Here is a 57,671-nt window from a genome sequence, read left to right as displayed (position 1 = left end):
GCATCGTGACACCTGGTACGCGGCTCCCCTCTGCCAGATGAACTGGTGGCTTCCCCTCTACGACTATGAATCCGAGAGTTCGATGGCATTTCAGCCCCGCTACTGGAGCCAGCCGATAAATAATGGCTCTAGCGAGTACAACCACTATGAGTGGAACCGGGAGGGTCGGAAAAACGCCGCCCAGCATATCAAGAAAGATACCCGCAAGCAGCCCCGCCCATTAGAACACGTCGATCTCGATCCGCAGCTCCGAGTCGTTACCAAACCAGGCGGAATCATCCTCTTCTCTGGCGCACAGCTGCATTGGACAGTGCCCAACACCTCCGGACGCACGCGCTTTAGCATCGACTTCAGAACCGTACACCTCGACGATGTCATCTCCAAGGGCGGCGCACCGAATCTCGACTCCGCTCCTCAAGGAACTACACTCAGAGAACTCATGCGGGGCAGCGATCTCGCCCGCATTCCTGATGACATCATTGCCCTCTATGAGAATGAGCCACCACCCAGTGAGGAGGGGCTTTTGTTCCAACCTCCGGCGGAAGTCTTAAACTCTGTTCGTTAGGAATTAACGAGCATTTAACTAACACTTCCATTTGATGCTAGCCGTCAGCAACCCCGTAAAACTTGCCAAAATTTGGTACTAATTTTACGGGTGCTGAAGCTAGTAAGTAGATGGATATAGTTATTTGTAGGATGGGTAGAGCGACTAAGTGTTACCTCATCAAACCCATATCAATGTTGGGTTTCGTTCCTCAACCCAACCTACCTCAGATGCGCGAGTTTAATTATGTCTACCTACTTATTAAGGACGTTCAAGTTGCCCTTGACTTTTTGTAAAAGAGGCTTAAAGCTGTGAACCTCACCGATCTGAAGAGAGTTCTTAACCCTAATGATATTGGCAACGAGATGTACCAGATTATCTCAAAGCTATATCCGATTTGCCGCAGTATTACGGGCAATGGCTTTCGAGAAACTCTCAAGATTATTCAAGAACTCATTCCCTTAGAAATTCACGAGGTACCGACGGGAACGGAAGTGTTCGACTGGACGGTTCCGAAGGAGTGGAATATTAAGGATGCCTACATCAAAAATTCTCAGGGTGAGCGAGTCGTAGACTTCCAAAAATCTAACTTGCACGTTGTCAATTACAGCGTGCCGGTTCGGAAAAAAATGCCTTTTCAGGAACTGAAAGAACACCTATTTACCCTACCAGATACTCCTGAGTGGATTCCTTATCGGACTTCTTATTACAAAGAAACTTGGGGCTTTTGTTTGAGTCACAAGCAATTTTTAGAACTGAAAGATGGCGAATATGAAGTCTGCATTGATTCCTCTTTAGAATCAGGAAGCCTGACTTACGGCGAGTATTACATCAAAGGAGAAAGCCCAGACGAAGTTTTAATCTCTTGCCATGCTTGTCACCCATCTCTGTGTGACGATAATCTATCGGGCATCGCTCTCAGTACCTATTTGGCAAAACATCTCAGCTCGATTTCTCGGAGATACTCTTACCGATTTCTATTTATTCCGGGAACGATTGGTTCCATTACTTGGCTGTGTTTAAATGAAGCCCAAGCCCAGAAAATTAAACACGGATTGGTAGTAACGTGTGTGGGAGATCCAGGCAAAGTTACTTATAAGAGAAGCCGCCAAGGTGATGCAGAAATCGATAGAGCCAGCCTTCACGTTTTAAAGCATTCGGGGCAAGAGCATGAAATTATTGATTTCTTCCCCTATGGCTACGATGAGCGGCAGTATTGCTCTCCGGGGTTCAATCTGGCTGTGGGTTGTTTTATGCGATCGCAGCACGGTGAGTTTCCCGAATACCACACATCGGCAGATAATCTAGATTTTGTGCAACCTGAATATCTGGCTGACTCCTTCTCTAAATGTTTGTCAATTTTCCACGTTTTGGAAGGCGATCGGACTTACTTAAATCAAAATCCTAAATGCGAGCCGAGACTGGGGAAAAGGGGTCTTTATAAAGGAATTGGCGGGCAGAAAGAGGGGGCACTTAATGAAATGGCAATCCTGTGGGTGTTAAATTTGTCGGATGGCAATCATACCCTTCTAGACATTGCCGATAGGTCGGGTTTAGCATTTGATGAGATTAAAAGAGCAGCAGATGCTTTAGTAGAACATGATTTATTGAAAGAGTGTTTGAAATCAGCAACCGTCAGCTAAGATTAATCCAAATCCTTGCAACCAAAATTGAATGTCAGCCTTAAAAGACCAAATTGCAGTTGTAACGGGAGCTAGTAGCGGGATTGGCAAAGCGATCGCGCTCGGTTTGGCAGAGCAAGGAGTCACGCTTTGTCTGGTGGGACGTAATTTAGAAGCGCTAGAGACAGTCGCCGAAACTGCCACCACTGCATCCAAAGTTCTGCTTTATCAAGTTGATCTCACGCTAGACGAAGACATTGAGCAGCTAAAAACTCGTCTTGAGCAAGATGTAGGAAATGTTGATCTGCTCGTTCATAGTGCTGGTGTCATCACCTTAGGGGACATGAAAACCGCCTCCCTGGAAGACTTTGACTGGCAGTACCGCGTCAATGTTCGCGCTCCTTATGCGCTGACACAAGCCTTGTTACCGGCGATCGCACTCCGTCAGGGTCAGATCGCGTTCATCAACTCGACGGTGGGTTTGAATGCTAGAGGCGGTGTGGGACAATATGCTGCAACCAAGCACGCACTGAAGGCGATCGCTGACAGTCTGCGAGAGGAAGTCAACGCAGATGGCGTGCGCGTTCTCAGCATCTATCCCGGACGCACTGCTAGTCCCATGCAAGCATCGGTTCAAGAGATAGAAGGTAAGACATATCATCCAGAACGACTTCTGCAACCAGAAGACGTAGCCGCAGTGGTACTCAATGCCCTCAGTTTGCCCCGAACCGCCGAAGTGACTGACATTAATATTAGACCTTTAAAGAAAACTTAAATTCAGTTGAAGCTTAGATTCTCCAAGCTACATTCAGAAAATGACTAGATGCTCAATAAGCGCACTATCATAAAACTTGATATTTTCACGCTTTGAGCTGTAATCCGTAAGTCTTTAGGTTCATAATTTTTAATAGCATTTTTAGGAGTTGAAGCATATTTTTATGGAAGTTTACTTTTTTTTCATTTGTTTTATTTTAGTGACAGTTGGGCTAAATATCTTAGCTAAAAAATTTCTAAAGCAGCGATGGAATTTATGGTTAGGCTATGGATTGCCTGCCTTGCTGTTCATCTTATTTATGTGGAATGTTTCCGCTCCACACAATCTATTTAGTGACTTTAATAAAGCCTATTATCCGGCTGGTCGTCAAGTGATAGAAAATCCATCCAGCTTGTATGACAAAAATTGTGCTGATAATACTATTTGCTTTGTCAACATTCCAATTATTGCCTATTTGTTTACTCCTTTTTCTCCATTTCCTCTACATAGAGCGCAATATTTACTTGCTGTTTTGAGTGTTTTAGCTGTTGTTGCATCTTGCTATTTTACAGTTAAGCTAACGAAAGTTAGTGGGGACAAACGAATAGCTATAATTGGACTATTTGCAATAAATGGACCTTTGTATTACAGCTTTCGATATGGAAACGCTACTCATTTTGTATTTCTATTGCTGATAGGGGCATTTTTTTGTATTCAGAATAAGCGTGAGGTTTTTCTAGGAATTTTAGTAGCGATCGCGGCTCTAATGAAAATCCCTCTAGTTCTTTTTGGCGTTTATTTCGTATTAAGAAGACGATGGCAAGTGGTAGCGGGTTTTAGTGCAGCACTGTTGGTAATTGGGGGTGCATCTCTACTTTTATTTGGGGTGGATTTACATTTAACTTGGTTTCGGGAATGTATCCAATCTTTTGCTGGTAAACCACTTGCTGCCTACAACGTTCAGTCAGTAGATGGTTTTTTAGCTCGCCTGCTGACCGATGGCAATCTCAAAAACTGGCTACCCCTTGAAGTAGGTTGGGATTTTAAAGTGATGCGGTACGCATTATTATCACTTCTGTTTGGTACAACTTTCTGGGTTTTTTGGCGCTCAAAATCACCCACCACACTAGAAGAAGAAAACTTGGAATTTTCTATTGTTCTTTGTTTAGCACTGGTAACAAGTCCTATTTCTTGGACACATTACTATTTATTTCTACTGCTACCTTTATCCCTCTATGTTGGCAACAAATTAGTAGTTCCTAATCAGCGGCTATGGTTTAGCCTTATGATACCGAGCATCCTGTTAATATCCTTTCCTGTAACATCGATTCTGGTTGACTTTAAACCTCTCACATTTTTTACATCCAAGTTGCTCATCTCCCATTACTTCTTTGGTGGTGTGTTACTACTGGGAGTCTTGTTGGCAGCTCAATGGCATAATTCAAAACGCTTTCAGCAATCTCAAAGTGGTGTTGGTTCTTTGTGACAGTGCTTTGTGATTATGCTTTGTGGCATTAATCCTTAAGGTGTCAGTATGATTGTTTTTGTTGTACCACTCAGAAGTCAGCAATCCTCAAATTCTTGGGATCGCGTTCTTAAGTTATTTGAAAGATGTATCAAGGCAATCTGCAATCAAACTTCACCAGATTTTAGGGTGATTGTTATTTGTCACAAAAACCCACATATTGAGTTTAATCATTCTCACATCACCTACATTGAAGTAGATTTACCACCGCCAGCTCCAGCTTTAAAAACTGCGGCTTTGAAGAAATGGGAAGATCCAGATTTTGCATTTAAGTATCTAGACAAGTTGCAAAAGGTGCTGACGTGATTCATGTATGCTCAACAGCTAAAGCCGTCTTAATATAATGATTGTTGATGTCGATGACTGTGTAAGTAAGCATTTGGCAGAATTTGTCAGTCAGCATTCACAATCTAATGGATGGTATGTGGATAAGGGGTATGTATATCAGGATGGCAATCGATTCATATATTACAAAAAATACGCTTTTAATAGATCGTGCGGAACCTGCCGAATTGTTCGGTACAATTTGTATGACTTGCCTGAAAAGATGGAAGATGCCAATCTAACTTCTCTTATTCATCTTGATTATCATAAATTAACTGAGATAAAGCAAGGAGTAAGACTCAAGCAATTGCCTTTTGAAGGTGCTGTTTATATTATTGGAAATGGAGAAAATATTTATCAGGCAGGTTTCGACACGTTTTTTGGTGCTAAGGTGGGAATCACGTTAAGCATTCGTTCTCGGATAAGAGAAGCCTTTAATTATCGACTTCTAACGAAATCAATTCGTCGTGAATTTGGCTTGTATAACATCAACTAACCATTTGAATTTTGCGACCAAGGCTGGTAAAGCTAGTTTTTGATTGAAGTCAATAGCTGCGCGATCGCGTTATCTCTCCTTGGCATACAGACCAAAAATAGAGAATAATATTTATTAAACCTAAGAACTTGGTTCCATCTTCTAAAATTAATGGAGTTCCTATTCCTTTTAGATCCAATAAGTCCGTCATCCCTGAAACTACAAACAGAGCAATAGCTATTAGTAGCAGAATATAGGGTGTTGACCGGATTCTGCGCCAAAATAAAAAACTATAGCTAACAGCAGCAATCCCGTATATTGAATACATCAGTACTTTGGGAACACCAGCCGATAAGGTTAGCTCCAGGGTAAAGCGAAATATATCATCAACTAGCAAAACTGCCAGTCCAATTGCAGAAAATAGGATAAATAAATCACCTTTGCGCCTAGGGTGAAGACTTTTTAACAAGCCAAAGCTAAACAAACAGATTGCGAATGATATGCACCACAATATTTCAGAAAGCTGAGTAAAAAAGCCTACGTGGAGTTGTCCTTTAAGGAAAGGTGGTTCGGAAAATAAAACTGTTAGTAACCCTACTCTTGCAAAATAGTCTGAGCCGTAGTAACTACCTGCAAGTTTGACATAGACTGCCATTGTAATAAACAGTAGGAGAATCAGACCATTGAGAATAAGAACAAAACGGTCTTTTATTATTTGATTTTTGATATCTTGTAAGATTTTTTTAATCAGATAAGCTGGCATTTTAATTCAAATTTATTTGATCCTAGGAAAAAGCTAGAAAAACAGTCTCATGCGCTACAAAATTTGGACGTTTCTTTCGATTCCGATCCGTTATTTGTCGAGTATAAGTCAGTCTAGCTAAATAAGTCCAGACAACAGGTGAAAATATATATAGCATTCCTAACTGAAGGCGAGATCCCCAACTTCTCTAAGAAGTCGGAGATATAAACTGCTGGCATCTCACAGCAGGCGTCTCGCCTGCGCTAAAACCAAAAAAATATTTCATAACTTCCTATATGACTGCTGTTACCTGCCTGGGCTTTTAGGGAACGCTAAAATATAACCTCATTGAGGTGAGTCTTTTATTTAGATTCTGTTACAGTTCTTATCTTGTATTAAGGCAATGGAGAGAAGGAGTAACTACCTATGGGAACTAGCATCATACAACGTAATAATGTCCAGATGCTGGGTAATGGCAGCCAGACAATTATCTTTGCCCACGGTTTCGGCTCGGATCAGACGGCTTGGCGACATCAGGTAGCAGCCTTCGCACCTGATTTTCGCATTATACTGTTCGACCATGTAGGGGGGGGAAAGTCAGATTTTTCTGCTTATAGTCCGCGCCGCTACAGCAGCTTATACAGCTACGCAGAAGATTTGCTGGATTTATGTGCCGAGTTAAAGTTAACCAAGAGCATCTTGGTGGGTCACTCGGTCAGCGGGATGGTTAGTTTATTGGCAGCATTAGTCGAGCCTGATTGCTTCAGCCAACTAATCTTTCTGGATGCGTCCCCCCGTTATCTCAACGATGTGGGATATGTGGGTGGCTTCGAGCAGTCTGACCTAGATGCGCTCTATGCAGCCATGTCAACCAACTATTATGCTTGGGCCAGCGGTTTTGCTCCCATCGCAATGGCTACTCAGGATAAACCGGAATTGGCAGCCGAGTTTGCCAATACGCTAGCAGCTATCCGTCCGGATATCGCGCAAGCGATCGCTAAAGTGATTTTCCAGTCAGACCATCGAGATGAGTTACCGCGATTGAATGTACCGACTGTGATTTTACAGGCAAGCGATGATATTGCCGTACCGCCTCAGGTCGGTCAGTACATGGCAGAAAAAATTCCTCAAGGTAAGCTGATGAATATCGCCGCTAGAGGGCACTTACCGCATATCAGCGCCCCCGACGTGGTAACGAATGCGATCGCCCAATGTCTCGTCGCCTAAACTTAAACTTAAATCTTCGACCGTCACGGTTGCTCCTTTGTCCTCCTGACCGACTACCGACATTTAGACCCTTCCTACTAGGGCTAACCCTCTTTTTCGGAGGACTGGGCGTGCTGGATGGATGGACGCCTATGCAGATCGTCGCCCCAGTCATCTTGACAATATGTACGCTTTTGCCCCTACCAGCGGTGCAAGTCGCACCCGCCGTAGGGCTTTGCATTCTGTTCTTGGGACTGCTGCATGGCGATTGGCGGCTAACACGCCAGTCACTTGAGCTGGGTAGTGTGGCTGTGTTCGGCACGCTTGTAGGCTCTTTTCTGCGGGGAATCGAGTGGCGGTTGGCGTCTCAATCGGTGCTGAGTACTCTTACCAATGCCGACACCAGAAATTCTCCCAATACACCGATCCGGCAAGCCCTGATCTTACTACGGGACTCGGTTTGTGCCGACGCGGCGATCGCGCTGCGCCAACTTGATGATGTCACCGCTGAAGCCTTGGTGTGCATTCCCCAGCAGGCGCTGCCAGATCAACTGACGACACCCGCCTTGTTTGAGGAAGCGATCGCTCAAAATCGCTGTCTCTACTATCCAAACTACCCCGCTACCCCCGGTGCTTCTCATGTCTTGCTCGCCAAAGGTACTCAATCCCTCGCCATCCTTCCATTTCAGTATCCCGGTAAAGGCACGATGCCAGCACCCCATAGCGGTGCAATTTTGCTGATCTGGCATCGCCAGACAAACATCTCCTCACGTCTGCGCCAATTTATCGAGTCGCTACTTGCCGAATTACGCACCCTTTTACAGTTCTGCGATACCACCCTACGGATGGAGAATCTGCAAGCACGCTTTGGTGCCATGTTAGAGACAATCCATCAGGGAGTGGTATTTGTAGATGAAAGTGGCGAACAAGGCTGGATCAATCAAGCCGCTGCCGAGCAACTGGGACTCACCCCTGGGGCTGTAGAAACCCCCCATGCTGGCTCAGGCGATGGCATTGCTACGCACTAGCGCTGATAATCAACAGGAAATCGTGGCGCAGGCAGCAACGTTTTTTTCCCAACCTCAAGCAGTCATTCGCAACTGGATCTGGGTGTTCAAAGGCGACACGCCAAAAACGCTGAGTATCTCTAGCACGGCGACGCGGGTACACGACGTGCCCGGTCGCCTCTGGATATTCGATGATATTACCGAGCGATATTTCGCGCAATTGGCGCTTGTCGAGCGTACTCAAGAATTATCTCAGACGAATCTGGAACTGGAAAAGGCAAAAGCAACTGCTGAAGCAGCAACTCGCATCAAGAGTCAATTCCTCGCCAATATGAGCCACGAAATCCGCACCCCGATGAATGCGATTATCGGCATGACGGGACTGCTACTCAACACTGAGCTAACCCCCCAGCAGCGGGATTTTGTTGAAACAACCCAAAGTAGTGGCGATGCATTGCTAACGCTGATCAACGACATTCTTGACCTTTCTAAAATTGAGTCAGGCAAGCTGGAGTTAGAAAAGTATTCTTTTAATCTGCGAGTTTGTGTTGAAGAAGCCCTCGATTTATTAGCTTTCAAAGCAGCCGAAAAAAATCTGGAATTAGCATATTTAATTCATCCAGAAACCCCAATAGCGATTGTGGGAGATGCCAATAGGTTGCGCCAAATTTTAGTCAATTTGCTCAGTAATGCGGTCAAGTTCACCCAAGCTGGAGAAGTGATTGTATCGGTAAGTGCAAAAGAGGCGATCGCTCATGAAGAATCGGGAATCGGTGATCAGCAAACCAACCGATTACCGATTACCCATTACCAAATCCAATTTGCTGTTAAAGACACAGGCATTGGGATTGCCCCAAACCGTATAGATCGCCTGTTCAAATCTTTCAGTCAGGTCGATGCTTCTACGACTCGGCAGCATGGGGGAACCGGGTTAGGACTAGCGATTAGCAATCATCTCAGCGAAATGATGGGCGGTCAGATGTGGGTCGAGAGCATGGGAGCGATCGCCCGAAATCCTCCTTCTGACTGGGAACCTACCCTAAAAAAAGATCCGGGCGCAAGCAGCAACCATGAATTTCATTCTCCACTTCCTCCCCCCCTTCAAGAAGGCGAAAGCATTGCGGCGGCAAAGCAGCTAGCGCCTACATCCCGTGCTACGCTCTCGGTAGCTAACAGCCCTCATCCAGACGTAGGCTCTACTTTTTATTTCACCATTGTTGCGGCATCAGCTCCCAATGTATCTGCGATCGCTTCTCAAAATCCTCAACCTCAGTTAGATGAAAAGCGACTCCTGATAGTAGATGATAACGCTACAAATCGCCAAATATTGACGCTGCAAGCCCAATCTTGGGGAATGCTGACTTGGGCAGCTGAATCTGGTTCTGAAGCCCTCGACTGGCTGAACTTAGGGGAACCGTTTGATATCGCCATTCTGGATATGCAGATGCCACACATGGATGGTCTGACTTTAGCGGCTAAAATCCGCCAGCTGCCTAACTACGAAAAATTACCCTTAATCGTGTTGACCTCCATCGACAGACCAGAAAGGAGTCATCATGTCCTAGCAGTATTCGCGGCATTCCTCACCAAACCAGTTAAACAATCCCATCTCTATAATGTCTTGAGCCATGTCCTGGGTGGACCGATCCAGGTGAAGCCTTCGCGCACCGATACACCTCCAATAAATCCGCAACAAGCAGCACAATTCCCCCTGCGGATTCTGTTAGCAGAAGACAATGTGGTGAATCAAAAGGTAGCCTTGTACTTACTATCACAGATGGGCTATCGAGCAGATATCGCCAGTAATGGATTAGAAGTGCTAGAAGCTCTACATCGCCAATCCTATGACGTGGTGCTAATGGATGTGCAAATGCCAGAAATGGATGGATTGACAGCGACTCGCCACATAGTTAGGGAATGGTCGCCAGCTTCTCGTCCCCGCATCATTGCCATGACAGCGAATGCGATGCAAGGAGATCGGGAAGAATGTCTGAATGCAGGCATGGATGACTACCTGAGCAAACCGATCCGCATAGAGGAACTTATCCAAGCTTTGAGCAAGTGTCAGCCCTCCCTCCTCAGTCCTCAGCCCTCCGTCCTCAGTCCTCCTATTGATGCATCCACTCACCCCTCCCTTCCTACTCCCCAACTCAGTCCACCCTTCGGGAAGGCGAAGCGCCTACAGCCCTCAGTCCTCAGTCCTCCTATTGATGCCAAAGTGTTGCAATCATTTCGCAAAATGGTCGGTGAAGATGCCGAGGTGATTTTAGGGGAGATGATCGATTGCTACCTCGAAGATGCGCCAAAACTCATGATCGCGATCGCGATCGCAGTTGCACAAGAAAATCCACCCCAGTTGCAACGCCCCGCTCACACGCTCAAGTCAAGCAGTGCCACCCTGGGTGCCACAACCCTCGCCCAACTCTGTAAAGAGTTAGAAATCATGGCTCGTACTGGAAATATTCAAAATGCATTAGACAAATTGCCGCAGCTTGAAGCTGAGTATGAACGTGTTAAGGCGGATTTGCACTCTCAACGCCAGCCAAATTAGCTATGAACACCACCGACGCTCATCAACATACTCCCCTCATCCTCGTCGTAGATGACGACAAATTCATGCGGCTTCAACTTCGCCGAGCGATGGAACAAGCCGGATACCAGGTAGCAGAAGCAAGCGACGGAGAAGAGGGTTTAGCCGCCTACACGCGGCTAAACCCAGATATTGTGCTGCTGGATGCCATGATGCCAGTGATGGATGGCTTTACCTGCTGTCATCTATTGCGTACACTTCCAGAGGGCGATTCTCATGGAGAGACGTTTGGCGATTCGGCTACAGCGACGCGAACTGCTGAAAAAAATCGCCCCCTAGGAGGATCGCGAAACACACCCGTATTGATGATTACGGCTCTTGAAGATCAAGAATCGGTCGATCAAGCATTTGAGGCGGGTGCCATCGATTACATTACCAAACCGATTCACTGGGCTGTCCTGCGTCAGCGCGTGCGTCGTGTCCTCCAAGCTAGTCAGGCAACAGAGGAATTGCGACAGCAAACTGAGCGGGCGCAACTGAGCGAGGAGCGACTGAGGTTAGCCCTAGAAGCTGCCCACATGGGCACCTGGGACTGGAATATCCAAAGCGGCAGAGTTGTTTTCTGTGGGACTACGGAAGCGAATTTTGGTCTTACTCCAGGCTCCTTTGACGGCACCTATCAAAGCTTTCTCACCAGAATCCATCCTCAAGACCTCGAATTAGTCACTCAAGCTTTGGTACGCACCGTGGAAGAAGGGGCGGACTATGACATCGAATACCGCATTATTTGGCCTGATGGTAGCGTTCATTGGATAGCAAGCAAAGGTCAAGTTTATTACGACCAAACCGGCAAAGCCATCCGTGTGAATGGCATCAACATGGACATCACCGAACGCAAGCACTCGGAACAAAAAATTGGCGAACAAGCTGCCCTACTGGATATCGCCACAGACGCAATTCTGGTTCAAAATCTAGACAATCAAATCTTATTTTGGAACCAAGGTGCGGAACGTCTCTATGGCTGGAAGCAAGAAGAAGCCCTCGGCAAGAACACCGCTCAGCTTTTGCATAAGCAAATTTCACTAAAATTTCAAGCAGCCCAAAAAACTCTCATCGAGGAAGGAGAGTGGTATGGGGAGTTGTATCAAATCACCAAATCCGGTCGGGAAATCATTGTTGAAAGTCGCTGGACGCTAGTGCGCGATGAGGCGGAAAACCCAAAAGCAATTCTGATTGTCAACACAAATATTACCGAAAAAAAACAACTAGAAAGGCAGTTTCTCCGCGCTCAGCGCATGGAGAGCTTAGGAACGCTGGCTAGCGGCATTGCCCACGATTTAAACAATGTGCTAGCGCCTATTTTGATGTCAGTTCAACTTCTGCAAATCAAGATCCAGGATCGTCAGAGTCAACAGCTGCTTTCTATCCTCGAAACCAATGCCAAACGCGGAGCTGATTTGGTTAAACAAGTGCTTTCATTTGCGCGGGGCATGGAAGGCGAACGGACAAATCTCCAAGTCGGGCACCTGATTTTTGAAATTGCGAAGATCGCAAATGAAACTTTTCCTAAATCAATCGAGATTCATACTGATATCCAGACGAGAGAACTTTGGGCTGTTTCTGGCGATGCCACACAACTACATCAGGTACTCATAAATCTTTGCGTCAATGCTCGTGATGCCATGCCAGATGGCGGGACGTTGAAGATTTCTGCCGACAATATAGTAATTGATGAAAACTATGCCAGGATGAACACAGGTGCAAAAGTGGGTTCCCATGTTCTTATTAGTGTCTCTGATACTGGAATGGGGATGTCTCCTGAGATGCTTGATAGAATCTTTGAGCCATTTTTTACCACTAAAGAAATTGGCAAAGGTACGGGTCTGGGTCTTTCAACTGTGCTTGGCATCATCAAAAGCCACGGCGGTTTTTTGAATGTATATAGCGAAGTGGGAAAAGGCACCGAATTTAAGGTTTACTTGCCAGCAGTCCAGGGGAAATCAACACCGCAAGTTATAGAAAATCAATCTAATCTGCTAACTGGGAACGGCGAGTGGATTCTGGTTGTTGATGACGAAGCTTCAATTTCTCAAGTGACTCAAGCATCTCTAGAAACCTATGGTTATAGAGTTTTAACTGCTAGCGATGGGATTGAGGCAGTCGTACTGTATGCCCAGCAGAAAAAAGAAATTAGTGTTGTACTCCTCGATATGATGATGCCGTCTATGGACGGACCAACAACGATTCGCACGCTACAAAAAATTAACCCGCAAGTTAAAATTATTGCGGTTAGCGGACTCTTATCTAACGATAGGGTGAATGAACTGGCTCGCGCTGGGGTCAAAACCTTTTTGTCAAAACCCTACACTACAGAAGAGTTGTTGAAAACTCTACATGAGGTAATTATCTAATGCAAGAGTTACAGCAGCCGCTCAACTCAGGACTCGCCGCACATCACCACATCTGCCACCGCAACTACAGGGGGATTGCCCCTACAAAACGCTATATGTATAAGCTTTGCATAAGTCCTGAACTGATGTCATACTTCATCTGCATGATTTCCTGACGACAAACGTGCCAAAAGTAAAATGCGATATTGAGGATTCCCAATAACTTCGTTCCATCTTTTAGCATTGCCGGAGTACCATGACCCCGGCTACAGTTTAGGTAGAAGCCGTCCTGTAGGTGGCATTTTCTTGGGGAACGGAGGGAGCCTGAGAATTAATTTTTCTGGAATAAGTAACTCTGGCTAAAGAACTCCAGGCGGCAGGTGAAAACATGGCTGGATATGCCATCTTCAGTGCCATTAGGATTTTTCCTTGCTTCAGTCCTACTAAACTCCAATGCAGCTTGAGAAACGCCTTGATTTCCTCAAGTTTCGGAATAGATGAGCGATATTTTTCATGCACTAACGGGTAGATTCTTTCCTTGATTAAGATATTTGTTTCTAACCGTTTTTGCAGTGAAAACTTCTGATTGCATCCACCAGGCCATAATGTCCGGAAGGTAAGATACTGATTAACAAATGCAGCATCCCCATATTGGGCAATTTTCACCCAAGAGTCGATGTCGTCGCAGTTGCCATCTAAAGCCGAATCCCAACCGCCTGACTTGATAAAGGCATCTTTTTTGAAGGCAACTTGAACGGGTGTACCAAAAGGAACCACTTCCATCAACATCCCGTAGTGGATATCCTCTTGTTTCACGTAAAATATTTTGCCAGGACCGCTTGGCTTGGTGCGGGTAACTTCTTCACCGTTGACATCAACTTGAACGGCTTGACACGAACAAATCGCTGCTTGGGGACGTTGAGCGATCGCTTTTACCATTTCCCAGATGCAGTTGGGTGCCAGATAGTCATCATCATCCAGCGGTTTGATCCAGTCTCCCGTTGCCACGGCAACCCCAGCATTTACGGTCGCAGAGTGACCGCTATTGACTGGGTTGCGGTAATAAACCACGCGCTCGTCGCCCAAGCTGCGGACGTATTCTTCTGTACCGTCCGAGGAACAGTCATCTGCTACTACCACTTCGCAGGGCAAAGTTTGCGCTAGCGCCGATTCAATAGCCCGCCGCAGTAGCGGTAAACGATTATAAGTTGTAATTACGATGCTAAATTTCATTATTCAGCGCCTCTCCTGAGTTGTTATAAAGCGATTTGATATTCAGCGATTATTCTACGATGCAGTTTTCTGTCTAAACCATGAGCCTATTCTATAGTTTGTCAATCCGTTGTTCTACTTTTTTCAGTCCTTAGGAAGATGAACCAACTGCTTCTTGCTTACGTATATATACAAGGATCAGTTCGTAGATAGAGGAATTGACGGTAAAATTTTTCCGTGTAAACACTTATCTTAAACATTTTTGTTAAAGAAATCATCAAGCTAAGTTAAAGATAATGTAGAATCCGGAGACTTTTCTTAAAGTTTTCGTGAAGATTCAGAGCAACCATTATAAACTCGGATTTTTGTATCACTTGATACAGTGAAGTTTCCAAAAGAGGCGAGCGATCGGGAACCCGATTCTACAGCATCAACCATGTTTTTACGGACGATAGTCTCGGCAGGTGTCCGGGAACTCAGCCAAGGAAAGAAGTTTCTATTGCTTTAGAGACGCTGCCGCCAGTTAGTCGGAGCGATGTCCCATCATCTGCTTTTCTAGGCAGCTATAGTGGGATGCAAATGCCTACAGCACGCTGCGCTTACCGCGTAGCGATACTTGTAGCGGTTATCGCCGCCTAACCATCATGAGCGAATTCCCAGATTTTTCCGATTTAGGCTATCAAGTCGAAAGGGAGCTAGGGCACAACCCTTGCGGGGGTCGAGTCACTTACCTAGCAAGCCGTACCAATACACAGCAGCGCGTCGTTATCAAGCAATTTCAGTTTGCCCATTCCGGTGCCCGCTGGTCAGACTACCAAGCTTACGAGCAAGAAATTAAGGTGCTACAGCAGCTGAACTCACCCAGCATTCCCCACTACCTCGATTCCTTTGAAACCCCAAGCGGCTTTTGCCTGGTTCAAGAATATAAACCTGCTTCCTCTGTCTCTACATCGCGTCACTTTACCCCAGAGCAAGTTAAGCAAATTGCCGTTGCCTTGTTAGAAGTTTTAGTCTACTTACAACAGCAAAATCCTCCGATTATCCATCGAGATATTAAGCCGGAAAATATCTTAGTGGATGAACAACTGAAAGTTTACCTGGTAGATTTTGGCTTGGCTCGCATCGGAAGTGGGGAAGTCGCCGCCAGCAGCACCATTAAAGGCACGTTGGGATTTATGCCGCCAGAACAGGTATTCAATCGCCAACTGACCCAAGCATCCGACTTATATAGTCTCGGTGCAACGCTGATTTGCTTGCTCACCCAAACCAAATCCACTGAAATTGGCAATTTAGTTGATGAAGCTTATCGGATCAATTTTAAGCAAATGGTGCCGCATCTGAGTCGGCAATTTGTGGACTGGCTCTCAAAAATGACGGCACCCAACTGCAAAAATCGCTATCCCAATGCTGTCACTGCCATAGAAGCACTCAAGCCGATTGATGTTCGCCGCCGCGTCCTGGTGCCAATTGATATTGTCCGCTATGCTACGTCATTCGGAACTCTAGACCGTCCCACAAAAACCAAGATTCTCGCCGCCGGATTAGTGCTAACATCCCTGGGGTTTGCCACGATCAAGGACAGACCCAGTTTAGTCAAAGCGGATCTCGTCAGGCAGTTGTTGGAAACTAACCACTGTGACAGATGCGACTTAAGCAGTGCCAACTTGGGTCGAGCCGATTTGAGTAACGCCTATCTAACGGGTGCCAACCTTCGGGATGCCTATCTCAGGGGTGCCAACCTCATCGGTGCCGACTTGACGGGTGCCGACCTCAGGAATGCTTACCTGGCAGTTGCCGATTTAACCATTGTTGACTTCAGGGGTGCCAATCTCAGAGGTGCTGACCTCCAAGATGCGTACTTGGGGAGTGCCGACCTCAGAGGTGTCAAACTCAGGGATGCCAATTTAGAAGGCGCTGACCTGGAGGGTGCCGACCTAACGGGTGCCGACCTCAGGGGTGCGAACCTCAAAGATGCCAACTTAGAGGGTGTCAATATAACTGGAGCCAAGCTGACAGATACCATCATGCCCGATGGCTCGATTCATCGATAGCTCAATGCAAGTGGGTTTTCCAACTAGCGGTATGGATGCGCTGATAGTAAGAATAGAGCGATCGCATCCGCTACTTTTACAGCCATCTGTTATAAAAAGCTCACCCCCTACATCTATCTATAGGTAGGATTATGGGGAATTTAGCAGACTTTTCCAGCCAAGGCTATCAAGTAGAGCCAGAGCTAGGACAAAACCGCGCCGGGGGTCGAGTCACCTATCTGGCAACGAGTACAAAAACCCAGCAGCACGTTGTGATTAAGCAGTTTCAGTTTGCCCAATCCGGTGCCAGCTGGTCTGATGATGATGCTTCAGGACTTACGCAACTTGCGCGACATCTGGGGGCACCCACAAGGGGATTGCCCCTACAAAACGCTATGTGTATAAGCTTTGCGTAAGTCCTGTGCTTGCGAGCAAGAAATTCAACTACTGCGCTGTCTGAATCATTCCAGCATTCCCCAGTACCTCGATTCCTTTAACTCCATTCTTTTGTAGTTGTAGTTTGAAAACACGCCCTAGCCCTCTTCCTTACGAGGGAAGGGGAATCTTCAAACCCCTCCCGTGGTTGGGGAGGGGTCAGATCGGGACTTGACCAACAGCATCAATAACTAATGACTAATGACCACTAAAAGAATGACTATTCTTCAATTTGCCATAAATCCTTGGTCATGTCTTCATCGACAATTTTCTTCGGACGCAACACTAGGAGGATTTGTCCCAGGATGGGGACGGTAGGAGCATCGGGGAACCAGTGAAGTTGCAGGTGTCCTGACTGGTCAACTACAAAATAGCTGCTGGCATTCCATTCCTGTCGAGACCTATCAATAAGAACCAGAATTTCTTCCGGGTTGTTGGTATGTTGACTGGGCAACTGGCTGCTGTTGCAGAGAATGACGACGGGATCTTGTGCTTTCAAGACGACTTGCCAACCGGGTAGAGACACCCAAGATCCACTCCAAGAAGTCTGTACTAGCCGGAATGGCTCAATTTGTTCCACTGGGGGAACTAATTGTAAGTCTGCGGGTGTCAAGGGCAGGGCACCGGCGACTGGTATCGTGCGAGGTAGTTGTTCTTCCTCGTCCAGTCGGTACAGGGGTAAAGCAGGGGCGCGACGAGGGGTAGCGCCTGCGACTCCTTCGGTTAGCATCTGTTCGATCTGATTTCGGGCAGTTTGGCTGTGAGCAAACATTAAGCCGCGAGCAACAAAACGCGATCGCTCTTGCACATTACTTAATTGTTTTGCCCGTCTCCAATACTGATAAGCAACCGCGTCTCCAGGATGGTCGGTAAATCCCTGCGGCAGAGTCCGCATCCGGGACAATTCTTTCACATCTTTGGCGACTTCACGGGCAACATCGGCGTCGAGGTTTCTGGATCGGATAAAGTCTGCTGTTGCTACCCGTTCTGGCTCAGTGAGAATCCGCAATTCGTATAAAATATCACTACCAGTGCGAGAATAGTGCGATCGCACTTCTTCCGATGCCCCACCATTGACTAGAGATGTGTATACCTGTGCGCCCACAATTACTTGATTCTGATGCACTGGCTCAAAGCCGGTTGCCTCAAAAATCGCTTGGGTATTGTAACCGGCTTTTTGCAATTTGGCACAGGCTTGTCCCCAGTCAACCCAGGTTCCTTGTTTGCGGCGGAGCAAGAACAGTAAATCTTCAACATTCACGTTCGCTGACTCTGGTTGAAGGCTACGATCGGGAGTGTCTGAGGAAGGTGTTTCAGTCATAATGACCCCAAAAAGCTTTTCATCGCTATCAAGCGACCAGGAACGTTTTTAAATGTATCGCGTTCGGGTCACGAATATATTTACATGGCAAGTTTAGTTTGGATGTCTGGTCTGTTTGACGCAAACCGGGAATTCCTGGTTACGTCATTTGTTCCGAAAGTGCTACTGAACAATCGGTCTTAAGATAGATGTTTTTCGCATCTAAATTTGCATTAACAAGTTGACCAAGAGTTTGTTGTATCGTTATGGACAATGCTATTCCAGAGCTTGATAGTATCAGCCGTCAGTTAATGAGTCTAGAACGCCCCAAGAAGCCCAAAATGTTGGTGGTAGACGATGAGCCAGATAATTTAGACTTGCTCTACCGCACTTTTCGACGAGATTTCAATGTGCTGAGAGCCGAAAGCGGTATTCACGCCCTGGAAGTGCTGGCGACAGAAGGGGAAGTAGCCGTGATTATCTCCGATCAGCGGATGCCAGAAATGAAGGGAACGGAATTTTTGAGCAGAACCGTGCCCAAGTTCCCGGATACGGTACGAATCATCCTCACGGGTTTTACCGATGTGGAAGATTTGGTAGAGGCGATTAATTCAGGACAAGTCTACAAGTACATCACCAAGCCTTGGGACCCCAACGAATTGAAGGCGGTAGTCCAGCGGGCAGCAGACACCTATGAATTGCTGAAGCAACGCACGGAGGAACTGCATCGCGCTCAAGCACAAACGGCACTGCTGGCAACGATTGTGCAAGTGGCTCAGGAGTCTCCCAATGTGGAAGCAACCCTGGAACCAATCGCCAGTGCCTTTGGCAATAATTTCTCAGCAGATGGCTGTATTTTGCAGCAGGTAGAGGGCAATCAGCTGGTGGCGGCAAAAGGAACCTATAATGCCGTAGGCGACACGGAAAACTGGCTGGAAAAAGACCCTCTAGTAGAGGATGCGATCGCATCTGGGAAACTTCAGGTTTGGGTGAATACTCCGGGAAATCCTCCTCCCACAGATATCGGACAATACCAAAGTTCCGGTCTCCAGGCGCATCTGATTATCCCCGTCATCTACCGAGGTAACGTGCTGGCGGTGCTGTCGCTCCAGTGGAAACGACCCTGTAAACTGCGCGAAGATGAGTTGAAATTCATTCACTTATCCGCCCAGCAGGTGGCTCTGGTTCTGACCATGACCCGCACTCATCAGTAATCGTTAATGGAAGAATGGTAATTCCCCAATTAGCGATTCTTCCATTAGCCGTTAGCAACTGTAACATCATGACCTCTGAGCATATCCAAGCCATCTTTGACCGCATTGCACCCGTTTACGACCAGCTTAACGATCGCTTAAGTCTCGGACAGCACCGCGTATGGAAGCTGATGACGGTGAAGTGGAGTCATGCGAGTCGGGGAGATATTTGCTTAGATGTCTGCTGTGGTAGTGGTGACATTGCGACTCTACTGGCGCGACAGGTGGGAGAAAAGGGTCAGGTATTTGGGTTAGATTTTTCACCCGCGCAATTAGCGATCGCTCGTCAGCGATGCGAAAATAGGGACAGCCAAAAGGAATGCCCCATCACCTGGATAGAAGGAGATGCCCTGAATCTCCCCTTCCCCGACAACTATTTCGACTGCGCCACAATGGGTTACGGACTTCGCAACGTCACCAATATTCCCCGCTGTCTTGAGGAATTGCACCGCGTCCTCAAGCCGGGTGCCAAAGCCGCTATCCTAGACTTCCATCGTCCCAGCAATCCTCAAATGCGAAGCTTTCAGCAGTGGTATCTCGATACCATCGTCGTCCCAACCGCCAACCAAATGGGATTGACTGAAGAATATGCCTACATTAGCCCCAGCTTAGATAAATTTCCCACGGGCAGCGAACAAATGGATTTAGCCAGGAAAGCGGGATTTACCGCCGCTATCCACTATCAGATTGCGGGTGGGGTCATGGGCGTATTGGTAGTAACCAAAGCCTAAGATGGTAGTAGAGGGTAGCAGATGAGTTTTGAGTTTTGAGTTATGAATTGACCCTAACTCAACACTCAACATTCAACATTCATAACTTCCCTTAAAACGTAACCTCTGCCTAATTGGATCGCCGCCTTGAATTGGTCTAACCTCTGGCTTTACGTCAGTCCCCCGATTGTTGGTGCAATTATTGGCTATTTCACCAACGATATCGCCATTAAAATGTTATTCCGCCCCTATCGGACTCTTTACATCGGTAGGCGGCGCGTCCCTTTCACGCCTGGATTGATTCCCCGAAATCAGGAACGCCTAGCCAACCGGGTTTCCGACACGATCATGGGGTCGCTGCTGACGCCAGAGGAATTGCAAAAGCTGGCGCGACGGCTGCTGCATACAGAACGGGTGCAAGGGGCGATTCTTTGGTTACTGCGACTGGCGCTAGAGCAGGTCAAACCCGATGCCGAGCAGAAAACCGCTAAAATTATGGCGGGAATTCTGCGGGATTTGCTGGGTGAATCGTTTCCCCGCCTGCTGAAAGTTTTAGCCCGCCGCGAGGATTTTCTGGAAGTCCAACTCAACCAAATTTTTGATAAGGTTTTGCTGGAATTTCAGCTGAGTGACGATCAGGCAAAGAAGCTTTCTGACTGGATATTGCAAGTGGTGCTACCACCAGATATGGTGCGGCAAGCTTTGGTGGATTTCCTGACTGACCGCAATATTCAAGTCATTGATGAAGGCTTTCGGGCAAAGACGAGTGGCACTTACTGGGTGGTGGCGAATTTGTTTGGTCTTCGCAACACTCTGACGCGCCTGCGGACGTTTTGCTTGGACGAAAAAGAGGAAACAAATCAACGTTTGACAGAGTTGATTGTCTCGTTAGGAATTCGAGAACGTTTGCAGGAATGGCTGCAAAATCTCTCTTTACAAAATTTGCCGGTTTCGACGGTGCGCCAGTTGCGTAAAACGATGCGCGACAGCGTCCGCAGTTATATTCAAGAGCATGGCGCTGACTTGTTGCAGGGATTGAGTGACTCTGTGGACTGGGAAAATATTGCCAAGTTAATCCTGGCTCGGCTGCGAACATCGCCTGCTGTGAATGCTTCTTTAGAAGTGGTTAGCAAAGAATTGGCTTTAATTTTAGAGCGCTATTTGGAGCGGGATCTGGAAAAAATTGTGGCTCAAGTGATTCCGATTTTGTCGATCGATCAGGTGATTATTGACCGAGTGAAGGGAACATCGGCGGCGGAATTGGAAATGGCAATTCAAGGCATCGTCAAAAATGAGCTGCAAGCAATTGTCAATTTGGGGGGCATCTTAGGGTTTGTCGTGGGTTTGTTGCAGGGGGTTTTGCTGTTGCTGCGTTAAGGTGTGCAAAAATTAACACGGTTCGTCTCGGAGTCGTTGGTAAGCTATGGCTTGGGCAGCTGGGCAGAGGTTATACGGCGATCGCTATATCATCGAAAGACCGCTCGGTCAGGGTGGTGTTGGGATTACCTATCTTGCTAAAGACAGAAAAGGCAATCAAGTTGTCATCAAGACGCTGAAAGAGGATGTCCTCAACAACCCAGAACTCGCTTCGTTCCGGGACAAATTTCAGCGGGATTTTCGAGATGAGGCGCTACGTCTCGCTTTGTGTCGTCACCCTCATATCGTGCAGATTGAAAACGCTTTTCAGGAAGGCTCGCTTCCCTGTATGGCGATGGAATATGTGGAAGGGGAAGATTTATGGAAGCGGGTGAACAAGTGGGGACTCCTGTCGGAAACAGAAGCACTGCGCTACATTCAGCAGATTGGCGAAGCGCTTACCGTCGTTCACGATAAAGGTTTGCTGCATCGGGATGTCAAGCCGCACAACATCATGCTGCGTTCTGGGAAATTAGAGGCGGTTTTGATTGATTTTGGGATTGCACGGGAGTTTATCCGGGATACTACCCAAGCTCATACTCAAGCCTTAACTCACGGTTTTGCACCCATTGAGCAATATGCTGAGGAAGCGAGACGAGGCGAGTATACGGATGTCTACGCCCTAGCCGCAACCCTGTATTATTTACTCACGGGAAAGCGTCCGACTCCGGCTTTTGCCAGGGCTGCGAAAGTTCCCTTAGAGGCACCGAGGCAAATTAATTCTAGTATTAGCGATCGCGTTGAGCTGGCAATTCTCCTGGGGATGGAGTTTGAACCCGAAAATCGCCCTGCTTCAGTGCAAGCTTGGTTGGATTTATGCAATTTCAGCAGCCTGAATCAAGATGCGGCGACGTTACCGATACGAAACGTTGAATCAGTCATCACTATGCCTGATACCACGCTTTCCACGACAATGTTTGTCCCTTTGGACGCTTTCCACAACAATCTGAGTCCGGAGGCGGGGGAAAATTACCGTCAATTGCGAGATTTATTGGCAGCAGGGAAGTGGAGAGAAGCCGATTTGGAAACGGCGGCGATTATGCTGAAGGTAGCCCATCGGGACGAAGAAGAGTGGCTGGATTACGAACACATCGAATCGTTTCCAGGGCAAGATTTACGTACTATCGATACTCTTTGGGTAAATTACAGCAACGGACGCTTTGGCTTGAGTGTCCAGAAGCGCATTTACCAAGAGTGTGGAAATAATTTTGTCACGTTTGGCGATCGCGTGGGTTGGCACATTAACGAAACTTGGTTGTGGTGGAATGACCTCAATTTCACTTCGGATGCTCTCCCCGGACATCTTCCGGGGTGGCGAGTCGGGGGTTCGGGGGGTGTCTGGGGTTGTTTTGTAACGGTTGGCGAGTCGCTGCTGGCGCGTCCCGATTTGTAAGCCGATAAACAAAGAGCGATCGCTTTGTTTTGAAGAAGCTGGCTAGCAATATATCTAGAAATGAATTCTTAAACAAGTTGAGTTTGAAACTTTTCCATTGCTTGTTTTTTCTGAGAATAGACACTCCGCAACCTCCGCAATTGAGCCTCTGACAGCACAGATTTAATGACGCCCAGCAATTCACCCCATCTGTACATTTCTGCCAAGGAAGGGACTGTCTGTAGTTTCTGCTCGTAAAATTTTACCCAAAAGCCGGGGGCTTTATATTGATTCTTTCGCCAACGCTTGCGCCATCTGAGGAAATCTTTGGCAGTGGGTGTCTCGACGTTTAAAATCGGTGGCAGATCCGCATAGCTGACAAACGTACTCACGCCTTTGCCAACAACGTGGATAACATATTGCCAGCAGTCGATCCGATATATCTGTTCGGGGTTGAGATTGAGGAGGAGGGCGATCGCTTCTTTCGTAACAAACCGAGCCAATTGATGAACAACCCTTGATCCTGGCTGTGAGCTTGATATCATAAGAATTAACTCCAATATCATGGAGTTTTTGTGGAATTAGCGATCGCTCTTCAGTTTCCGACGCCAAAGGGCGATCGCTTTTTACTGGATAAAATATTTTAGTCGAAATTTAAACTCTATGTCAAGAACAGAATTAATAAAGTTGCGGATTAGGGAGTTTGCCGCCAAAGAGGGCTGGACGCTGAAGGAAGTTTCCGAACGTTCCGGAGTGTCGTACAGCACAATCAAAACTTATGCAGTGTCGCCGGGAATGGTGATGGCTGACTTAGCTGCTTTACGAAAGTTAGCGCGAACCTTTGATGTGTTGATTGAAGATTTGTTGGAAGTGGTGCAGGAATAAGCGATCGCATCGGCAAGTTAAAAGGATTAAATGCGATCGCTTCTAACTACCAATTGTGGACAATAATGCAATGAATTAACATCAACGACATCATTGCAGCAATCCTAGCGAATCGGGTTCGGATTACAGATCATGCTGATGAAGAAGCAGAGGATGACCAACTCTTATTTGATGAAATCTACTTTTCCGTCCTTTATGGCGAAATCATAGAACACTACCCAAATGATGCTATTAGAAAATTGCCCGGTTTGTAGTGGTATGGTCAAAAAAGAAGTAGAGAAAATACTGCGTGGGGGCAACCACACGGCTGTTTTAAAAGTATCGGCAGAAGTTTGTCTAAGCTGCGGGGAAAGATTGTATTCTGTGGAAACGGTTAGGCGATTTGAAAACATTAGAGCCAAACTGAAGCGTCAAGAGACAGAAGATTTTCAACCGATAGGGCAATCTTTTCGAGTCAGGTAAGGAGGCGAGAAGCCGAATCATCGCGGCATAAGCTTTGCGATCGCTCTCTCCAAATCTAAGTGTTCACAAGCGATCGCTTCTGGCAAGATAAGGAGAAACGTCACATTCACAAAGGTGATCAGATGCTATGCGCTTGAAGCGAATCCTTGGCTTTTTAGTGTTGTGTGTGGGGGTTAGCAGCCTCTTCATCTGGCGAGAAGGGCGATCGCTACCTGTCTCCCAAGCTCAACCTCCACCTCTGCCGGAGGGGGTGCGATCGCAGACTGATGTGCCCTATGTGCCAACGCCTAACCAGGTGGTGACAGCGATGCTGAAGATGGCAGGCGTCACAAAAGATGATGTCGTCTACGATCTGGGTTCTGGCGATGGAAGGCTGGTTATCGCAGCAGCGAAGCAATTCGGCGCGAAGGGTGTCGGTTTCGAGATTAACCCCCGACTGATTCAGGAAAGTAACGAAAAAGCTAGATTAGCAGGTGTGAGCGATCGCGTGAAGTTTGTCGAGCAAGATTTGTTCCAAACTGACCTTAGTGACGCTACCGTAGTGACGCTTTACCTGCTGCCTAAAGTTAACATCCAATTGCGACCGAAACTGCTGCGCGAACTCAAACCGGGAACGCCCGTTGTCTCTCACCAATTCGACATGAAGGAATGGAAACCTGACCGCACTGAAGTGTTGCGGGTCGGTTCTCGCATTCACAGAGTTTTCTACTGGGTGATTCCAGCACAGGTAACAGGAACCTGGCAATGGAATATGCAATCCGTCGGGAGCAAAAATCCCTACACGCTGCAACTACGTCAACAGTTTCAAGAAGTTACGGGAACGGTGAGAATGAGCAATGGGGAAATACCGATTACTGAGGCAAAATTAACAGGCGACCAACTTAGCTTTAAAGTTACACAGCCGAAGCAAGGGAAGCTAGTAACAATGCAGTTTAATGGGCGCATTTCTGACAACACCATTATTGGAAGCGTGGATATTTTAGGCGGTGCGAAAGTAGACAGACGCAACTGGGCAGCCCGACGCTAATGCTAAATTGGTCAAATTCCTTTGGTGCAAGGGTTTTACATTCTACTGTAACCAGAGTAACAAACATCCCGATAATTACCCGAATTAGGGGAGTTAGAAAGATTGTGTCAGTCTAAGTCTAAATAATAGTTAACCTGCTTCGTCTCTCGGTGGGCGCGTACCCTAAGATTGCCTGTAGGGTGTCATCATTATTATTCGTGAGGGCATAACTTTTATTTACCGAGAAACTAATATACTTGATCCTTCACGTCCTGTTCTTCTTTCAGATATCTGTAGTGTTCCACAAGAGGACTCGTAATTAACTGGTTTAATTCTCCCCTATTCCTCACAGATTCAATCATTCTGTAAGCATTTCTAATGTTTTTTCTAAAAATCTCAATTTCACTTTGGTGAACTTCGGAATCATCTATTTTAAAAATATCTTCTAGACCAACGAATGAGCCTACAACGTGAACTGTAATTGCCTCATCCAAATAAAAACTATGTTCATCTGTTAACATAGCGACTTCTAGACCTACAAAATATGCAATTCTTTGCTTCTCCTTAATTGAGAAATTTTCTAATTCAAGTAGTTCTTCGATGACGCCAACAGCTAGTTTGATTTTATAAAAAAGAGTTTCATAACTTTCCAAACGATGGTTAGATAATTTATGATTATTTTTGAATTTATCTTCGTTTGAAATTGGCAATAAAGCTGGTGGGAAAATTTGAGGATATTCAAATTTAATTGCAGGATGCTTTACATCTAGAAGAAGCCTAAGCCATTCAATTCCATATATTTTAAGTTTCCAACTGTATTGATTACAAATATCAGCAATAGCTTTATCTCTTTCACCTGCTGTTGGTTGAGAAGTCGTAATAAAAACAAGCTCATGACAGGTGTGACTATGACCAGCAATTTTTGCAGCATCGGTTGCGAGCTTATACTTCCAATCGTCACGTACACTGTAAGCAAATATTGTGACTTCTTGAGATTTGTTAACGTGTATGGCGTCTCTTCCTTTGTCCTTGAAACCACCAAGCGGCTCAACAGATGAATATCCTTCTAAAAACATCAGGTCGTGACAAAGACGCTCAAACTCAGAATAGTCTGTCAGCTTTTCGAGACAGTAAATAGTTAGGTTAGCAGCCATCCAAGTACTCGTGGTTAAGATACGTTAGTACTAAAATATTTTAGCAACGTTATTGGTAAAGTTGAGAGTATAGCAGTCCTAAATGATTCGTGAAGGCGAGATCCCCGACTTCTCCAAGAAGTCGGGGATCTGAGGCGCTGGCATCTCACGACTCAAATAGGATTGCTATAGTTGCATTGCAGCATGCTAACACGGCAGTGCAGCGGACGGTCGAAAGCCACTGGTGCCTAGTTCGGTATTATCTGCCGCAGCTGGCTTTAGCCGTTAGTGTAAAACTTTGTTTTTGCTCAGATGAAGAACGTTATTTTCTAGCACTCAGAAACTTCATACATAAACTCAGTAGTTACCAGCACTTCTGATTTACAAGTTTATTTTTTGAGGACATCTGTACTGAGCAAAATTTCGTTATTTTCATCGTCAATTAGCGATCGCACTCTGGTGCTAAGTTTAGGGCTGTCTATGACGTACCAAATAAATGTATGAGTGTCCAGCAGTTGCCTCATTACATATAATCCTTGAAGTCTTCTAGCGTCTCGTCAAAGTCATCAGATATTGTAACTAACCCTTTAGCACTCCCAGCTTGGCGGCGACGCTTAACTGGCGACACTGGCACTAATTTGACAACAGGTTGGTTGTCTTTCGAGATCGTGACTTCTTCACCACGAAGTGCCGCCTCGATTAAGTTGGGCAGATATTTAGATGCCTCAGCGAGATCGATTTGTTGCATAACTGTTACCCTCTTTTTTATTCATCTTCCATCTTTTCTGAAAAATCCGTGTCTTGATACACTTGGTCAAGCGCCTGCTGTTGAGTACGACGAGAAGGACGACGGTATTTTTTGGCTTCTAACCTGGGTTCGTATTGACTGTGCCCTTTACCCTTGGTTTTCATTTTCAGGGTGGCGTCGGGATCGGCTTGTTGGTTTAGGTGAGTAGAAAGAGCGATCGCATCTTTCAGAAAATCTAGATAATGCTCGTAACGTTCCCAATCCCCCCGCACCGCACAATTCGGCTCATCCCGATGCAGGCAATCACTAAATTGACATCGGGCAACGGCTAAGCGCTGCCGTGCTTCTGGGAAATAATGCACCAACTCTTCCGGAGTCGCATCCAAGTCTGGTTGGTTGAAGCCTGGGGTATCTGCAATGAATCCGCCTGTCGGTAATTCAAACAGTTCAACGTGTCGCGTAGTATGACGCCCTCGGCTGAGTTTGCCGGAAACTTCCCCGACGCGCAGATTGATACTGGGAATGAGATAGTTGACGATGCTCGATTTCCCAACGCCAGAAAGACCAGCAAAGATAGTAATTTTATGATTCAGCTGATGCTGGAATTCTTCAAGACCTGTGCCTGTGTGGACGCTGATAAATATCGGTTGGTAGCCCCACCCTTGCAAGCGATCGCGCCATTGGTTGAGTTGGTCAGTTGTCACCAAATCGCTTTTATTTAAGCAAAGGCAGACATCTAAGCCAGTAGTCTCTCCCTTTACCAGGAAACGACTCAATTGATAGGCATCCAACGTGGGTTCTTCCAGGGCAAAAACCAGAATAATTTGCTGGGCATTTGCCACTGGAGGACGATCCAGTTCAGTTTTGCGGGGTAAAACTTCGGCGATCGCACCCCGTCCACCTGCCCAGTCGGCTTCCTCAATCAGAACGCGATCGCCTACCATCACCTTCTGACCTATTTTTTTCAGTCTTGCCCGACGAGTACACAACAGAAAGGGAGTTATGGGTGGGGTGTGAACTCCCAACTCCGGACTGCTGAAATCTAGCCGCACTTGGTAGAAATTCGCCTGCACAGCCAGCACCGTCCCAATTAACTCTGAAAATTGCTCCTCCGTCTTCTCTCTCGGCGGCAGCGAAGGGGGTACAGAACTCATAGGGAAGCTGGACGCCGCACCCTCAGGGCAAAAAAGCCTGTGCGGTCTTCAGACGCAATGAATCGCGTCTCTACAATTGTGTAGCCTGCCATCGCTAAACTATCAGGAACCTGCTCAATTGGCTCACCCGGATCTAGCCACACTTCTAATAAGGTGCCGGGTGCCATTTGTTCCAGGCGGAGTTTAGTCCGAACGAAGTTAATCGGGCAAGGCGTCCCCCGCAAGTCCAGCTGAGCGTCCGGCACATCCGTTGCAGTCGCTGGATTGTTTATCACTTGAACAATCCTCCCAAAAATCCTTCTAAACCGCCTTTCCCAGTGCGATCGCCTTTGATTTTAGCCAACTTCTCTAGCAGTTCCCGTTCTTCAGCCGTAATCCGATTGGGAATATCAATTCCTACATTAATCAGGTGATCGCCCCGGCTGACTGGGTTCCCTAGTTTGGGTACGCCATGATTTTCTAGCGTCAGCACCGTATTCGGTTGCGTTCCCGCCGGAATTGTTAACTCTACCGGCCCATCAACTGTATTCACTTCCAGACGGCATCCTAAGATCGCCTGCAAGTAGCTAATCTTAATCTCTGACAGGACGTTAATCCCATCCCGCTGAAACTCTGCGTCTTCCTCGACAAACAAATAGACGTACAAATCTCCCGGAGGGCCACCGCGCAGACCGGCGTCTCCTTCTTTAGAAACGCGCAGGCGGGTTCCATTGTCTACCCCTGGAGGGATAGTAATTTTAAGCTTTTTCGTCTCCTGTTTGCGACCGACGCCTCCGCAAGTTTCACACTTGTCCTCAATTACCTGCCCTTCACCGTTACAGGTGGGACAGACTGAGACTTGGGTAAAGCTACCAAACGGAGTCCGTGTCGCGCGACGCACTTGACCGGAACCACTGCAAGTCGGACAGGCTCGCGGTCGCGTTCCCGGCTTGGCACCCGCACCGTTGCAGGTAGCACAGGTTTCTAGATGGGGAATCCTGATTTCTTTTTCGCCCCCAAACACGGCTTCCCGAAATTCCAACTTTAAATCTAACCGCAGGTCGTCACCGCGAACCGGGCCGCTACGTCGGCGAGCAGCAGTTTGACCCACGCCACCCCCAAACCCACTGAAGAAGCTTTCAAAAATATCGGCAAAGTTCCCGATATCGCCTAAGTCTGGGCCAGCTCCGACACCAGAAGCCACCCCGGCTTCCCCATAGCGATCGTAGCGAGTCCGGGTTTCTGGTTCCGAAAGGACTTCGTAGGCGCGATTAATTTCTTTGAAGCGTTCTTCCGCCCCTGGCTCTTTATTGACATCCGGGTGATATTTCCGGGCCAGACGGCGATAGGCACGCTTCATTTCCTCTTTGTCTGAGTCACGGGAGACCCCGAGAATTTCATAGTAGTCGCGGGCCATAGAACACTGCTTCTTTAGGGGTTAAGGGTTAGGAGAAATGAAAAATTAAAAATTTAGAGATTCTTCAATTTTTCATTTTTAATTATTCATTTTTAATTGATTTAGTCAACTGGCTCGTAGTCAGCCTGAACGGTATTATCGTCATCAAACTTAAAGTCGTCGTCATCGGGTGTGGAGTCAGGCTCACTAAACTCTTGGGATATGCCACTTTCCAGGCTTTCGTAATCATCCTGTGACTCCCGTCCGCTGGCTTGCTGGTACACGGCGGCACCAATCGCAAACAGTGTCTGTTGAAAATCGTCAATCTGTTGTTTGATCTCCTCAACACTGATTGAGGGGTTAGCCAGCGCCGCTCGCACCGCTATAGCCTTCTTATTTGCCTGCGTCTTGAGATCCTCGCCAACCTGAGCCCCGTTGTCATTCAACGTTGATTCATAGCTGTAGAACAAGCTATCAGCTTGATTTTTCAGCTCCACTACTTGTATCCGACGCCGGTCTTCTTCGGCATAGGTTTCAGCTTCGTGCCGCATCCGTTCGACTTCGCTGGCATTCAAGCCGCCGGTATTGCTAATCCGGATACTCTGCTCTCTCCCAGTGCCTTTGTCTTGAGCCAATACTTTGAGAATTCCATCAACGCCGATTTCAAAGGACACTTCAATTTGAGGGACGCCTCTGGGAGCGGGGGGAATTCCTGCTAGTAGGAATTTGCCAAGACTTTTGTTGTCTTTCGCCATCGCCCGCTCACCCTGCAAGACGTGAATTTCCACGCTTGTTTGTCCGTCAGTGGCGGTGGAAAAAACTTGAGATTTCGTGGTGGGAATTGTGGTGTTGCGCTCAATAATTTTTGTGAACACTTCTCCCAAGGTTTCAATGCCCAAGCTCAGGGGAGCAACATCCAATAGCAGCAGATCCTCGACTTCGCCGCTTAAGACGCCACCTTGGATCGCCGCTCCCAGCGCCACTGCTTCATCCGGGTTGATCGACCGATCGGGTGCTTTACCGCCAAAAAACTTCTTAATCGCATCTTGAACGGCAGGAATTCGGGTTGAACCTCCTACCAGGATAATCCGGTCAATCTCATTGGTCGTCAAACCGCTGTCTTTGATCGCCTGAGCCACTGGCTCAATGGTACCTTCCACCAACTGGTTGACGAGTTCTTCAAACTGGGCACGGGAAAGTTCCATCTCCAAATGTTTAGGTCCGGTTTCATCGGCGGTGATGAATGGCAAATTGATGGAGGTGCTGCCCATGTTGGAAAGTTCTATTTTGGCTTTCTCCGCTGCCTCCCGCAGCCGCTGGAGAGCCATTTTGTCGGTTCCCAGGTCGATGGAATCTTGCTGTTTGAAGTTTTCGATCATCCAGCGGACAATGCTGTTGTCAAAGTCATCTCCGCCTAGGTGGTTGTTTCCAGAGGTAGCTTTGACTTCAAAAACGCCGTCACCCAATTGGAGTACGGAAACGTCGAAGGTGCCGCCGCCTAAGTCAAACACCAGAATGCACTGCTCTTCATCTTGTTTATCCAAGCCGTAGGCAAGAGCGGCTGCCGTGGGTTCGTTGATGATCCGTAAAACTTCCAGTCCGGCAATGGTACCGGCGTCTTTTGTCGCCTGCCGTTGGGCGTCTGTGAAGTAGGCAGGTACGGTGATTACTGCCTGGTCTACCTGTTCGCCGAGAAAGTTTTCTGCATCCTGCTTTAGCTTTTGCAGGATCATCGCTGAGATTTCTTGGGGGGTGTAGTTGCGTCCCCGAATTTGGACATCGACGGTATCATCGCGACCTTTGATACAGGTGTAGGGCACGCGCGATCGCTCTATTTCGGTGTCATCCCAGCGGCGACCGATAAAGCGTTTAATGCTGTAAACCGTATTTTCGGCATTGGTGACAGCTTGCCGTTTCGCCAGTTGACCGACCAAGCGATCGCCTCCCTTGCCAAATCCCACGATACTTGGGGTCGTTCTCCCGCCTTCTGTGTTAGAGATGACAATGGGTTGACCCCCCTCTAAAACAGCCACGCAACTATTGGTCGTGCCCAAGTCGATGCCAATGACTTTTCCCATAGCTAGCTGTAGTAAAGGTGTGCAGGATTTGTTGAGTAGCCGTTGAATTGTTTGCCTGGTATGGTTCGGACCAGGCACCAAATTTCCATCAACTTGATTGTAATTTCTGACGCCTCCAACCGTCGATGCAGTGCGTCAAACTCCATTAACTTTCGCCAGAAAGCGGATGACCTTCCTCTGAGGGTACCACGGGCTCCATAGCCGCAGCAACTTTGACTAGGGCGTGGCGCAAGACGCGATCGCCCAAGAAATAGCCCCGCACTAGCTGTTCGCTCACGGTGCCTTCTGGATACTCATTCGTTGGCTCCCGCATTACGGCTTCGTGGAGATTGGGATCGAATTCTTGACCCTCCGGACGCATGGGAGATACTCCAATGCGCTTGAGAGCGTCCGCCAGCTGTTTGTAGACACTCTGGTAGCTTTTGTGGATGCTCCATTCGCTATCAGTTTGCGGCTTGATCTGCGATCGCGCCCGCTCAAAATTATCCACTACGGGCAGTAACTCAGTAATGGTGGCGCACTTGATCTGCACCTCCGAGTCTTCCTTCTCTTTGAGAGTCCGCTTGCGGAAATTTTCAAAATCTGCGGCTATCCTCATGTACTGAGTTTTGAAAGAATCACACTGTTGCGTGCGTTCTTCCACTTGCGCTTTTAAAGCCTCCACTTCCCGCGTCAATGCTTCTATAGCCGCTGAGTTGCTGGCTGCTTCTGCGTTACTTTCTTCTCCTCCGATTGCTCTGGATGTTGCAGCGGCTTCTGATACCGCATCAGTTTGGCTTGTTCCATACACTGACGCATCAGATGAAGGTTCTCCATTCACGGTTCCCGTTTCCGATAATGGTTCATCCCCCATTCCCTGTGCCACCGCCTGGTCATCAACCATTGGAGGTAAAGTATTGTCTTGCTGATTTTCTTCCTCGTTCATTGGGCTCTCATCCCAGTTAAGAGACTGCTCGCGCTCATTTTATTGGTAGTCCTGTCTATGTCGCCAGTACCACCTCCCCTTCTGTATCAGGTTGGTGTCTCACCGCTCCCTAACTTAGGGATGGAGAGAACAGGCGCATCGCCACAAAACTTTCCCCTTTTTAGAATCATAGTGTGCCCAGGCATCCTGCCAATACTATTTACGGCTTTTAGCTTAATTTTATAACCAGGCTTGGGTGGGAAAACCGTATAAACACGCCAACCCTACATTGTGCCAAGCTATGCCATCTGCTAGCATTTGCACAAAATTTTCTTTATAGAAGCGATTGCCTACTTTCAGATTGTAACGTCATCTTCACGAATTTCCGGACACCCCTTGAGCGAGTGGGCGTGCCAGACACCAGAATCCAGACACTAGACTATATATGAATCGCAAAATAAATTAAGACAATCCTGCGCCTAAGACTTGCTTAAGGCTATTATCGTGAATGTTCCATACCATGTTCAGCCTTACACGCTCTTTGTCATTAACCAAGTCATGCCAGAGTCTTCCAATGCTCCGGCAGGTCTTACATCTTATAAACTTACAGCATCGTTGTACGGATATTACTGCTTGCGGCTAGTGAGGAGCAACATTGGCCAGTAGCGTCAGCTTTGCCCCCAAATGCGCCGCAACGACTCAGAATAAATGATGAAACGGTTTGGGGATACGGCGGGGGTGCCAGCCCAAGTCGGTTGTCTAAACCGTAAAAATTTGGTTTTTGGCTGAAGATAGCAATTTTGACTCATGGTTTTGGGAACAATTTGTAAAGAGGTATTCTCACGGATCTATGACTCAATCCTCACCACGAAATCGCGCCCTTGCTGTCCGCAATGAGTTTTCGCCCTTCGGCAACCAGCTGATTCAGGCAGGCTATGTTGACACCGACCAAATGCGGCAGGCTATGGTCGAAAGCCGCAAGTCTGGTAGACCCTTAACCGAGGTTCTAGAAACGATTACTGGGCGATCGCTTCCTCCAGATTTGCTACGTCAGTATAAAAAACAACAGCTTTTTGAACTCAAAATTCTTTACGGAGTTGAATCTCTAGATCCGGAAATCAGCCAAATTCCCACTCCTCAAATTGGGTCTTTGATTGAAACCCTGATTCCGATTGATATCTGTAGTCGCTATAAACTGGTACCCTTAACGAAAAATGACACCCAGCCCCCTTCGGTGCTGGTGGCAATGGTCGATCCGGATAATTTAGCGGCTCAAGACGATCTCAACCGCATCTTGCGACCCCAGGGCATCGCCTTGCAGCGAATGGTGATCACTCTGGAAGACTGTTTGAATCTGATTAACCAATACAAAGATGAGCAAACAAGGAAAGAGGAAGTAGCGCGAATCCAAAAGTCTGTAGATGTCTCAGACGTTCTGGATAATTTGAACGACTTAGGAGATGCGCCTCCGGAAGTTGAAGATGACCTGAATGTAGCGGATGCACAGGGCGCTCCCGTCATCAACCTGGTCAATAGAATCCTCCTCAAGGGGCTGCAAGAGAATGTTTCAGACATTCATATTGAACCCCAAGAAGAATTCTTGCGCGTTCGCTTTCGCAAGGATGGGGTGCTACAACAAGCCTTCGAGCCGTTCCCGAAAAAAATCATCCCAGCCGTCACAGCTCGCTTCAAAATCATGGCTGAGCTAGACATTGCCGAGCGGCGGATGCCTCAAGATGGGAAGATACGGCGGGTGTTTGAAGGGCGCAAGGTTGACTTTCGGGTGAATACCTTACCCAGCCGCTACGGCGAAAAGGTGGTGTTGCGAATTCTCGATAACTCTGCCACCCAGCTAGGTTTGGACAAGTTAATTTCCGATGCAGAATCGCTAGCAATTGTCAGAGAAATGGCAAGCCGTCCCTTTGGCTTGATTTTGGTAACTGGCCCAACCGGGTCTGGTAAATCTACCACCTTATACTCGGTGCTGTCAGAACGGAACGATCCGGGGATTAATATCAGTACGGCAGAAGATCCGATTGAGTATGCCTTACCTGGGATTACTCAGGTGCAGGTGATTCGAGAGAAGGGGATGGATTTTTCCTCGATCTTAAGAGCCTTCATGCGCCAAGACCCGGATGTGATTCTGGTGGGTGAAACGCGGGACAAAGAAACGGCAAAAACCGCAATTGAAGCAGCACTAACCGGACACTTGGTGCTGACAACCCTGCACACCAACGATGCCGCTGGTGCGATCGCCCGTTTAGACGAAATGGGCATTGAGCCATTTATGGTATCGGGTTCGCTGATTGGCGTCCTGGCGCAACGCTTGATGCGGCGTGTTTGTACCGATTGTCGCCTTTCCTATCCACCCACTTCACAAGAACTCGCTCGATTTGGTTTATCGGTTTCTGGAGACGGGGATATTACCTTCTACAAAGCCAATACTTTACAACCCGATGAAGCGAAAGAAGCCAAAAGCAGAAATGCTCTGTGCCAAAAATGTAATGGCATTGGCTATAAGGGACGTGTGGGTGTTTATGAGGTCATGCGCGTGACCGAACGGTTGCAAGGTTTAATCAGCCAAGGTGCCCCCACCGAGCGCATTAAAGAAGCAGCCGTGGAAGAAGGGATGAAGACATTGCTGGCCTACAGCTTAGACCTGGTACGCCAAGGTTATACCACTCTCGAAGAAGTAGAACGGGTGACATTTACAGATTCTGGTCTAGAGGCAGAACTCAAAGCCAAGCGCAAGAGCGGTCTAGAATGTCTAACTTGCACTGCTGAGTTAAAACCAGAGTGGCTAGATTGTCCTTACTGCATGACGCCTCGCTTTTCCGAATAAATGTCAATCGTCATATCGCTAATGGCGAATGGCACGTCCCCTAAGCTACGCCCTTAGTCAAGGAAAAATTAGCAACTGAGAAATCAAGAATCACCCCAGGAGACAGCCTCATGGAATTAATGATTGAAGACTTGATGGAGCAACTCATTGAAATGGGCGGCTCAGATATGCACATTCAAGCAGGAGCGCCGGTTTACTTCCGCATCAGCGGGAAACTCAACCCCATCGGTGACGAACCGCTTCCTCCCCAGGAGTGTCAGAAACTCATCTTCAGTATGCTGAACAATACGCAGCGTAAGGAATTAGAGCAAAACTGGGAACTAGACTGCTCTTATGGAGTTAAGGGATTGGCTCGCTTCCGCGTCAATGTGTACAAAGAGCGGGGTTACTATGCGGCGTGCTTAAGAGCGTTGTCTTCTAAAATTCCGAACTTTGACCAGTTGGGTCTGCCAGATGTCGTGCGGGAATTGACTCACAGACCGAGAGGAATGGTGTTGGTGACTGGACAAACGGGTTCTGGTAAAACTACCACCCTTGCTGCCATGCTCGACTTGATCAACCGGACGCGGGCAGAACACATTCTAACGGTGGAAGACCCGATTGAATATGTTTACCCGAACATCAAGAGCTTGTTTCACCAGCGTCAAAAAGGCGAAGATACCAAGAGCTTTGCAAATGCCTTGAGAGCCGCGCTCCGGGAAGACCCGGATATTATCCTGGTGGGGGAAATGCGCGACCTGGAAACGATTGGTCTGGCGGTGTCAGCGGCTGAAACTGGTCACTTGGTGTTCGGCACCCTGCACACCAGCTCCGCAGCAGGCACTATCGACCGGATCTTGGACGTGTTCCCCCCAGAGCAACAGCCCCAAATCCGCGCTCAGTTGTCTGGTTCGTTATTGGCAGTTTTCAGCCAATGCTTGGTGCCCAAACACAACCCGAAACCCGGTGAATATGGTCGGGTGATGGCTCAGGAAATCATGCTGGTAACGCCAGCGATCGCTAACTTGGTTCGAGAAGGAAAATCTGCTCAAATTTACTCTGCTATCCAGACTGGAGCAAAATTGGGAATGCAGACGATGGAACAGTCTCTAGCTGGCTATGTCAAAGCTGGCTCCATCTCCTTTGAGGCGGCGATGAGCAAATCATCTAGACCTGAAGAATTACAGCGTATCCTGGGAACATCGCCAGCGACGGGGGCAAAAGCTGGCGCTCGGTAGGTTCGAGGCGGTGTAAAACCTATTGCACTAAGCTTGTGTGATGCCGGTTGACAGACCGAAACATATTCGGTCTGTCTGGACTACCTGGCAGCGCTCAGCAGAAATTGTCAAAAACCTCCCCGGAAGACACCCTCCAATTACAAAAAATTTCCTTTGAAAAGCCATTCTTCTTCTTTCATTTAGAGGTGATTGATGCCTACCTATATTGCTGATGTTCGGGACTCTAAAGGAGCCGCTAAGAAAGACAAAATTGTTGCCGACTCCCTTGGCAATGCCCGCGACGCCCTGCGCGAAAAATGGGTTTCTGTTGCAAATATCAAAGAAACTCAAAGCTTTGACCTGAGCAAATTAAACCTAAAAGACTTCCAAACGTCTTTATCGAAGGTTACAGTCAAGGATAAAGCCGTCTTTTCTCGTCAATTTGCCGCGATGGTCAACGCGGGTGTGCCGATTGTTAGATGCTTGGGTGTGCTTTCCGAACAATGTACCAATCCCAAGCTCAAAAAAGCGCTTGTGGAAATTAGCTCTGAGGTTCAACAAGGTGTGAATCTCTCGGATGCTATGCGTAAACATCCGGATTGTTTCGATAATCTCTACGTCAGTATGGTGCAAGCCGGTGAGGTCGGCGGTGTCCTTGATGAGGTACTCAACCGATTAGCCAAAGTCCTAGAGGATATGGCACGCCTGCAAAACCAAGTCAAAGGGGCAATGGCATACCCCGTGGCGGTGGGAATCTTGGCCATCATTGTGTTTATTTGTATGACGGTGTTTTTGATCCCGATCTTTGCTGGCATCTTCAAAGATTTGGGGACAGAATTGCCTGCGCTGACCCTGTTCATGCTGTGGATCAGCGAAATCCTCAGAAGTTGGAAGATCATCATTCCTATCATCACTGTCATCGTTGCCTCTTTTCTTTACAGGCAGTATTACAAGACGCCGGTTGGTCGTGTGACGATGGATCGCTTTTTCTTGAAAATGCCGCTATTGGGTGACTTGAATGAGAAATCATGCATTGCTCGCTTTTGCCGCATTTTTGGAACCTTGACTCGTTCTGGAGTGCCCATTCTCACTTGCATGGATATTGTGAGAGATACGGCGGGGAACCAGGTAATTGCCAACGCGGTGGATGCAGCCAAGCTAGACATTCAACAGGGTGGGATGATGAGCTTAGCTTTGCAAAAAGAGCAAGTTTTCCCAATACTGGCAATTCAGATGATTAGTATTGGGGAAGAGACAGGTCAGTTAGATGGCATGATGATGAAAGTGGCAGATTTCTATGAAGATGAGGTTGAGCAAGCGGTGAAAGCACTCACCAGTGTTCTGGAACCCATCATGATGGTGGTATTAGCGGGGATGGTAGCGGTGATTTTGCTTTCGATGTATCTCCCCATGTTTGCAGTGTTTGACAAACTAGGCTAATCAATTTCAGGTTTTGGATTTTTCTCATTCCTAGTTTTGTCTGGGAATGAGATTTGGGATGGAGGGCTGATGGTACTTAACGATGACCTAATCTCCAATCTAAGATTGAAAATTTAAAATCAAAATATGTTTGTTAAGCAATCCTATTACGAAGCTAGCTTGGCGGAGTACAGTAACCTGTCTGGAGCGATCGCACTGCTCAAGCAGCACCGACCTTATCTGGAGATGATTCCCAGTATGCGCCGGTCTGAGGAGAGCGCGATCGCCATTCCTTTGCCGGTGGTGCGGATTCGCCATGCCATATCTAAAGCAGAAAGCGGTGGCGTTGTCACATCTAGAGGGGAAGCGATTCGCTTGCCCTGTGATGTGGCAATTTTAATGTGTGACCCCGAATGGAAAATCAAAATGGGGGTGGAGATTTTTGTCTTCATCCACCGTCCCCAAGAAGACTTCTCCGAGTTGTTGAGTCGTTGGCGGCAGACGCAGGTGTGGCTGGACAAAGAATATGAGTGGTTGATGCCGCCTCGCCATCAACACATTTTCAGCGAGGGCGCTGACAAGCTATATCCCTTGTTTGTGGGATTTCCAGAGACGCCAGAACGAATTAAGCGAGGCTTAATGGGAGCCTGTCTCCCCTTTGTCATCCAGACACCAATGTTAGATGTTGAGGAGCAGGCACAGGAATCTTTTTTGCCTGAAAGTCCAAACCTTTGAAGGTTGAAGCAGGTTGATGTGAGCTTCAACCTGCCCACTTTCAACCTGTTAACTACTTGACAAACTGCGGCATGACTTCGGCGGCGGTAAACAAACCGTAGATGCCTCGACGATGGAGTGCTACTCCAGCTTTGAGATAACCGAAGGCAGGGCCGCAGACATTGGCTGCCATACTGGTTTCATCGCCAAGCGTGAAGGTATGGGTAGAAATCTTGCCTTCAAAGGTGCGACCCGTCACTTGGACATTTGTGCTGAGTGGTTTTTTGGGATTGCGGGTATCGACGACGCCGCCGACCGTAACGCGATCGCGCGGACAAATCCCAGCCAGCTCCAGCATCACATCATCAGCGTGTTCCATATTCTCCAGAGCCAGGATGCCGTTGGTTTGATCCAGCAATGCTTCCACCTCGGCATCACTCATGGCTCTGGCGCGTTCCACATCGTAGCCTGGTAGATGGGCAATATCTTCCCGAATCGTCGCTCGGTAAGCTTCCCAATTTGCAATTCCTACCCCAAACGTAATCTTGACGCTGTGGATTTCGGCGTAACTTTGGGCGGCAAGAGCTGCTGCTGCTGTCAACAATCCAGGCGTCGCCCCACAGCCAGTCAGATAAGTAATTCCTGCTGCAAGAAGTTCCTCTTGCAGCTCCAGTAGCTGCTCGACAGCGCTGGTACGCTTCAGGGCGTCTACCAGAACACCCTGCCAGCCGGATTGAATAAATTGCCGCGCAATGGACGCCATAAAGGTGTTGGGCAGATTGGGTAGCGCCAGGAAATATCCATCCACCGGCTTTGCTCGTTCCATTAAGTCCTGAATGCTCTGGCTGCTGAGGGTGCCTGTAGGCTCTAAATAGCCAAGCGTTCCTTGTGTCTGGTAAATCGCAATGCTGGCATCTGGATCTAACCCTTGGGCGGCGTAGGCATAACCTTTCTGGTCAGCCGCTGCCACCCAGATCATCTCGCGTTTTGGTGCCAGCACTCTGGCGGCAGCCTGCCCCAGTCCACCGAAGCCTAAGACGCCCACTCGAAGGGGGGTTGGGGAGTTGATTGAACCTGTGATTTGCTCTGCACTCATAGCGTCTTCTTGCAATTGAACAAACTTTAATTATCCTGGCTTCTGGACGCGCCGTTTCGTTCACTTAGATGAGCCAGCGCGATCGCATCTTTGCCAGAAGTATGTTGGCTTTTTTGCCCGATTCCAGACAATTTCTCTATCTTGACGCAGATGGAAAGTTAAGCGACACTGACAAATAATCAAAGTACAACTCGCTTTATTAATTAAGTTTTGTTACCTTTTAACTCGTTGTGACTCAATTGCTCAACACTTAAGCAACATTAATTTATTAATACCCCAGCGAGTCAGTTCTTAGAAAGATGTCTTATACGGCGGCATCAGCAGTACGGTTCGTGCCGTCGCCTAACTTGAGCAATCCCTAACAAATGAGCATGGAAACGCTAGAGTTTATCATTTATCCGGATGGTCGGGTGCAGGAGAAAGTCACCGGAATTACTGGAAAATCCTGTGCCGAAGTGACTGCTGCTATTGAAGCCCAGCTGGGTCTGGTACTAAATCAAGACCCGACTTCTGAATTTTTTGCCTCAGCCTCAGCCATTCATCAGACTGCGGCGGCGACAGCCGGGGCAACATATAGCGAGTGGTAAGTTTTTTTTGAGTCCAGCTTAATTCATTTGAAAAAATCGCCATGTCACACTTTAGCAACATCAAAACTCAAATCCGTAACCTTGTTTCTTTAGAAGCTGCTTTAACAGACCTGGGAATTGACTGGAAATCTGGCCCGCAAACAGTGCGCGGCTATCGCGGTCAAACCCGTACTGCTGAAGTTGCCATTGAGCAAGAAAATGGTTATGACATCGGCTTTAGTTGGAATGGTCAGGAATACGAACTCGTTGCCGACCTACAATATTGGCAGCAAGCGGGTTCTGTAGAGCGTTTTCTGAACCGAGTGACTCAGCGTTATGCTTACCACACGGTTGTCAAGGAATCGGCGATGCAGGGCTTCCAAGTTGCCGAGCAAAAACAAAATGAAGATGGTTCAATCCGCCTAGTTGTACAGCGCTGGAGTGCCTAATGTCTGATTCCCCAACTCCTGGACAGCCAACTCCCGAACGTTCTGGCCTGGAGCCTGAGTTAGGTGGTATTTGGCGGGATGCGCCGGAGCGTTCGGGTCTGGAGCCGGAGTTGGGTGGCACCCTGCGGCAAAAAGGTGTATATGTTGATGAAATAACCTGTATTGGCTGCAAGCACTGTGCCCATGTCGCTCGCAATACTTTTTATATTGAGCCAGATTATGGGCGATCGCGTGTAGTTCGGCAGGATGGAGACTCGCAAGAAGTCATTCAAGAAGCCATTGATACCTGTCCGGTCGATTGTATCCACTGGATCGATTACACGGAGCTGAAAAAGCTCGAACAAGAGCGGCAATATCAGGTGATTCCATTAATCGGATTCCCGACTGACCATGCGATTACTGCTGTGAAGAAGCGGCAACAGAAGTTTAAGAAAAAGCAACAGAAACCCGTAGACTAAAGGTTTGCTGGTATAAAAAAGCCTGTTTGCACGGGCTAAATAAATAAAACCCCCAACAGCACGCAGCTGTTGGGGGTTTTATTTAAAACTCAGTTTCTAACGAGAAACCCCTTGCACGACTGGACGGACGCCAGAGCCAGGGAACGGTTCTGGAGTACCCAACCAGTTAAAGTCATTAATCCGAAAACTGATGGAACCCAGCTCCAAAACCGGGTTGTAACGCAGGACAATGTTGTAGGTGCGGCGGCTGTATTCCAGAAAGTAGTCGGTACTGATGCGTTCGCTAGTATTTAAATTGACCGAAGTTTGAAAACCAAGGCGAAACGGACCATAAATCTGTTGGGTAATCCCAGCGGAAAGGACGCTGGTATCCACGAGGCGGTCAAATAAGAAAGGTGATGTGCCACCACGAGCAACTTGAGAGTAAGTAACATTAAACCCGGTGTAATCTAAAAAAGGTCGGGAGAAATGACCGAATTGCCCTTGCAGCCCAATGTTCCCGCTCAGGGAGTCCTGGCTATCCCCACTGCTGTAACCACTATAAACGCCGGTGACGCCCGTCGTTAATTGCAGGTAGGGAACAACTGGCACGGGTGTGTAGCGCAATCCTTCGGTGGGGGTGGCAGGCAAAGCTTTACCCTGCCAAAGTAAAAAGTTGCGGTTGAGGGAGGCACTCGCTTGATAGCGACTGAGACTGACGCGATTGTTGGTTCGCACGGGATCGAGCAAGTCTAAACGGTCTGTATCTGCATTAATGAACTGGGCACCAGCTTGATAAGTGAGGCTGACGCCAGTATTTCCTAAGGGAATGACCGGAGAAGTCAGAACTGCGCCTAAACTACTCTGAACGGTTTGAAAGCCGAGGGAGCCGTTGAACAGGCGATCGCGGTAGCTATATTCTAAATTCAGAGTGTGGGGGTAACGGGTGCCGATAATCTGGCGCAGCCGCAGGCTCGCTCGTAGCTGGTCTTCTGCGATCTCGTCCGGATCTAGACTGGTGAAAACAGCCGACCCTCTCAGGGTCGTAGTGGGACTGAGGGTGGCATCCAGTCTAGACCTGAGACCAAACACGGAGGGATCGAGGAAACTCCCCTCAGAAACGGCTTTTTGAAGAAAATATTGCGGTGTCACGCGCAATCGCACGCGGTTATTAGAAATCAGTTGAAAGGTGCGTTCCGCAAACACACCACCTCGGTCTTCAGCATCATAGCCGAAGGTGACGAGACCCGGTTCGCTCTCGCTCCGGTCAATCACTCTGCGATCTTGAAAAATGGGGATCGAAAAACCCTGGTCAAAAACGGCGCGAGAGCGAGTGGTGGTAATTTCATCTACCAGGGGCGAAATCCGCCTGAATCTGGCTGTATCTGCCCGTACCTCAAGTTCTGGTGGCGAAAAGGGGTCGTTGGTTAGCCGAACATTGGTGGCAAACGCTCCTTCGGAGTCGAAATCTACCCGATCGGCTTGAAAGCGCAGTCGGTTAATTGCGCCCCCTTGCTGAAAGGACTGCTGGTTTTGGATGTTCCGGTTAGTCCCAAAGACCAGTCCATAGCCGCCGGGACTGGTGATATTCGAGACGGGTTGGTTAGCGGTAATGCGATCGCTTAACGGTCGCACTGAGGCAGCAGCAGCACTGGCATCATTGGGTAAAGGGCTAGAAAAATCTGCCCCCGCTGAAGGCTGGTAAATCTCGCCACTGGCATTTAAGAGGAAGCCGCTATCCTGGGCAAAATAATACTCAAAGCGATCGCCCCGCAGCACTTGTTCGCCTCTCGTCAAGGCGACATTCCCGTCGCCCACCACAATGCGATTCGGCAAGTTCACTTGTAGCCGATCGGCATCTACTACAGCACCCTGGTAGCGCAAGAGAACATCGCCTTCTGCCGTAACGACTTGTCGATCTACGTCGTATTCTTGCTGGTCAGAAGTTAATTCCACAACGCCTCCCGTACCGCCAGAAGTCGTAGGTGGCGTCGTACCGGGTGCGGGTGCTGGTTGATTTTCTGGCGTAGGAGGTGCCGGTGCTGATGCCGGTGCGGGTGCCAATTCCTCTTCAGGCCAAGGCTCACCCTCCGACACGGGCGCTGGAGGAGCAGATTCTATCGGAGTTTCACTCGGCAGAGATTCCGGAGATTCTGGGGGTTCTGGGGGTTCTGGAGGCTGTTGATTGACACTCGGTAGCTGAGATACTGGCAGCTGCTTCTGCAACACAGGAGTTGCCGTGCGTTCTTTTGCTATTGCAGCCTTACTTCCATTGCGATCGCTAGGTTCTGACTCTTGACTTTCTACCGACGAAGCATCAAATTCAGCAACGGTCGGCAAATCCTGGTCTGGGTATGCGTAAGGGCGAAGCCGTTGTGCTGACAATGCAGGGTCATCATTCTGGTCTTTCTGCACAGATGCTTCTTCCCTACCACCCCGATTCCTGACAATCGGATGCCCCACTGAAATTGGGGCACCAAGCGGGGCAGCATTCCTGGTAGGGATAGAAATAACAGAGATAGAAGAAGACTCCGGCGCAAACGTTTCCGGCTGCGTCGGGGCAGCAAGGGTCTCAGGTTGCAGGGTTCGGCTTGAATCCGATGCAATCGTTTGAGCGGAGGCAGCTAGAGGAGTGACATCCTCAGGCGGCAACGTGTTGATAATCGCAGGCGGTGGGGGCGGCGGGACTGGTTGGGGCATCTTCTAGCAACAGGAGTTGAGCGGACAGCACCAATGCCTATCCTCAACTGCACTCTGAGTAGGGTGCCTCGCAGTGGACTGCTGCCCCGACATCGGCTGCGAGGCATAAAGCGATCGCTGTCTATTCGAGATCCCGGCGTTTTGGGTTACGGGAAGGATCGCTGGACAAAAATCCAAACACAAAGAGCAGGCTGAAGAAGGCAACGACTATATAAACAACAATTTTGAGAGTCACCATACCGATATCTACTCCAGACGGGAAAGGCTGAATGTTGCTGCCTTAAAGGCAGAACAACTTTCTCATAATACCGAAATATTGCTTCATTTTTGCCTTGAGCCTGGAGTGATTGTTGACCTCAAGCGGTGAGTTTAGCCGTCGTTTGAGCTGCTTAAACTGCTCTGACGATTGCCAGAGCGCGAAGTTTCCCTCGCGATCGCTTTGTTGTTATACCACGAGATCGCACCCGGTTCATGCCTTTTGACTTTACCTATAGCTCAAAATCGAGTAAATTGCAGAACTTGGAAATACTGGGATATTTTCTAGGGTCTGATCCCAGCTTGCTAAGGTGTTTGGGAAGCGCCAGGAGGATAAACACGCGACGATTCTGCCCAATGAGTTAGTCACAGTCGTGGCGATTCAGAGCATTATGCTACTGGTGGTGCCGAAGGGCAGCTAGCTCGTGAGAAGCTATGTTAACCGCTTTTAGGCGATCGCTCCCGCGCTAGGAGAACTTCTCCAAATAAATCTTCGCAATTTTCCTGAAAAAACCAGGATTCTGTATTAAAAGCGGCAGCTTGCTCAGGACAACCAGACAAAGGGATAAATATTGGCAGTGGTAAAAAAGAGTATAAAGAGCATCCAACTTGCAGCGGAAGTGAGTACACAATAGCTCTATGAAAACTTTAGAGGTCTTTGTCAATGCAGCCGATTCGGACGTTTAACGTTTCCCCCGCCTTGCCGTCAAGACTAGAACCCTTACGAAAACTGGCATACAATCTGCATTGGGATTGGAACTTTGAAACTAAAGAGTTATTTCGCCGCCTAGACCGCGATTTGTGGGAATCCAGCCGCCACAATCCGGTGCTAATGCTGGGAACCATTTCTCAAGCCCGGCTACAAGAAGTTGCTGAAGATGAAGGCTTTGTTGCCCACATGGAACGAGCCAGCCGCCAGCTAGACGACTACCTGCAAGAGCGGACGTGGTATCGCAAACACAGGACTGAGGTGAAAGGACTGAGGAGTGAGAGAAAAGAAGAAAATTCTTCTTCCTCTTCCTCACTCAATCCTCAGTCCTCGGTGAAGGGACTGAGGACTGAGAGAAAAGAAGAAAATTCCTCTTCCTCACTCACTCCTCAGTCCTCCGTCCTCAGCACTAAGGAGTGTTACGCCTATTTCTGCGCGGAATTTGGTCTAACCGACTGCCTACCCATTTACTCTGGTGGCTTGGGCGTTCTCGCTGGAGACCACCTGAAATCAGCCAGTGACTTAGGCTTACCGCTCGTTGCCGTCGGCTTACTCTACCAGGAAGGGTATTTTGCCCAGTACCTCAATGCCGATGGTTGGCAGCAGGAACGCTATCCGACTAACGATTTCTACAATATGCCGTTGCACCCGGAGCGCCATCCTGACGGTTCGGAACTGCGGATTTCTGTAGAGTATCCAGGGCGCACCGTCTATGCACGTGTCTGGCGCGTGCAAGTGGGAACCGTGCCCCTATACCTGCTCGATACCAACATTGAGCCGAACAATCCCTACGACCACGACATCACCGACGAGCTGTATGGTGGTGACTTGGATATGCGGATTCACCAGGAGATGATGTTGGGCATCGGAGGCTTCCGGATGCTGAAGGCGCTGGGATACAAACCCACCGTTTATCACCTGAATGAAGGTCACTCAGCGTTTCTGATTCTGGAACGCATCCGGATGCTGATGCAAGAAGAGAAACTCAGCTTTGCCGACGCCAAACAGGTGGCGCAAGCGAGTCAGGTTTTCACTACTCACACGCCTGTATCCGCTGGGTTCGATTTGTTCCCCCCGGACAAGGCTCTTTATTACGTGGGACACTATGCCGATATTTACGGACTTTCCCACGAAGAATTTCTCGGCTTAGGACGGGAGGACACTGGGGATTTGGCGTCGCCGTTTAGCATGGCAGCACTGGCGATGAAGACATCGAGCTTTGTCAATGGGGTTGCTCAGTTGCACGGGTTAGTGTCGCGGAAGATGTTTCACAGTCTCTGGAAAGATTTTCCACTGGATGAGGTGCCGATTACCGCGATTACGAATGGAGTACACGCCCGCACTTGTGTGGCGAAGTCAACTCAGGAGCTATATGATCGCTACCTTGGCCCCCAGTGGTCTGACGCGCCAGTAGACGATCCGTTGTGGGAGCGGGTGCAGTCGATTCCGGATGAGGAGTTGTGGCGCAATCACGAGCGTCAGCGGTCAGAACTGGTGGTGTTTGTGCGCGATCGCCTAGTGAGAAAGTTGCGCGATCGCGGTGCTTCTCCATCTGAGATTGACCAAGCTCAAGAAGTGTTAGACCCAACGGTGCTGACGATTGGGTTTGCGCGTCGTTTTGCGACTTATAAGCGGGCAACTCTGTTTTTGCGGAACATAGACCGGATCAAGAAAATCTTGCTGGGCGATCCAAATCGGCGGGTGCAGTTCGTGATTGCTGGAAAAGCTCATCCCAAGGATATGCCTGGGAAGGAACTGATCCGCGATATCATTCATTTCTCGCGGGATGAAGGGATGAATGCCAGTGTAGTGTTTATCCCGGACTACGACACTTATGTTGCCCGATTAATGGTGGCAGGTTGTGATGTTTGGCTGAACACCCCCAGGCGTCCGCGAGAGGCATCTGGCACCAGTGGAATGAAGGCGGCGATGAATGGTTTGCCGAATCTGAGCGTGCTGGATGGCTGGTGGGATGAGGCAGATTATGTCCGCACTGGCTGGCCCATCGGTCACGGGGAAGACTATGAAGACATCAATTATCAAGATGATGTGGAAGCGAATGCTTTGTACGACTTGCTAGAACAGGAAGTCGTGCCGCTGTTCTATAACCGGGATGGATCTGGAATTCCCCGCAAGTGGACTGCCAAAATGAAGGATGCGATTCGGTTAAATTGTCCGTTCTTCAATACGTCGCGGATGGTGCGGGAGTATGCGGTGCGGGGATATTTCCCGGCGAGCGATCGCTACTCTACGATGACCGCAGACAACTACGCTCCCGCCAAGGACGTAGCCGCCTGGAAGCAACGGATCTTCGAGCAATGGTACAACATCAAAATCGAAGCAGTTGATGTTTCAGAACCCGCTGGGATTATGGTCAATCAAACGGTTGCTGTCAAAGCGCGGGTCAACCTTGGGCAACTCGGCTCCGATGATGTTCAAGTCGAACTTTATCAGGGTGCAGTTGGTGTCGATGGCGAGATTGTCAACGGCATTCCCGTAGTAATGGATTACGAAGGCAAAGATCAACAAGGGTGTAGTATTTACACCGTTGATATTCTCTATACCTCCAGTGGTTTGCAGGGTTTCTCTTTACGGGTTTTGCCTAAACACGACAATCTATCAAGTCCCTACGAATTGGGACTGATTCTCTGGGCATAACAATTAAAAATGCAAAATTAAAAATTAAAAAACGAAGAGGAAATCTTCAATTTTTAATTTTTAATTTCTGCGTGCGGCTGCCCAGGTATCAACCCAGTTGAGGATATCTTCTATTGTTTTGAGTCTATCTAAATCCAGCAGATACAACTGCCCCTCTTCCCAAGCGAGGCAGCATCAACCGCTGGGTTGCGATCGCCATCATAAATCAATGCCTAAAAATTTCATCATGCTGAAATCTTATAATCTCTAGCAATCCTAAAAAATTTGTGAAACCTCTGCTTTCTCTTTCTTTGCGTCCTATAGCGCTAACGCGCATGGCTTCGCTAAGGCGTCCTTGGCGGTTCGTCAAAAAAATATCTTACAAATGAAAGCGAATTCATCCCCGAAGATGTAAATATTTTAGCTAGCTACGTTGTGCAGCCAGAACCTCTAGATACAGTTCTAGAATTTAGAGAAATAATTTGCAAGTAGATTCATCAGCAAAACAGATGAAAAGCGCGATCGCATTCTGAGCATGGGTGTTTATTTTCCATCCCAGCAGAAAATTGATTATGGGTAAAATTGAGAGTTTAGGTAAGGAATGATGGCAAAAGACGCGATCGCTCCTTTGCCTCTGGACTGTTACAATAACGCCGCGCTGATGCCAGAAAATGTCAAACTAGATAGATAAGTTTTGTTAACGCAGGCATCAAAGCTGCGCTTCTAGATAGCTAAATTGAAATTTATGGTTAAGCAACGCATTCTCTCTGGGGTTCAACCAACTGGTAATCTGCATCTGGGTAACTACTTGGGAGCAATCCGCAACTGGGTAGAAGGGCAGAGTCAGTACGAAAATTTCTTCTGTGTGGTGGATTTGCACGCGATTACCGCGCCCCACGACCCAAGCACGTTAGCTGAAAATACTTATAAAATTGCGGCTTTGTATTTGGCTTGTGGGATCGATTTGCAGTATTCCAGTATTTTCGTGCAATCCCACATCCCGGCACATAGCGAACTGACTTGGCTGCTTAATTGCATCACCCCCCTCAACTGGCTGGAAGATATGATCCAGTTTAAGGAAAAGGCAGTTAAGCAGGGGGAAAATGTCAATACTGGGTTGCTAGACTATCCGGTGTTGATGGCGGCAGATATTTTGCTGTATCAGGCGGATAAAGTGCCGGTGGGAGAAGACCAGAAGCAGCACTTAGAATTGACCCGCGATATTGCGAATCGGTTTAATTACCAATTTTGCCGGGAAAATCCGGTGCTGAAACTGCCAGAGCCGCTGATTCGGGCTGAAGGTGCTAGAGTGATGAGTCTGACCGATGGCACTCGGAAGATGTCGAAATCCGATCCTTCAGACATGAGTCGGATTAACCTGCTCGATACGCCAGATCAAATCCAAAATAAGATTAAACGCTGTAAAACTGACTCAGTGCGCGGTCTAACTTTTGACGATTCGGAACGACCCGAAGCCCGAAATTTGCTGACGCTATACATGGTGCTTTCGGGTAAGACGAAGGAAGAAGTCGCAGCACAGTGTCAGGATATGGGCTGGGGACAATTCAAGCCGTTGCTGACAGAAACCACGATTAACGCCCTGAAACCGATTCAAGAAAAGTATCAAGCGGTGATGGATGACAAAGGCTATTTGGAGTCGGTGTTGCGCGATGGCAGGCAGAAAGCGGAAGCGATCGCTTCGGTAACTCTCGCCCAAGTGAAAGCTGCCCTCGGTTATTCGGTTCCCCTTTAAGCAGATATAAGCTATCAAGGATGGAAGCGATTAGTTATTGATGCTTAAGAATGAGTTATTTAATTCAAAATTCAGCAGGGACGGGGCAACCTCGCCCCTACAAGACCAATTTGCGTGCTGCTGCCGAATCGGGTGAATTTTTAATTACCGCCGAGGTTGCCCCCCCCAAAGGCGGCGATCCCTCCCAGATGCTGAAAATGGCGCAAACCCTCGAAGGTCGGGTTCATGCGGTCAATATTACCGATGGCAGTCGGGCGGTGTTGCGGATGTGTTCGATGGCGGCTTCGGTGATATTGCTACAGCATGGAATCGAGCCGATTTGTCAGATTGCTTGTCGCGATCGCAACCGCATCGGATTGCAAGCTGACTTGATGGGTGCCCATGCCTTGGGAATTCGCAATATCTTAGCTTTGACCGGCGATCCCGTGAAAGCTGGGGATCATGCCGATGCCAAGAGTGTATTTGACCTAGAATCCGTGCGGTTGCTGGGATTAATTAAAAAAATGAATCTCGGCTGCGACTGGAACGACAAACCCTTAGGTGATGGGGCAACGGACTTATTCGTGGGTGCTGCTATCGATCCGCAATTAGCAAGCTGGTCGAGCTTGCAAAGTCGATTTGAGCGAAAATTAGCAGCAGGGGCGCAGTTTTTCCAAAGTCAGCTGATTTGCGATTTTGATCGGCTAGAAAAATTTATGGATCAAATCGCGGCTGGCTGTGGAAAGCCAATTTTGGCGGGAATTTTTCTGCTCAAATCCGCTAAAAATGCTCAATTTATCAATCGATGCGTGCCTGGAGTGAATATTCCCGACCACATCATTGATAGACTCGCCGCTGCTTCAGATCCCCTGCAAGAAGGGATGCTAATTGCCGCAGAACAAGTCAAATTGGCTCGTCAACTCTGCCAAGGGGTTCATATGATGGCAGTGAAACGAGAAGATTTGATTTCGCCAATCCTCGATTTAGCGGGAATTCCACCGCTGACTCAGGTGGTAACAGCAGGAGGAAATAATGAACGCACAAACAACAAAGCAGTTACCGATTCCGCCTCACTTTGATGCCAAGGTCGGGGAAGTCTGGCGGGTGCCGTATCAGCAACGGGCAGCGGATGCGAGGGAGTGGGCGAAAAAGCACCAGATTTCAGCGGCGGCTGAGGATAAAACTCGCATTTGTCTGTTGTTAATCGATGTCCAGAATACGTTTTGCATCCCCGATTTTGAATTATTTGTGGGTGGGAGAACGGGCACGGGTGCGGTAGATGATAATCTGCGGCTGTGTGAATTTATTTATCGGAATTTGGGAGTCATCAGCGCGATCGCTCCCACAATGGATACTCACACGGCAATGCAAATTTTCCATCCCATCTTCTGGATTAACGACGCCGGGGAACATCCCACCGCCGCCGTCACGATGATTACACCGGAGGATGTTCACCAAGGCGTCTGGAAGGTGAATCCAGCCGTTGCTGGGATTGTCGGTGTCGATTACGCCGAACTTGCCTCACACGCTTTGCATTATGTCAAGCATTTGAGTGAAGCTGGTAAATATCCGCTGACGGTGTGGCCTTATCATTCCATGCTGGGTGGAATTGGTCACGCTTTGGTGTCAGCGGTGGAAGAGGCACTATTTTTCCACTGTATTGCCCGGAATAGCCAAACGCAGTTTGAAATTAAAGGCGACAATCCTTTAACTGAAAATTATTCTGTCCTCCGGGCGGAAGTTTTGGAAAGCGTGAATGGACGCCCGATTGCCCAGAAAAATACTAGCTTGATTCAGCAGTTGCTCGCGTTTGATGCGGTCATTATTGCCGGTCAAGCAAAGAGTCACTGCGTCGCCTGGACAATTGACGATTTGTTAACAGAAATAAACCACACAGACGCTAATCTTGCCAAAAAGGTGTATTTGCTGGAAGATTGCACATCAGCTGTTGTCGTTCCTGGAGTGGTGGATTATACGGATCAAGCAGAAGAAGCTTTTGCCAGATTTGCAGCGGCGGGAATGCATCTAATTAAGTCAACTGAACCTCTAGAAACCTGCCCTGACTTTCCTAAAATTGGTAATGGGTAATGAGAGTTATAAGTAGGGGCAGTGCCTTGTGCCTGCCCTGAGTTTTGAGTTTTGAGTTTTGCTTTAGGTCGAGGAGTGTCAAGACAGCAGGCTCTCGTTAGCGCATAGACTATTCAGCGCTACATTGAAGATCCACATCACTAATAAGCTAGCGATTAAAGTCGCCACTCGTCTTCCTCCACCGACTGAAGTACGGTGGCTTCCGACATCTAAGTATTCTGTGAGTGAGAGCATCTTAAGTATGCTTTCTTTACTTGACATCCTCTCTCGAAGGTATTCCAGATAGGTTTTTAGAGCGGTTAAAAATTTGCTCAACACTTCTAAAACACCTCCCAGTATTCCAGCGCTAGGCGCTTCTTCTGTGCTACAAACTACTTTCTACCATGACTGCGGGACCGACTGGCTGCGGGGGTAGGGTAGAGGGTTCTAAGGTGACGGCTAAGGTTGAGGTTGTAGCACCGCAAGCACCGACAGGAATGGAAATTTGCTCTAAAACAGTTCCCCGCTGACTTGCCCCAAAATTTGCACAAGGTATCTTTTTATCGTCAACAATTGCCCAAAGCCGATAAATTTGACCAGATGGGACAGCCGGAAGATTTTGAAAGGCGATTACTGCTTTTTGTTCATCCAGATTGACGAGAATGCTTCCAGAAGCCGTATTTGCTTTTTCTGTACCTGTAAGTGTGTATAAGCGGGTATTCCGCTGTTGTAGGACCTCAAGGGCATCTTTCTGAGCCTGCACAGTTTGCAGTTCCTGCCGCAGACGAGACTGCACTATCTTTAGATTCTGTCGCAGACGATAATTGTCAAAAGCGAAAGCTAGCGCTAACAGTGCTGCCAAACTGGCAAAAAGTTTGCTCCAAGGGAAAGAAAACTGTTTTGGTGTGGGTTCGCGGTTGATTGCGCGTTCGGCAGCTTCCAGAATCGCCGAACGCAGATGTGGAGGAGGGGTGACTTCAGGAAGGGCGTAGGGCAAGAGTTCTAGTGCTTCCTGCAAACGACTCACTTCAGTCGCCTGTTGCGGATTTTTTTCGAGAATTTGCCTAAATTCTTCCGCTTCTTCAGCGCTAAGGTCGCCGAGGACATAACCTGCCATTAATTCTTCTAAGTTTTCCGGATTTAAAGGTTCGGTCATGGTGCAACTATTTTAGAAAATCTTGTAACGTTTGCCTCAATTTCAGTAGTCCCTGACGAGTGCGAGTTTTGACCGTCCCTAAGGGGATATTTAGTTGAGCGGCAATTTCCGATTGAGTGAGACCTTGGTAGTAGGACATTTCTAAGATTTGACGCTGGTTTTCTGAAAGTTGCGCCAAGGCATTCCGAACCTGCTGCGATCGCTCGCCTAATGAAGCCTGTTCAAAAGGGCTTGAACTGATTTCAGTCGTCATTGTTTGACGCCAACGCTCAAGAAATTTGTGGGTGGTGCCACGGGAGCGAAGTTTGTCAATCGCACGCGATCGCGTCATAACACTTAGAAAGCTGCTTAGAGAACCACGAGCGGGATTGTAACTATTGCTACGCCACAGATGCAGAAAAATCTCTTGAGTGAGGTCTTCTGCTTCTTGGGGGTTTTGCAAAATTTTCAATGCTAACCCGTATACCAGAGTGCCATAGCGGTCGTAGAGAGTGCCCAGAGCAGAGGATTGACCGGCTTTAAGTGCTTGAAATAGCTCTGTATCCATCCGGGGCGTTGCGTTTGTTGATTTGCCATCGAGAGAGTCAGGATGCATGCGTTCTGGAGAGTAGGTCTAAGCCAATCACTCTTCAGAGTCAATTGCAGTAGTTGAGTCCTCTGCATCTCTCACAGGAGAGAAATTCCCTTTTTCTTTAATACGATCTAAAACGCGAATTGGATCTTTTTCCATAAAATCGTTAAATGCCTCCGTAATTCTACGGGTGGTGGGAATCCAAAATGTCAGTAAAATCGTAAGATTTAAAAATGCTATTGATTTGTCAATAATATTTCCACTTAATTATGTCGCTGATTAAGCTTCCAGTTTTTGAGGAGCATCGAATGAAACGGTTCTAGACAAGCCCTTTGGTGCTTACTGCGCTCTTGGTGGCGATCGCATCGAAGGATTTCCCAAGAGAAACTGCCTTGGTTTCTGGGCTTTTTTGAGTGGGTGCATCATGTCAGAAAACTAGGCAAAGCCTTACTAGCAGTTTTACTTCAACCTCTTACAGACAGCTATGATGCAGTCGGGTGCATAGCCAGGAGAACAACAGGAGTCTAGCGCTGGTAAAAAGGACTGTCAATTTTTCACGAGCAGGACTTACGCAAAGCTTATACACATAGCGTTTTGTTAGCGTTCTTGTCGGTTCAATCCCCCTGTGGTTGCCCCTAGATGTGGTGATGTTGCGTAAGTCCTAACGAGCTAGCTGCAATTCGGTGCTTCGGGCTTTCCTTGTATCGATTACTGTGTGCTGTCTGCGGTGTTCTTGTCGCCGCGTCGGAGCAGGGTGCGAGTAGCGGCAATAACTTCAGGCGCTGCCAAGAGTTAGGAGCTAATGACTTCAGGACTTACGCAACATCACCACATAGTAAGGGCAACCACAAGGGGATTGAACCGACAAGAACGCTATATGTATAAGCTTTGCGTAAGTCCTGACTTCATTCGGAAGCCGATTTATTTTGATGAATTAATGGCAAGAATCCAAGCATCTTTGCGATTAAAAGGTATCGTTAATTCGGCTCAATAATTTCAAGAATTATACAAGTTAGGGAAAAGACGGATAAAACCGAAATTCAACAAATTGATTCAAGGGTTTTAACTTCTAGGGGTAAGATGACGGTGAAGGTGGAGCCAACTCCAATCTGGGATACCAGCTCTATTTTGCCTTGCATTAGGTTTACCAGTTGTGCGACAATTGTCAAACCTAAGCCAGTGCTACCGGGTATGCGATCGCTACTATTGCCAGCTTGAAAGAAGGGATCAAAAACACGCGCCTGGTCTTCTGCAGCAATCCCAACTCCGGTGTCGCTCACTGCAATAGACCATTGGTTATCAGATAACATCTGACACCTTAAATGGACGATTCCCGATTCTGTGTAGCGAATCGCATTGCTTAGAAGATTTGTGACAATTTGCTGTAATCGCAAAGAATCTGTCAGCACTTTTTCAGGAGCGCGTTTTGGGCGTAGCCCTTCTCGAAGAGTAGCAGAGTTATCGGCGCTAGCTGAATCGCAATCAACCACCATTTGTAGCTCTTTCGCAGCAGCCAAAGGCTCCAACATTTCAACCACATTGTTGATTAAAGAGGCTACATCTATTAGTTCTGGGTGCAGTTCTATTTTCCCTGCCGAATACCGGGAGATTTCCAGTGTATCGTTGATCAGGCGAAGTAAGTGTCTGCCATTGCGTAGCACTCGCTCAATGTGTTCCAGATTGGGAAAGGTGTCCCGAACTTCAACATTCTTTCGTGAAGAGCGTAAAATCAGCTCCGAGTAGCCAATAATCGAATTTAGAGGGTTTTTCAGTTCGTGGGCTAGTTGAGAGAGATTGTCCTGATTCGCTTTTACCAAGCGAGTTAGTTCTTGATTGGTTAGTTCTACCTGACTTTGCACCTGTTGTAGTTCTTGCAATCGCTCCTCTACATAACTTTTGAAGCATTGGGCAATAGCTTCGTCGAGCGTCGCGTCAATCGCATTGTAAGCTCGCATCACTTCCCGAACCGTACCCTCTAATAAATCTGCCTCTAAAGTGGAAAAGATCGTCTGGCGCAGTAGACGATATTCTCGCGCAATTTCTGTGGGAGCAAAACCTTGTTTAGCACGCAGAACGCCATGATACAAACTGTTCTGGACGATGGACTGAATATCGTTTTCCTGCGACTGGGAAATCACAGTTGCCATCGCCTTTAGCACATCGGGAATATGATCCCGTATAGCTGAGCGTGGTAAATCGTCAGTGCTGGAAATCTGCCTATCCAAGCGGACTGCTTCAACCCAGTTTTTGGCAATCGCGTCTATTTTTCCAACAAGCAATTGACTAAAATCCATTGTGACAAGAGGCGTGGAGAGCAGTAGGTCAAAAACCTTCTTGGTATCATTCTACTTGAGCGATCGCGCAGTTTACTTGTCGGTCGAGTGGCAGTACAGTTCGGTTAGAGCGAAAAACACCAAAGTTCGCAAGTTCGCGTAGGGAATGGTTGAGGCAACGTTAGCCAACAAAACATAAGCATTGGTTGGGTTTCGTTTTTGATGCTCAGGACTCGCCGCACATCACCACATAGTAAGGGCTTTTCCCAGGGGGATTGAACCCGAAAAAACGCTATATGTATAAGCTTTGCGTAAGTCCTGTGGGTGTTCTTTTAGCTTCTCCAACAGATATGGAGACACTTGCTTAAATTCTGCCTCTATACCCATATCTGGCTACACTCTAAGAAATTAGCTAGTGATTTTGTACTATATTAACCGATAGCGATCGCTACCAGCAGCGATAAAATTGGCAACACAAAGGGTTGAATCCCATTAGTTTTTGTCATAGTTTTTCCTTAATCGTACATAACAGCGATCGCTACCCTTCAACACCCGCCGAAATACCACCAGTCATCAAATAACCAACTTGTTCCACCGTGGCAGTGGTAGCATCTAAGATATCAACGAATTGTCCTTCGTACATTACAGCAATGCGATCGCTCATTGCCATAATCTCTTCTAATTCAGTTGAAATATATATAATTGCTGCACCTCGTTCTCGTTCAGCTAATAAGCGTTGCTGTACATATTCTGTCGCACCAACATCTAAACCGCGTGTCGGTTGCATTGCCACAATTAAAGTTGGGTTGCCAGAAAGTTCTCGTGCCAATATTACTTTTTGTTGATTACCGCCGGACAATTGGCTAACTTTAATTGATGGATTATCGGCGCGAATATCAAAGTTTTGCATTGCCTCAGCCGCATGATGATTAATCACCTCATTCTGGAGAAACCAGCGGCGGCAAAATGGCAGAAAGTTAAAAACTTTGAGAATCAGATTTCTAGCAATGCTAAATCCCATCACCAAACCCATTTTCTGCCTATCCTCTGGAATATAAGCTGTAATTATTTCTTCCCCTCTTTCCTTTGCATTCTTTGCGTCTTTGCGGTTCATTATTCTACCGGAAGTAATAGTACGCAAACCAGCGATAGCTTCGCTTGCGCCAAAGGCGATCGCATCTGCCAACTCTCGCTGTCCATTGCCATCAACACCCGCAACTCCCAGTATTTCGCCTGCGTGGAGTTGAAAGGATACATCTTTCACAACCGGCAAATTCCGCTGATCCTGCACCTGTAAATTCTGTACTTCTAACACCACTTCACCAGAGGAACGAGCAGATTTACTTAGATGAAATAAGACTTCTCTACCTACCATCAACCGTGCTAATTCTTGAGTGTTAGTATCGGCGGTTGTGGTTGTCGTCACCACCGCACCCCGCCGCAACACAGTGACAGTATTGCAAAGATTCATCACCTCTTCTAGCTTGTGGCTGATAAAAATAATTGTGTGTCCATCTTTAGCAAGTTGGCGCAAGATAGCCGCTAAAATCTTCACCTCTGGCGGCGTCAGCACCGCTGTCGGTTCATCCAATATCAGCAACTTGGCGTTGCGGTAAAGTGCTTTGAGAATCTCTACCCGTTGCTGAACTCCTACAGGTAAATCTCCCACTTTTGCTAATGGATTTACTTCTATATTGTAGTAGCGAGAAATTTGCGCGATCGCCTGCGCTTTCTCTTTTATATCTAACCGTAAATCGAAGCTGGTTCCAAGAATAATATTTTCGGTTACTGACAGTTGCGGCACCAACATAAAATGCTGGTGAATCATGCCAATTCCGTGCGCGATCGCGTCACTCGCTGAAGAAATTTGTACTGGCTTATCTTGCAGGTAAATTTGACCGGAATCTGGCTGATAAAGTCCGCAGAGGATATTCATCAAAGTAGTTTTACCGGCTCCATTTTCGCCCAGCAAAGCATGAATAGAGCCGCAACTAACGCTCAGGTTGATATTGTCATTAGCGAGAAAACTGCCAAAGCGTTTGCTAATGCCTTCAAGACGTAGATAGGTCATTTTTAATAGTTTTTGGTAATTGGCTACCCAGCATCCCGCCGTGAACTTAAGTTCACGGCTAATAAGCTGTTATGCATTTAAACTGTGATAAGAGCATTGCCCTTGTTTTTGAGCTTTCGTTCCCATTTGATAATCAACTCTCCTTCATTTAAAAGCTTATGTAATACATACTCTAGCTCTTCAATTGAT

At 47.7% G+C, this 57,671-nt stretch carries 53 protein-coding genes and 1 pseudogene (1 of these 54 running past the window's edge); 33 read left to right on the top strand and 21 right to left on the bottom strand.

The window, feature by feature from the left end; all coding sequences use genetic code 11:
- The 6 genes from AC2VDX_RS21875 to AC2VDX_RS21850 form a co-directional block, all read left to right on the top strand.
- Positions 1 to 565, top strand: partial view of a phytanoyl-CoA dioxygenase family protein gene (locus tag AC2VDX_RS21875; RefSeq protein ID WP_378185199.1) — the 3' portion only. The gene continues 377 nt to the left of window position 1, outside the view; 565 of the gene's 942 nt are visible here — the last part of the coding sequence; its start codon lies beyond the left edge, outside the window; its stop codon occupies positions 563 to 565.
- Between the two features lie 344 nt (positions 566 to 909).
- Entirely contained in the window at positions 910 to 2,187 is a 1,278-nt protein-coding gene (locus AC2VDX_RS21870; RefSeq protein WP_378185299.1) for a DUF4910 domain-containing protein, read from the top strand.
- A gap of 31 nt (positions 2,188 to 2,218) precedes the next feature.
- Positions 2,219 to 2,941: an SDR family oxidoreductase gene (locus AC2VDX_RS21865; protein ID WP_378185201.1), complete on the top strand. Its 723-nt coding sequence runs from the start codon at positions 2,219 to 2,221 to the stop codon at positions 2,939 to 2,941.
- 163 nt (positions 2,942 to 3,104) lie between these two features.
- A complete protein-coding gene (locus AC2VDX_RS21860) occupies positions 3,105 to 4,406 on the top strand; it encodes a glycosyltransferase family 87 protein (protein WP_378185203.1) in 1,302 nt (433 codons plus the stop codon).
- A gap of 48 nt (positions 4,407 to 4,454) precedes the next feature.
- Entirely contained in the window at positions 4,455 to 4,751 is a 297-nt protein-coding gene (locus tag AC2VDX_RS21855) for a glycosyltransferase family A protein (RefSeq protein WP_378185205.1), read from the top strand.
- A 37-nt stretch (positions 4,752 to 4,788) separates the two neighbouring features.
- The gene (locus tag AC2VDX_RS21850) at positions 4,789 to 5,265 is read left to right on the top strand and encodes a hypothetical protein (RefSeq protein ID WP_378185207.1); all 477 of its coding nucleotides are present in this window, start codon (positions 4,789 to 4,791) and stop codon (positions 5,263 to 5,265) included.
- Positions 5,266 to 5,314: 49 nt separating this feature from the next.
- Here AC2VDX_RS21850 and AC2VDX_RS21845 read toward each other — a convergent pair whose 3' ends face one another.
- Positions 5,315 to 6,007, bottom strand: coding sequence for a hypothetical protein (locus AC2VDX_RS21845; protein ID WP_378185209.1), 693 nt, complete (start codon positions 6,005 to 6,007; stop codon positions 5,315 to 5,317).
- Positions 6,008 to 6,412: 405 nt separating this feature from the next.
- Between AC2VDX_RS21845 and AC2VDX_RS21840 the strand changes: the two genes are divergently transcribed.
- Genes AC2VDX_RS21840 through AC2VDX_RS21825 form a run of 4 tightly spaced genes read left to right on the top strand, consistent with a single transcriptional unit; the run spans position 6,413 to position 13,140 of the window.
- Positions 6,413 to 7,213: an alpha/beta fold hydrolase gene (locus tag AC2VDX_RS21840; protein WP_378185211.1), complete on the top strand. Its 801-nt coding sequence runs from the start codon at positions 6,413 to 6,415 to the stop codon at positions 7,211 to 7,213.
- A complete protein-coding gene (locus AC2VDX_RS21835; protein WP_378185213.1) occupies positions 7,198 to 8,220 on the top strand; it encodes a hypothetical protein in 1,023 nt (340 codons plus the stop codon). The genes AC2VDX_RS21840 and AC2VDX_RS21835 overlap by 16 nt, the downstream gene beginning before the upstream one ends.
- Entirely contained in the window at positions 8,186 to 10,750 is a 2,565-nt protein-coding gene (locus AC2VDX_RS21830; protein ID WP_378185215.1) for a response regulator, read from the top strand. The genes AC2VDX_RS21835 and AC2VDX_RS21830 overlap by 35 nt, the downstream gene beginning before the upstream one ends.
- Positions 10,751 to 10,752: 2 nt before the next feature.
- Positions 10,753 to 13,140, top strand: a complete 2,388-nt coding sequence (locus AC2VDX_RS21825; protein ID WP_378185217.1) for a hybrid sensor histidine kinase/response regulator — start codon at positions 10,753 to 10,755, stop codon at positions 13,138 to 13,140.
- A gap of 252 nt (positions 13,141 to 13,392) precedes the next feature.
- Here AC2VDX_RS21825 and AC2VDX_RS21820 read toward each other — a convergent pair whose 3' ends face one another.
- Complete coding sequence (locus AC2VDX_RS21820) at positions 13,393 to 14,352, bottom strand: glycosyltransferase family 2 protein (protein ID WP_378185220.1); 960 nt, start codon at positions 14,350 to 14,352, stop codon at positions 13,393 to 13,395.
- A 623-nt stretch (positions 14,353 to 14,975) separates the two neighbouring features.
- Between AC2VDX_RS21820 and AC2VDX_RS21815 the strand changes: the two genes are divergently transcribed.
- Together AC2VDX_RS21815 and AC2VDX_RS21810 are read left to right on the top strand one after the other, a co-directional pair.
- A complete protein-coding gene (locus tag AC2VDX_RS21815; RefSeq protein WP_378185224.1) occupies positions 14,976 to 16,382 on the top strand; it encodes a pentapeptide repeat-containing protein in 1,407 nt (468 codons plus the stop codon).
- A 131-nt stretch (positions 16,383 to 16,513) separates the two neighbouring features.
- The gene (locus tag AC2VDX_RS21810) at positions 16,514 to 16,777 is read left to right on the top strand and encodes a hypothetical protein (protein WP_378185226.1); all 264 of its coding nucleotides are present in this window, start codon (positions 16,514 to 16,516) and stop codon (positions 16,775 to 16,777) included.
- A 239-nt stretch (positions 16,778 to 17,016) separates the two neighbouring features.
- Here the strand turns inward: AC2VDX_RS21810 and AC2VDX_RS21805 are convergent, their stop codons facing one another.
- Entirely contained in the window at positions 17,017 to 18,117 is a 1,101-nt protein-coding gene (locus tag AC2VDX_RS21805) for a RuBisCO accumulation factor 1 (protein ID WP_378185228.1), read from the bottom strand.
- A gap of 245 nt (positions 18,118 to 18,362) precedes the next feature.
- Here AC2VDX_RS21805 and AC2VDX_RS21800 point away from each other — a divergent pair, with 245 nt between their 5' ends.
- The 4 genes from AC2VDX_RS21800 (at position 18,363) to AC2VDX_RS21785 (ending at position 22,868) form a co-directional block, all read left to right on the top strand.
- On the top strand, positions 18,363 to 19,310 hold the full coding sequence (locus tag AC2VDX_RS21800) for a response regulator (protein WP_378185230.1): 948 nt from the start codon (positions 18,363 to 18,365) through the stop codon (positions 19,308 to 19,310).
- 68 nt (positions 19,311 to 19,378) lie between these two features.
- Positions 19,379 to 20,080 (top strand): bifunctional demethylmenaquinone methyltransferase/2-methoxy-6-polyprenyl-1,4-benzoquinol methylase UbiE, encoded by a 702-nt coding sequence (gene ubiE, locus AC2VDX_RS21795; protein WP_378185302.1) that lies wholly within the window; start codon positions 19,379 to 19,381, stop codon positions 20,078 to 20,080.
- A gap of 126 nt (positions 20,081 to 20,206) precedes the next feature.
- Positions 20,207 to 21,436 carry a DUF445 domain-containing protein gene (locus AC2VDX_RS21790; RefSeq protein WP_378185232.1) on the top strand — a complete coding sequence of 410 codons (1,230 nt, stop codon included), beginning with the start codon at positions 20,207 to 20,209 and terminating at the stop codon, positions 21,434 to 21,436.
- A gap of 46 nt (positions 21,437 to 21,482) precedes the next feature.
- Positions 21,483 to 22,868, top strand: a complete 1,386-nt coding sequence (locus tag AC2VDX_RS21785) for a GUN4 domain-containing protein (protein WP_378185234.1) — start codon at positions 21,483 to 21,485, stop codon at positions 22,866 to 22,868.
- Positions 22,869 to 22,936: 68 nt separating this feature from the next.
- On the opposite strand, the gene AC2VDX_RS21780 is transcribed toward AC2VDX_RS21785, so the two are convergent.
- Positions 22,937 to 23,350: a hypothetical protein gene (locus tag AC2VDX_RS21780; protein ID WP_378185236.1), complete on the bottom strand. Its 414-nt coding sequence runs from the start codon at positions 23,348 to 23,350 to the stop codon at positions 22,937 to 22,939.
- 160 nt (positions 23,351 to 23,510) lie between these two features.
- Here AC2VDX_RS21780 and AC2VDX_RS21775 point away from each other — a divergent pair, with 160 nt between their 5' ends.
- The 4 genes from AC2VDX_RS21775 to AC2VDX_RS21760 all read left to right on the top strand — a co-directional run bounded on the left by AC2VDX_RS21775 (position 23,511) and on the right by AC2VDX_RS21760 (position 25,221).
- Positions 23,511 to 23,732: a helix-turn-helix domain-containing protein gene (locus tag AC2VDX_RS21775; RefSeq protein ID WP_190413812.1), complete on the top strand. Its 222-nt coding sequence runs from the start codon at positions 23,511 to 23,513 to the stop codon at positions 23,730 to 23,732.
- Positions 23,733 to 23,806: 74 nt separating this feature from the next.
- Entirely contained in the window at positions 23,807 to 23,986 is a 180-nt protein-coding gene (locus AC2VDX_RS21770) for a DUF4258 domain-containing protein (protein ID WP_486928242.1), read from the top strand.
- On the top strand, positions 23,955 to 24,194 hold the full coding sequence (locus AC2VDX_RS21765; RefSeq protein WP_378185239.1) for a YgiT-type zinc finger protein: 240 nt from the start codon (positions 23,955 to 23,957) through the stop codon (positions 24,192 to 24,194). The genes AC2VDX_RS21770 and AC2VDX_RS21765 overlap by 32 nt, the downstream gene beginning before the upstream one ends.
- 127 nt (positions 24,195 to 24,321) lie before the next feature.
- Complete coding sequence (locus AC2VDX_RS21760) at positions 24,322 to 25,221, top strand: class I SAM-dependent methyltransferase (protein ID WP_378185241.1); 900 nt, start codon at positions 24,322 to 24,324, stop codon at positions 25,219 to 25,221.
- A 227-nt stretch (positions 25,222 to 25,448) separates the two neighbouring features.
- On the opposite strand, the gene AC2VDX_RS21755 is transcribed toward AC2VDX_RS21760, so the two are convergent.
- The 8 genes from AC2VDX_RS21755 to grpE form a co-directional block, all read right to left on the bottom strand.
- The gene (locus AC2VDX_RS21755) at positions 25,449 to 26,354 is read right to left on the bottom strand and encodes a hypothetical protein (RefSeq protein ID WP_378185243.1); all 906 of its coding nucleotides are present in this window, start codon (positions 26,352 to 26,354) and stop codon (positions 25,449 to 25,451) included.
- Positions 26,355 to 26,722: 368 nt separating this feature from the next.
- Positions 26,723 to 26,857 carry a PIN domain-containing protein gene (locus AC2VDX_RS21750; protein WP_378185245.1) on the bottom strand — a complete coding sequence of 45 codons (135 nt, stop codon included), beginning with the start codon at positions 26,855 to 26,857 and terminating at the stop codon, positions 26,723 to 26,725.
- A complete protein-coding gene (locus tag AC2VDX_RS21745; RefSeq protein WP_378185247.1) occupies positions 26,857 to 27,081 on the bottom strand; it encodes a type II toxin-antitoxin system Phd/YefM family antitoxin in 225 nt (74 codons plus the stop codon). Before AC2VDX_RS21745 ends, AC2VDX_RS21750 begins: the two co-directional genes overlap by 1 nt.
- A gap of 17 nt (positions 27,082 to 27,098) precedes the next feature.
- Positions 27,099 to 28,235, bottom strand: coding sequence for a small ribosomal subunit biogenesis GTPase RsgA (rsgA, locus tag AC2VDX_RS21740; protein ID WP_378185249.1), 1,137 nt, complete (start codon positions 28,233 to 28,235; stop codon positions 27,099 to 27,101).
- A complete protein-coding gene (locus AC2VDX_RS21735; RefSeq protein WP_378185306.1) occupies positions 28,232 to 28,507 on the bottom strand; it encodes a sulfurtransferase TusA family protein in 276 nt (91 codons plus the stop codon). The genes rsgA and AC2VDX_RS21735 overlap by 4 nt, the downstream gene beginning before the upstream one ends.
- Entirely contained in the window at positions 28,507 to 29,631 is a 1,125-nt protein-coding gene (gene dnaJ / locus AC2VDX_RS21730; RefSeq protein WP_378185251.1) for a molecular chaperone DnaJ, read from the bottom strand. Before dnaJ ends, AC2VDX_RS21735 begins: the two co-directional genes overlap by 1 nt.
- Before the next feature lie 101 nt (positions 29,632 to 29,732).
- The gene (gene dnaK / locus AC2VDX_RS21725) at positions 29,733 to 31,688 is read right to left on the bottom strand and encodes a molecular chaperone DnaK (protein WP_378185253.1); all 1,956 of its coding nucleotides are present in this window, start codon (positions 31,686 to 31,688) and stop codon (positions 29,733 to 29,735) included.
- A 145-nt stretch (positions 31,689 to 31,833) separates the two neighbouring features.
- Entirely contained in the window at positions 31,834 to 32,613 is a 780-nt protein-coding gene (gene grpE / locus AC2VDX_RS21720; RefSeq protein WP_378185255.1) for a nucleotide exchange factor GrpE, read from the bottom strand.
- Positions 32,614 to 33,442: 829 nt separating this feature from the next.
- On the opposite strand from grpE, the gene AC2VDX_RS21715 reads away from it, so the two are divergent.
- The 4 genes from AC2VDX_RS21715 (at position 33,443) to AC2VDX_RS21700 (ending at position 38,784) form a co-directional block, all read left to right on the top strand.
- Complete coding sequence (locus AC2VDX_RS21715) at positions 33,443 to 35,434, top strand: GspE/PulE family protein (RefSeq protein WP_378185257.1); 1,992 nt, start codon at positions 33,443 to 33,445, stop codon at positions 35,432 to 35,434.
- A gap of 110 nt (positions 35,435 to 35,544) precedes the next feature.
- Positions 35,545 to 36,651, top strand: coding sequence for a type IV pilus twitching motility protein PilT (locus tag AC2VDX_RS21710; RefSeq protein ID WP_378185260.1), 1,107 nt, complete (start codon positions 35,545 to 35,547; stop codon positions 36,649 to 36,651).
- 192 nt (positions 36,652 to 36,843) lie between these two features.
- Positions 36,844 to 38,070 carry a type II secretion system F family protein gene (locus AC2VDX_RS21705; RefSeq protein WP_378185262.1) on the top strand — a complete coding sequence of 409 codons (1,227 nt, stop codon included), beginning with the start codon at positions 36,844 to 36,846 and terminating at the stop codon, positions 38,068 to 38,070.
- Between the two features lie 126 nt (positions 38,071 to 38,196).
- On the top strand, positions 38,197 to 38,784 hold the full coding sequence (locus tag AC2VDX_RS21700) for a hypothetical protein (RefSeq protein WP_378185264.1): 588 nt from the start codon (positions 38,197 to 38,199) through the stop codon (positions 38,782 to 38,784).
- Between the two features lie 52 nt (positions 38,785 to 38,836).
- Here the strand turns inward: AC2VDX_RS21700 and bioU are convergent, their stop codons facing one another.
- Positions 38,837 to 39,859, bottom strand: a complete 1,023-nt coding sequence (gene bioU, locus AC2VDX_RS21695) for a (S)-8-amino-7-oxononanoate synthase BioU (RefSeq protein ID WP_378185267.1) — start codon at positions 39,857 to 39,859, stop codon at positions 38,837 to 38,839.
- Between the two features lie 371 nt (positions 39,860 to 40,230).
- On the opposite strand from bioU, the gene AC2VDX_RS21690 reads away from it, so the two are divergent.
- The 3 genes from AC2VDX_RS21690 to AC2VDX_RS21680 are packed head-to-tail and all read left to right on the top strand — an operon-like array spanning position 40,231 to position 41,332.
- On the top strand, positions 40,231 to 40,446 hold the full coding sequence (locus AC2VDX_RS21690) for a DUF2997 domain-containing protein (protein WP_378185269.1): 216 nt from the start codon (positions 40,231 to 40,233) through the stop codon (positions 40,444 to 40,446).
- Positions 40,447 to 40,487: 41 nt separating this feature from the next.
- Positions 40,488 to 40,874: a DUF1257 domain-containing protein gene (locus AC2VDX_RS21685; RefSeq protein ID WP_378185271.1), complete on the top strand. Its 387-nt coding sequence runs from the start codon at positions 40,488 to 40,490 to the stop codon at positions 40,872 to 40,874.
- Entirely contained in the window at positions 40,874 to 41,332 is a 459-nt protein-coding gene (locus tag AC2VDX_RS21680) for a ferredoxin (RefSeq protein ID WP_378185273.1), read from the top strand. The genes AC2VDX_RS21685 and AC2VDX_RS21680 overlap by 1 nt, the downstream gene beginning before the upstream one ends.
- A 96-nt stretch (positions 41,333 to 41,428) precedes the next feature.
- Here the strand turns inward: AC2VDX_RS21680 and AC2VDX_RS21675 are convergent, their stop codons facing one another.
- From AC2VDX_RS21675 to AC2VDX_RS21665, 3 genes are all read right to left on the bottom strand, one after another.
- The gene (locus tag AC2VDX_RS21675) at positions 41,429 to 44,011 is read right to left on the bottom strand and encodes a DUF3769 domain-containing protein (RefSeq protein WP_378185275.1); all 2,583 of its coding nucleotides are present in this window, start codon (positions 44,009 to 44,011) and stop codon (positions 41,429 to 41,431) included.
- A gap of 121 nt (positions 44,012 to 44,132) precedes the next feature.
- On the bottom strand, positions 44,133 to 44,249 hold the full coding sequence (locus AC2VDX_RS21670) for a photosystem II reaction center protein I (protein WP_190413836.1): 117 nt from the start codon (positions 44,247 to 44,249) through the stop codon (positions 44,133 to 44,135).
- Positions 44,250 to 44,704: 455 nt separating this feature from the next.
- A complete protein-coding gene (locus AC2VDX_RS21665) occupies positions 44,705 to 44,827 on the bottom strand; it encodes a hypothetical protein (protein WP_378185278.1) in 123 nt (40 codons plus the stop codon).
- A 103-nt stretch (positions 44,828 to 44,930) separates the two neighbouring features.
- Here AC2VDX_RS21665 and glgP point away from each other — a divergent pair, with 103 nt between their 5' ends.
- From glgP to AC2VDX_RS21645, 4 genes are all read left to right on the top strand, one after another.
- Positions 44,931 to 47,633, top strand: coding sequence for an alpha-glucan family phosphorylase (gene glgP / locus AC2VDX_RS21660; RefSeq protein WP_378185280.1), 2,703 nt, complete (start codon positions 44,931 to 44,933; stop codon positions 47,631 to 47,633).
- Positions 47,634 to 48,357: 724 nt separating this feature from the next.
- A complete protein-coding gene (gene trpS / locus AC2VDX_RS21655; protein ID WP_378185282.1) occupies positions 48,358 to 49,365 on the top strand; it encodes a tryptophan--tRNA ligase in 1,008 nt (335 codons plus the stop codon).
- 50 nt (positions 49,366 to 49,415) lie between these two features.
- A complete protein-coding gene (locus AC2VDX_RS21650) occupies positions 49,416 to 50,423 on the top strand; it encodes a methylenetetrahydrofolate reductase (RefSeq protein WP_378185284.1) in 1,008 nt (335 codons plus the stop codon).
- Complete coding sequence (locus AC2VDX_RS21645) at positions 50,377 to 51,432, top strand: cysteine hydrolase family protein (RefSeq protein ID WP_378185286.1); 1,056 nt, start codon at positions 50,377 to 50,379, stop codon at positions 51,430 to 51,432. The genes AC2VDX_RS21650 and AC2VDX_RS21645 overlap by 47 nt, the downstream gene beginning before the upstream one ends.
- 78 nt (positions 51,433 to 51,510) lie before the next feature.
- Here the strand turns inward: AC2VDX_RS21645 and AC2VDX_RS21640 are convergent, their stop codons facing one another.
- The 3 genes from AC2VDX_RS21640 to AC2VDX_RS21630 all read right to left on the bottom strand — a co-directional run bounded on the left by AC2VDX_RS21640 (position 51,511) and on the right by AC2VDX_RS21630 (position 53,162).
- A complete protein-coding gene (locus AC2VDX_RS21640) occupies positions 51,511 to 51,666 on the bottom strand; it encodes a hypothetical protein (RefSeq protein WP_486928240.1) in 156 nt (51 codons plus the stop codon).
- A 130-nt stretch (positions 51,667 to 51,796) separates the two neighbouring features.
- Positions 51,797 to 52,567 carry an anti-sigma factor gene (locus AC2VDX_RS21635; protein WP_378185290.1) on the bottom strand — a complete coding sequence of 257 codons (771 nt, stop codon included), beginning with the start codon at positions 52,565 to 52,567 and terminating at the stop codon, positions 51,797 to 51,799.
- Positions 52,568 to 52,574: 7 nt separating this feature from the next.
- Positions 52,575 to 53,162 carry a sigma-70 family RNA polymerase sigma factor gene (locus AC2VDX_RS21630; protein ID WP_378185292.1) on the bottom strand — a complete coding sequence of 196 codons (588 nt, stop codon included), beginning with the start codon at positions 53,160 to 53,162 and terminating at the stop codon, positions 52,575 to 52,577.
- Between the two features lie 300 nt (positions 53,163 to 53,462).
- On the opposite strand from AC2VDX_RS21630, the pseudogene AC2VDX_RS21625 reads away from it, so the two are divergent.
- A pseudogene (locus tag AC2VDX_RS21625) lies at positions 53,463 to 53,666 on the top strand (hypothetical protein); the annotation flags it as partial.
- 274 nt (positions 53,667 to 53,940) lie between these two features.
- On the top strand, positions 53,941 to 54,132 hold the full coding sequence (locus tag AC2VDX_RS21620) for a hypothetical protein (protein ID WP_378185294.1): 192 nt from the start codon (positions 53,941 to 53,943) through the stop codon (positions 54,130 to 54,132).
- A 46-nt stretch (positions 54,133 to 54,178) separates the two neighbouring features.
- Here the strand turns inward: AC2VDX_RS21620 and AC2VDX_RS21615 are convergent, their stop codons facing one another.
- Together AC2VDX_RS21615 and AC2VDX_RS21610 are read right to left on the bottom strand one after the other, a co-directional pair.
- Positions 54,179 to 55,432 (bottom strand): sensor histidine kinase, encoded by a 1,254-nt coding sequence (locus tag AC2VDX_RS21615; protein WP_378185296.1) that lies wholly within the window; start codon positions 55,430 to 55,432, stop codon positions 54,179 to 54,181.
- 517 nt (positions 55,433 to 55,949) lie between these two features.
- On the bottom strand, positions 55,950 to 57,482 hold the full coding sequence (locus AC2VDX_RS21610; protein ID WP_378185298.1) for an ABC transporter ATP-binding protein: 1,533 nt from the start codon (positions 57,480 to 57,482) through the stop codon (positions 55,950 to 55,952).
- Positions 57,483 to 57,671: the final 189 nt, after the last annotated feature.

This window comes from Coleofasciculus sp. H7-1, assembly GCF_057473865.1.
Note: the sequence above shows the minus strand (reverse complement) of the source record. Positions and strands in the feature narration are given on the sequence as shown.

Coding starts and splice junctions, on each gene's coding strand:
- AC2VDX_RS21845 (WP_378185209.1), bottom strand. CDS start 6,007: ATGCCAGCTTATCTGATTAAAAAAATCTTACAAGATATCAAAAATCAA.
- AC2VDX_RS21635 (WP_378185290.1), bottom strand. CDS start 52,567: ATGACCGAACCTTTAAATCCGGAAAACTTAGAAGAATTAATGGCAGGT.
- AC2VDX_RS21870 (WP_378185299.1), top strand. CDS start 910: ATGTACCAGATTATCTCAAAGCTATATCCGATTTGCCGCAGTATTACG.
- dnaK (WP_378185253.1), bottom strand. CDS start 31,688: ATGGGAAAAGTCATTGGCATCGACTTGGGCACGACCAATAGTTGCGTG.
- trpS (WP_378185282.1), top strand. CDS start 48,358: ATGGTTAAGCAACGCATTCTCTCTGGGGTTCAACCAACTGGTAATCTG.
- AC2VDX_RS21840 (WP_378185211.1), top strand. CDS start 6,413: ATGGGAACTAGCATCATACAACGTAATAATGTCCAGATGCTGGGTAAT.
- AC2VDX_RS21685 (WP_378185271.1), top strand. CDS start 40,488: ATGTCACACTTTAGCAACATCAAAACTCAAATCCGTAACCTTGTTTCT.
- AC2VDX_RS21825 (WP_378185217.1), top strand. CDS start 10,753: ATGAACACCACCGACGCTCATCAACATACTCCCCTCATCCTCGTCGTA.
- AC2VDX_RS21820 (WP_378185220.1), bottom strand. CDS start 14,352: ATGAAATTTAGCATCGTAATTACAACTTATAATCGTTTACCGCTACTG.
- AC2VDX_RS21745 (WP_378185247.1), bottom strand. CDS start 27,081: ATGCAACAAATCGATCTCGCTGAGGCATCTAAATATCTGCCCAACTTA.
- AC2VDX_RS21855 (WP_378185205.1), top strand. CDS start 4,455: ATGATTGTTTTTGTTGTACCACTCAGAAGTCAGCAATCCTCAAATTCT.
- AC2VDX_RS21755 (WP_378185243.1), bottom strand. CDS start 26,354: ATGGCTGCTAACCTAACTATTTACTGTCTCGAAAAGCTGACAGACTAT.
- AC2VDX_RS21630 (WP_378185292.1), bottom strand. CDS start 53,162: ATGCATCCTGACTCTCTCGATGGCAAATCAACAAACGCAACGCCCCGG.
- AC2VDX_RS21785 (WP_378185234.1), top strand. CDS start 21,483: ATGGCTTGGGCAGCTGGGCAGAGGTTATACGGCGATCGCTATATCATC.
- AC2VDX_RS21700 (WP_378185264.1), top strand. CDS start 38,197: ATGTTTGTTAAGCAATCCTATTACGAAGCTAGCTTGGCGGAGTACAGT.
- AC2VDX_RS21650 (WP_378185284.1), top strand. CDS start 49,416: ATGAGTTATTTAATTCAAAATTCAGCAGGGACGGGGCAACCTCGCCCC.
- AC2VDX_RS21805 (WP_378185228.1), bottom strand. CDS start 18,117: ATGACTGAAACACCTTCCTCAGACACTCCCGATCGTAGCCTTCAACCA.
- dnaJ (WP_378185251.1), bottom strand. CDS start 29,631: ATGGCCCGCGACTACTATGAAATTCTCGGGGTCTCCCGTGACTCAGAC.
- rsgA (WP_378185249.1), bottom strand. CDS start 28,235: ATGAGTTCTGTACCCCCTTCGCTGCCGCCGAGAGAGAAGACGGAGGAG.
- AC2VDX_RS21750 (WP_378185245.1), bottom strand. CDS start 26,857: ATGAGGCAACTGCTGGACACTCATACATTTATTTGGTACGTCATAGAC.
- AC2VDX_RS21835 (WP_378185213.1), top strand. CDS start 7,198: ATGTCTCGTCGCCTAAACTTAAACTTAAATCTTCGACCGTCACGGTTG.
- ubiE (WP_378185302.1), top strand. CDS start 19,379: ATGACCTCTGAGCATATCCAAGCCATCTTTGACCGCATTGCACCCGTT.
- AC2VDX_RS21615 (WP_378185296.1), bottom strand. CDS start 55,432: ATGGATTTTAGTCAATTGCTTGTTGGAAAAATAGACGCGATTGCCAAA.
- AC2VDX_RS21815 (WP_378185224.1), top strand. CDS start 14,976: ATGAGCGAATTCCCAGATTTTTCCGATTTAGGCTATCAAGTCGAAAGG.
- AC2VDX_RS21620 (WP_378185294.1), top strand. CDS start 53,941: ATGACTTCAGGACTTACGCAACATCACCACATAGTAAGGGCAACCACA.
- AC2VDX_RS21690 (WP_378185269.1), top strand. CDS start 40,231: ATGGAAACGCTAGAGTTTATCATTTATCCGGATGGTCGGGTGCAGGAG.
- AC2VDX_RS21640 (WP_486928240.1), bottom strand. CDS start 51,666: ATGCTCTCACTCACAGAATACTTAGATGTCGGAAGCCACCGTACTTCA.
- AC2VDX_RS21760 (WP_378185241.1), top strand. CDS start 24,322: ATGCGCTTGAAGCGAATCCTTGGCTTTTTAGTGTTGTGTGTGGGGGTT.
- AC2VDX_RS21830 (WP_378185215.1), top strand. CDS start 8,186: ATGCTGGCTCAGGCGATGGCATTGCTACGCACTAGCGCTGATAATCAA.
- AC2VDX_RS21675 (WP_378185275.1), bottom strand. CDS start 44,011: ATGCCCCAACCAGTCCCGCCGCCCCCACCGCCTGCGATTATCAACACG.
- AC2VDX_RS21860 (WP_378185203.1), top strand. CDS start 3,105: ATGGAAGTTTACTTTTTTTTCATTTGTTTTATTTTAGTGACAGTTGGG.
- AC2VDX_RS21705 (WP_378185262.1), top strand. CDS start 36,844: ATGCCTACCTATATTGCTGATGTTCGGGACTCTAAAGGAGCCGCTAAG.
- AC2VDX_RS21680 (WP_378185273.1), top strand. CDS start 40,874: ATGTCTGATTCCCCAACTCCTGGACAGCCAACTCCCGAACGTTCTGGC.
- glgP (WP_378185280.1), top strand. CDS start 44,931: ATGCAGCCGATTCGGACGTTTAACGTTTCCCCCGCCTTGCCGTCAAGA.
- bioU (WP_378185267.1), bottom strand. CDS start 39,859: ATGAGTGCAGAGCAAATCACAGGTTCAATCAACTCCCCAACCCCCCTT.
- AC2VDX_RS21670 (WP_190413836.1), bottom strand. CDS start 44,249: ATGGTGACTCTCAAAATTGTTGTTTATATAGTCGTTGCCTTCTTCAGC.
- AC2VDX_RS21710 (WP_378185260.1), top strand. CDS start 35,545: ATGGAATTAATGATTGAAGACTTGATGGAGCAACTCATTGAAATGGGC.
- AC2VDX_RS21610 (WP_378185298.1), bottom strand. CDS start 57,482: ATGACCTATCTACGTCTTGAAGGCATTAGCAAACGCTTTGGCAGTTTT.
- AC2VDX_RS21715 (WP_378185257.1), top strand. CDS start 33,443: ATGACTCAATCCTCACCACGAAATCGCGCCCTTGCTGTCCGCAATGAG.
- AC2VDX_RS21800 (WP_378185230.1), top strand. CDS start 18,363: ATGGACAATGCTATTCCAGAGCTTGATAGTATCAGCCGTCAGTTAATG.
- grpE (WP_378185255.1), bottom strand. CDS start 32,613: ATGAACGAGGAAGAAAATCAGCAAGACAATACTTTACCTCCAATGGTT.
- AC2VDX_RS21645 (WP_378185286.1), top strand. CDS start 50,377: ATGAACGCACAAACAACAAAGCAGTTACCGATTCCGCCTCACTTTGAT.
- AC2VDX_RS21810 (WP_378185226.1), top strand. CDS start 16,514: ATGGGGAATTTAGCAGACTTTTCCAGCCAAGGCTATCAAGTAGAGCCA.
- AC2VDX_RS21865 (WP_378185201.1), top strand. CDS start 2,219: ATGTCAGCCTTAAAAGACCAAATTGCAGTTGTAACGGGAGCTAGTAGC.
- AC2VDX_RS21775 (WP_190413812.1), top strand. CDS start 23,511: ATGTCAAGAACAGAATTAATAAAGTTGCGGATTAGGGAGTTTGCCGCC.
- AC2VDX_RS21850 (WP_378185207.1), top strand. CDS start 4,789: ATGATTGTTGATGTCGATGACTGTGTAAGTAAGCATTTGGCAGAATTT.
- AC2VDX_RS21765 (WP_378185239.1), top strand. CDS start 23,955: ATGATGCTATTAGAAAATTGCCCGGTTTGTAGTGGTATGGTCAAAAAA.